Origin of the sequence: Myxococcus guangdongensis, assembly GCF_024198255.1 — a bacterium.
Taxonomy (GTDB): Bacteria; Myxococcota; Myxococcia; order Myxococcales; family Myxococcaceae; genus Myxococcus; species Myxococcus guangdongensis.
The window spans coordinates 802,802-860,472 of record NZ_JAJVKW010000004.1; the positions used below are offsets into that span (position 1 = coordinate 802,802).

General features: G+C 68.9%; 47 protein-coding genes and 2 tRNA genes (2 of these 49 running past the window's edge). 24 read left to right on the forward strand and 25 right to left on the reverse strand.

The features are described from left to right. The 10 genes from LXT21_RS16345 to LXT21_RS16390 all read right to left on the reverse strand — a co-directional run. On the reverse strand, positions 1-449 hold the 5' portion of the coding sequence (locus LXT21_RS16345) for a hypothetical protein (protein ID WP_254039056.1). The gene continues 418 nt to the left of window position 1, outside the view; only the first 449 of its 867 coding nucleotides appear in the window; its start codon is at positions 447-449; its stop codon lies off the left edge, out of view. Positions 450-452: 3 nt separating this feature from the next. Continuing rightward, positions 453-842 carry a hypothetical protein gene (locus tag LXT21_RS16350; RefSeq protein ID WP_046713998.1) on the reverse strand — a complete coding sequence of 130 codons (390 nt, stop codon included), beginning with the start codon at positions 840-842 and terminating at the stop codon, positions 453-455. Positions 843-857: 15 nt separating this feature from the next. Next, positions 858-2,228 (reverse strand): phage tail sheath C-terminal domain-containing protein, encoded by a 1,371-nt coding sequence (locus tag LXT21_RS16355; RefSeq protein WP_254039057.1) that lies wholly within the window; start codon positions 2,226-2,228, stop codon positions 858-860. Between the two features lie 146 nt (positions 2,229-2,374). Next, the gene (locus LXT21_RS16360) at positions 2,375-2,881 is read right to left on the reverse strand and encodes a hypothetical protein (RefSeq protein WP_254039058.1); all 507 of its coding nucleotides are present in this window, start codon (positions 2,879-2,881) and stop codon (positions 2,375-2,377) included. A gap of 224 nt (positions 2,882-3,105) precedes the next feature. Then, on the reverse strand, positions 3,106-4,647 hold the full coding sequence (locus LXT21_RS16365) for a DUF1501 domain-containing protein (RefSeq protein WP_254039059.1): 1,542 nt from the start codon (positions 4,645-4,647) through the stop codon (positions 3,106-3,108). Positions 4,648-4,650: 3 nt separating this feature from the next. After that, the gene (locus LXT21_RS16370) at positions 4,651-6,321 is read right to left on the reverse strand and encodes a DUF1800 domain-containing protein (protein WP_254039060.1); all 1,671 of its coding nucleotides are present in this window, start codon (positions 6,319-6,321) and stop codon (positions 4,651-4,653) included. Positions 6,322-6,423: 102 nt separating this feature from the next. Next, a complete protein-coding gene (locus tag LXT21_RS16375) occupies positions 6,424-6,900 on the reverse strand; it encodes an MEKHLA domain-containing protein (RefSeq protein WP_254039061.1) in 477 nt (158 codons plus the stop codon). A gap of 19 nt (positions 6,901-6,919) precedes the next feature. Further along, the gene (locus LXT21_RS16380; protein WP_254039062.1) at positions 6,920-8,647 is read right to left on the reverse strand and encodes a thiamine pyrophosphate-dependent enzyme; all 1,728 of its coding nucleotides are present in this window, start codon (positions 8,645-8,647) and stop codon (positions 6,920-6,922) included. Further along, positions 8,644-9,135, reverse strand: coding sequence for an MEKHLA domain-containing protein (locus LXT21_RS16385; protein ID WP_254039063.1), 492 nt, complete (start codon positions 9,133-9,135; stop codon positions 8,644-8,646). Before LXT21_RS16385 ends, LXT21_RS16380 begins: the two co-directional genes overlap by 4 nt. Positions 9,136-9,163: 28 nt before the next feature. Beyond that, a complete protein-coding gene (locus tag LXT21_RS16390; protein WP_254039064.1) occupies positions 9,164-10,891 on the reverse strand; it encodes a thiamine pyrophosphate-dependent enzyme in 1,728 nt (575 codons plus the stop codon). Positions 10,892-11,173: 282 nt separating this feature from the next. Here LXT21_RS16390 and LXT21_RS16395 point away from each other — a divergent pair, with 282 nt between their 5' ends. Next, positions 11,174-12,682: a hypothetical protein gene (locus LXT21_RS16395; protein ID WP_254039065.1), complete on the forward strand. Its 1,509-nt coding sequence runs from the start codon at positions 11,174-11,176 to the stop codon at positions 12,680-12,682. Positions 12,683-12,745: 63 nt separating this feature from the next. Here the strand turns inward: LXT21_RS16395 and LXT21_RS16400 are convergent, their stop codons facing one another. The 3 genes from LXT21_RS16400 to LXT21_RS16410 form a co-directional block, all read right to left on the reverse strand. Beyond that, entirely contained in the window at positions 12,746-14,572 is a 1,827-nt protein-coding gene (locus LXT21_RS16400; protein ID WP_254039066.1) for a hypothetical protein, read from the reverse strand. Positions 14,573-14,667: 95 nt separating this feature from the next. Then, the gene (locus LXT21_RS16405) at positions 14,668-15,231 is read right to left on the reverse strand and encodes a DUF3105 domain-containing protein (RefSeq protein ID WP_254039067.1); all 564 of its coding nucleotides are present in this window, start codon (positions 15,229-15,231) and stop codon (positions 14,668-14,670) included. Next, positions 15,231-16,331 (reverse strand): DHH family phosphoesterase, encoded by a 1,101-nt coding sequence (locus LXT21_RS16410; RefSeq protein WP_254039068.1) that lies wholly within the window; start codon positions 16,329-16,331, stop codon positions 15,231-15,233. The genes LXT21_RS16405 and LXT21_RS16410 overlap by 1 nt, the downstream gene beginning before the upstream one ends. A gap of 133 nt (positions 16,332-16,464) precedes the next feature. Here LXT21_RS16410 and uvsE point away from each other — a divergent pair, with 133 nt between their 5' ends. The 5 genes from uvsE (at position 16,465) to LXT21_RS16435 (ending at position 22,797) form a co-directional block, all read left to right on the forward strand. Beyond that, positions 16,465-17,403: a UV DNA damage repair endonuclease UvsE gene (uvsE, locus tag LXT21_RS16415; RefSeq protein WP_254039069.1), complete on the forward strand. Its 939-nt coding sequence runs from the start codon at positions 16,465-16,467 to the stop codon at positions 17,401-17,403. Between the two features lie 52 nt (positions 17,404-17,455). Further along, positions 17,456-19,288 carry a M2 family metallopeptidase gene (locus tag LXT21_RS16420; RefSeq protein WP_254039070.1) on the forward strand — a complete coding sequence of 611 codons (1,833 nt, stop codon included), beginning with the start codon at positions 17,456-17,458 and terminating at the stop codon, positions 19,286-19,288. A gap of 117 nt (positions 19,289-19,405) precedes the next feature. Next, positions 19,406-19,609 (forward strand): cold-shock protein, encoded by a 204-nt coding sequence (locus LXT21_RS16425; protein WP_015349926.1) that lies wholly within the window; start codon positions 19,406-19,408, stop codon positions 19,607-19,609. Positions 19,610-19,700: 91 nt separating this feature from the next. Beyond that, positions 19,701-21,827, forward strand: a complete 2,127-nt coding sequence (locus tag LXT21_RS16430) for a hypothetical protein (RefSeq protein ID WP_254039071.1) — start codon at positions 19,701-19,703, stop codon at positions 21,825-21,827. A 19-nt stretch (positions 21,828-21,846) separates the two neighbouring features. Next, a complete protein-coding gene (locus tag LXT21_RS16435) occupies positions 21,847-22,797 on the forward strand; it encodes a class I SAM-dependent methyltransferase (RefSeq protein WP_254039072.1) in 951 nt (316 codons plus the stop codon). A gap of 8 nt (positions 22,798-22,805) precedes the next feature. Here the strand turns inward: LXT21_RS16435 and LXT21_RS16440 are convergent, their stop codons facing one another. After that, complete coding sequence (locus LXT21_RS16440; protein ID WP_254039073.1) at positions 22,806-23,534, reverse strand: FKBP-type peptidyl-prolyl cis-trans isomerase; 729 nt, start codon at positions 23,532-23,534, stop codon at positions 22,806-22,808. Between the two features lie 174 nt (positions 23,535-23,708). Between LXT21_RS16440 and LXT21_RS16445 the strand changes: the two genes are divergently transcribed. The 13 genes from LXT21_RS16445 (at position 23,709) to LXT21_RS16505 (ending at position 35,209) form a co-directional block, all read left to right on the forward strand. Beyond that, positions 23,709-24,056, forward strand: coding sequence for a PilZ domain-containing protein (locus LXT21_RS16445; RefSeq protein ID WP_046713983.1), 348 nt, complete (start codon positions 23,709-23,711; stop codon positions 24,054-24,056). Between the two features lie 120 nt (positions 24,057-24,176). Next, positions 24,177-24,983, forward strand: a complete 807-nt coding sequence (locus tag LXT21_RS16450; RefSeq protein ID WP_254039074.1) for a hypothetical protein — start codon at positions 24,177-24,179, stop codon at positions 24,981-24,983. Positions 24,984-25,044: 61 nt separating this feature from the next. After that, positions 25,045-25,425 carry a PEGA domain-containing protein gene (locus tag LXT21_RS16455; RefSeq protein WP_254039075.1) on the forward strand — a complete coding sequence of 127 codons (381 nt, stop codon included), beginning with the start codon at positions 25,045-25,047 and terminating at the stop codon, positions 25,423-25,425. Between the two features lie 293 nt (positions 25,426-25,718). Further along, the gene (locus tag LXT21_RS16460; protein ID WP_254039122.1) at positions 25,719-26,858 is read left to right on the forward strand and encodes an AI-2E family transporter; all 1,140 of its coding nucleotides are present in this window, start codon (positions 25,719-25,721) and stop codon (positions 26,856-26,858) included. 115 nt (positions 26,859-26,973) lie between these two features. After that, positions 26,974-27,660 (forward strand): uracil-DNA glycosylase, encoded by a 687-nt coding sequence (locus LXT21_RS16465; RefSeq protein WP_254039076.1) that lies wholly within the window; start codon positions 26,974-26,976, stop codon positions 27,658-27,660. Positions 27,661-27,761: 101 nt separating this feature from the next. Continuing rightward, positions 27,762-27,833 (forward strand) — tRNA-Val (locus tag LXT21_RS16470). Positions 27,834-27,912: 79 nt separating this feature from the next. Further along, entirely contained in the window at positions 27,913-29,841 is a 1,929-nt protein-coding gene (gene thrS / locus LXT21_RS16475; RefSeq protein ID WP_254039077.1) for a threonine--tRNA ligase, read from the forward strand. A gap of 344 nt (positions 29,842-30,185) precedes the next feature. After that, positions 30,186-30,392, forward strand: a complete 207-nt coding sequence (gene rpmI, locus LXT21_RS16480) for a 50S ribosomal protein L35 (RefSeq protein ID WP_046713978.1) — start codon at positions 30,186-30,188, stop codon at positions 30,390-30,392. A gap of 92 nt (positions 30,393-30,484) precedes the next feature. Next, positions 30,485-30,832 (forward strand): 50S ribosomal protein L20, encoded by a 348-nt coding sequence (gene rplT / locus LXT21_RS16485; RefSeq protein ID WP_254039078.1) that lies wholly within the window; start codon positions 30,485-30,487, stop codon positions 30,830-30,832. A gap of 158 nt (positions 30,833-30,990) precedes the next feature. Next, on the forward strand, positions 30,991-32,040 hold the full coding sequence (gene pheS, locus LXT21_RS16490) for a phenylalanine--tRNA ligase subunit alpha (protein WP_254039079.1): 1,050 nt from the start codon (positions 30,991-30,993) through the stop codon (positions 32,038-32,040). Between the two features lie 92 nt (positions 32,041-32,132). Further along, entirely contained in the window at positions 32,133-34,547 is a 2,415-nt protein-coding gene (gene pheT, locus LXT21_RS16495) for a phenylalanine--tRNA ligase subunit beta (protein WP_254039080.1), read from the forward strand. A gap of 99 nt (positions 34,548-34,646) precedes the next feature. Beyond that, positions 34,647-35,036 (forward strand): integration host factor subunit alpha, encoded by a 390-nt coding sequence (locus LXT21_RS16500; RefSeq protein ID WP_254039081.1) that lies wholly within the window; start codon positions 34,647-34,649, stop codon positions 35,034-35,036. 96 nt (positions 35,037-35,132) lie between these two features. Beyond that, a tRNA-Pro gene (locus LXT21_RS16505) sits at positions 35,133-35,209 on the forward strand. A gap of 401 nt (positions 35,210-35,610) precedes the next feature. Here LXT21_RS16505 and LXT21_RS44850 read toward each other — a convergent pair. Continuing rightward, entirely contained in the window at positions 35,611-35,745 is a 135-nt protein-coding gene (locus LXT21_RS44850; protein ID WP_256571636.1) for a hypothetical protein, read from the reverse strand. 187 nt (positions 35,746-35,932) lie between these two features. On the opposite strand from LXT21_RS44850, the gene LXT21_RS16510 reads away from it, so the two are divergent. The 4 genes from LXT21_RS16510 to LXT21_RS16525 all read left to right on the forward strand — a co-directional run bounded on the left by LXT21_RS16510 (position 35,933) and on the right by LXT21_RS16525 (position 41,809). Continuing rightward, entirely contained in the window at positions 35,933-37,366 is a 1,434-nt protein-coding gene (locus tag LXT21_RS16510) for a hypothetical protein (RefSeq protein ID WP_254039082.1), read from the forward strand. Between the two features lie 393 nt (positions 37,367-37,759). After that, entirely contained in the window at positions 37,760-38,857 is a 1,098-nt protein-coding gene (locus LXT21_RS16515) for a hypothetical protein (protein WP_254039083.1), read from the forward strand. Between the two features lie 273 nt (positions 38,858-39,130). Continuing rightward, positions 39,131-40,303: a hypothetical protein gene (locus LXT21_RS16520; protein WP_254039084.1), complete on the forward strand. Its 1,173-nt coding sequence runs from the start codon at positions 39,131-39,133 to the stop codon at positions 40,301-40,303. A 162-nt stretch (positions 40,304-40,465) separates the two neighbouring features. Further along, positions 40,466-41,809: a hypothetical protein gene (locus tag LXT21_RS16525; protein ID WP_254039085.1), complete on the forward strand. Its 1,344-nt coding sequence runs from the start codon at positions 40,466-40,468 to the stop codon at positions 41,807-41,809. A 12-nt stretch (positions 41,810-41,821) separates the two neighbouring features. On the opposite strand, the gene LXT21_RS16530 is transcribed toward LXT21_RS16525, so the two are convergent. Then, positions 41,822-42,982: a methyltransferase gene (locus LXT21_RS16530; RefSeq protein WP_254039086.1), complete on the reverse strand. Its 1,161-nt coding sequence runs from the start codon at positions 42,980-42,982 to the stop codon at positions 41,822-41,824. A 253-nt stretch (positions 42,983-43,235) separates the two neighbouring features. On the opposite strand from LXT21_RS16530, the gene LXT21_RS16535 reads away from it, so the two are divergent. Next, positions 43,236-44,054, forward strand: a complete 819-nt coding sequence (locus tag LXT21_RS16535; RefSeq protein ID WP_254039087.1) for a siderophore-interacting protein — start codon at positions 43,236-43,238, stop codon at positions 44,052-44,054. A 58-nt stretch (positions 44,055-44,112) separates the two neighbouring features. On the opposite strand, the gene mxcL is transcribed toward LXT21_RS16535, so the two are convergent. The 9 genes from mxcL to LXT21_RS16580 all read right to left on the reverse strand — a co-directional run. Beyond that, a complete protein-coding gene (mxcL, locus tag LXT21_RS16540; protein ID WP_254039088.1) occupies positions 44,113-45,381 on the reverse strand; it encodes a myxochelin B biosynthesis transaminase MxcL in 1,269 nt (422 codons plus the stop codon). Between the two features lie 53 nt (positions 45,382-45,434). Next, positions 45,435-46,658: a myxochelin export MFS transporter MxcK gene (gene mxcK, locus LXT21_RS16545; protein ID WP_323394558.1), complete on the reverse strand. Its 1,224-nt coding sequence runs from the start codon at positions 46,656-46,658 to the stop codon at positions 45,435-45,437. A 46-nt stretch (positions 46,659-46,704) separates the two neighbouring features. Next, complete coding sequence (locus LXT21_RS16550) at positions 46,705-47,535, reverse strand: TonB family protein (RefSeq protein ID WP_254039090.1); 831 nt, start codon at positions 47,533-47,535, stop codon at positions 46,705-46,707. Then, entirely contained in the window at positions 47,522-47,977 is a 456-nt protein-coding gene (locus LXT21_RS16555; RefSeq protein ID WP_254039091.1) for an ExbD/TolR family protein, read from the reverse strand. Before LXT21_RS16555 ends, LXT21_RS16550 begins: the two co-directional genes overlap by 14 nt. 2 nt (positions 47,978-47,979) lie before the next feature. Then, positions 47,980-48,645, reverse strand: a complete 666-nt coding sequence (locus tag LXT21_RS16560) for a MotA/TolQ/ExbB proton channel family protein (protein WP_254039092.1) — start codon at positions 48,643-48,645, stop codon at positions 47,980-47,982. Positions 48,646-48,738: 93 nt separating this feature from the next. Next, positions 48,739-49,971: a hypothetical protein gene (locus LXT21_RS16565; RefSeq protein WP_254039093.1), complete on the reverse strand. Its 1,233-nt coding sequence runs from the start codon at positions 49,969-49,971 to the stop codon at positions 48,739-48,741. Positions 49,972-50,032: 61 nt separating this feature from the next. Continuing rightward, the gene (mxcH, locus tag LXT21_RS16570; protein WP_254039094.1) at positions 50,033-52,651 is read right to left on the reverse strand and encodes a TonB-dependent siderophore myxochelin receptor MxcH; all 2,619 of its coding nucleotides are present in this window, start codon (positions 52,649-52,651) and stop codon (positions 50,033-50,035) included. Between the two features lie 60 nt (positions 52,652-52,711). Next, entirely contained in the window at positions 52,712-54,088 is a 1,377-nt protein-coding gene (locus LXT21_RS16575) for a class II 3-deoxy-7-phosphoheptulonate synthase (RefSeq protein WP_254039095.1), read from the reverse strand. Then, positions 54,085-57,671: the 3' portion of a thioester reductase domain-containing protein gene (locus LXT21_RS16580; protein ID WP_254039096.1), read on the reverse strand. It continues 958 nt past the right edge of the window; the window shows 3,587 of its 4,545 coding nt (coding positions 959-4,545); the start codon falls outside the window, past its right edge; the stop codon is at positions 54,085-54,087. The genes LXT21_RS16575 and LXT21_RS16580 overlap by 4 nt, the downstream gene beginning before the upstream one ends.

Here is a 57,671-nt window from a genome sequence, read left to right on the forward strand (position 1 = left end):
CGCATGAGCAGGCTCGCCTCGAGCACCTGGGTGCGCTCGGCGAACGTCCAGGGGCGCAGCCGGGCACGCACCTCACCCGCCTGCCACCATCCCTCTGGGAGCGCCCCGACGGACGGCTCGCGAAGTCCACACAACGCCCACCACAGCGCGAGCGGCGCCAGCTCCCCGAAGCATGACTCCGGAACACCGGAGTCCCGCAGCACGTCGAGCGCGAAGCCCGCCGCGTCGAAGTCCAGCCCCGCGCCATCCAGCCGCGCATGCGAGTCCAGCGCGCGCAGGTGCGCCCCGAAGCCCCACCGACGGAGCGAGACTCGCTCCCCGGAGGCGACCTCCACCTCGATGCCCCGTGAGGAGTCATGGGTGTGGAGGTGGAATCGCCGGCCGTCGATCTCGATGGAGAGCGACGCTCCGGGCGACTCCGTGCGTGGGCTCGCGGGCGCCTCCCTCACGGACTATTCCTCGCGCAGGCGGGTCGCCGTGAAGGCGTACGTCGTGGCGGCGCTGCCGTGGGCGTCCATCTGGAACGACTTGCTCTCGACGAAGCAGTCGTCGAAGGACAAGGTGCGCGTGTCGTCCGTGCCCTCGGTGCGCTTGAGGTTGGCCACCAGCTGGAACTTGCCGCGTGCGTCGAGCAGCGAGTCCAGCTTCACGGCGGCGGAGCGGATGACCAGCTCACCGATGACGGTGCGCAGGCCGAAGATGACGTCCACGCGCTCGTTGGAGCCGATGGCGCGGATGTCCTCGCGTTCCGTGACGACCCGGAAGGCGAGCGACTGGAGACCGTCCACGGCCTCGCCGTCGACGAGGATGCTGCTACGGTTGGCTGAGAATACCGTTGGCATCGATGCGTTCCCTCATCAGACCTGGACCGTGATGGTCGCGTAGATGTAGTCGATGGCGCGCACGGGCCTGACGGCCATGTTGACCCTCACGATTCCGAGCGCGAAGTCCTGCTGTGACGAATAGACCTCCACCTTGAAGGCGGGGTCCTTGCCGTCGGTGGAGGGGACGATGGCGCCGTCCTTCTCCATCTGCACCAGCGCCTCCACCAGCTTCTGCTTCAGCGCGCTGCGCCCGTCCGCGTTGTTGAGCAACCCGATGAACAGGTCGCCCACCATCTTCAGCGTGCGCACCGCCCGGTCCGCCACGCGCCGCACGTTGATCTGATCTCCATCCGTCGTCAGACCCCGCACGACGATGGTGCCCCGGCCGCGCTCGGTGATGACCGGCACCACGAAGGCCTTGAGCAGCCGCTTCTGGTCCTCCACGCTCAAGGACAGCTCGTTCAGCCCGGACACGCGCTTGAAGGTGGGGGACTGATGCGGCGTGAGTCCGCCCACCATGCCCGCCACCGCGCCCACCACGCCGTGCGGCGCCGCCAGCACGAACCTGTCGCTGACCAGGTTGGAGGCGAGCTGCTCGGTGCTCTCCATCGTGCCCGTGGGAGGGACCTGGCCGAAGCCCAGGCGCCCCTTGCTCTCGCCGCTCAGCGCGTTGCAGTGGCTGATGACGTCGCCATAGATGCGCGACACCTTGGCCAGGTCCGTGAAGTCCTGCACCGCGGCCAGCACCAGGTCCACGTCCGCGTGGTCCTTCAGCTTGCCCAGCGCCGTGGCGTACTCGTCCGGCGTGGCGTCCTTGCCGCCCGCCAGCGTGTACGTGCCCGCCGTGGGCCAGCCCACGCCCTTCGTGGTGTCCACGCGGATGAACGACGAGGTGTCCAGCGTCGACACCAGCCCCGCCGAGTTCACGTTGCGCAGCACCTCCGCCGCGCCGCTCGCGGGGTGGATGACCTCCAGGTCGAACGACACCGTCTTGTCGATGTTGTCCCGGTAGCTCACCTTGACGGTGATGCCATTGGCCCACGGGCCAGGGACACGCGCCTGGAACGTCGCGCCATGCTTCTCCCCCGTGGAGCCCGAGGGATACTTGCTGGCGTCGGGCGGGGCGGTGATGGTCGCGCTGGTCCCGGCCGCCGCGGCGAGCGGTGAAATCACCAGCTCCGAGACACCGTTATCCAATGCCTGTCTCGCCTCCGGGAGGCTGTAGGCGCTCGCGCGTCCGGCCACCTCCAGGAACCGCGACCAGCTGCTGGCGCGTATCACCTTGCCCTGGGCTGACTCCAGGAAGCCGGTGATACCGAGAACCCCAGACGGTGCAAGCTGTTGGGGCAACACTTCCTTGACGACCGTGACCTGGACACCGGGAATGATGAGACCTGTGGCCATACGCTCCCCGACCCTCGTGAGCGAGGGGGTGTTGAACCCTGCTCAGGGTGCAGGTTCCCCGGACCGTGTGCCTGGGCACACGCCCACCCCGACCGGGGCACGGTCCTATTCAATGACTGGTTGGTTTGAGAGGAAGACGCCTGGAATCAGGGATTGGTGGCGGGAATCTGCACGCCCGTCTTGCGCAGCGCCGCGATCGTCGCCGGCAGCAGCGTCGACACCTCGTTGATGAGCGCCTTGCCCACGTTGAGCAGCAGGTCGACGATGGCGACGATGTGCTCGACGCCCGCTCCCACGAAGTCGACGATGATGTTCAGGAAGCGCTGTCCCGTCAGCGCCAGGTTCCGCGCCGAGTCCGGCAGCAGATCCAACGTGGAGTTCACCAGGTCGCGCCCGGCCTCCAGCACGTTCTTGATGGAGTCCACCACATTGGGGTCCATCAGGGGCTTGATGAGCCCTTCCACCTGCTTGAGCACCGAGCTCAGCACGTTGCGCACCGGCGTCCAGATGACCGCGATCTTGTCGGTGATGGCCTTGAAACCCGAACCGCTCACCGCCAGATACAGCTTGTACAGCGCCTGCTCGACCTGGATGGCGATGTTGTCCACCGTGGCCAGGGCGTCGGATACGTTCGCCGCTGCGTCTGCTGCCATGGAATGTCCCCCTCGAGTGATTTGAGTGCGCTCATGCGAAACATGAACGCACGCGCAGAGTACGTGAATGAACATTCCGGATTCAAGGTTTTATCGGGTAGGTCACAAAACAAAGCCACATCCTACCGGGCGTGAGTTGTCGTGATTGACCCATCCGGAGGTGACGTGTCGGGGCGAGGGGCGCGGGTGGACGGAGCAGGTCCTCCCCCGCGCCCCTCAGAGGCTCAGGGGTCCGGAATCAGGAAGGGAATCCGGTAGGCGCGAGCGGCCGCGGGGAAGCCACCCGTGGTCGCGGCGGCGACATAGGCCGACAGGTTGGGGAAGGCATGGTCCCTGTCAGCAACTCCTCCGAGCCCCAACCATGACGCAAACGTGAATCCATATTGACCGACGCAGAGTGAAGGCAACCATCGCCCCCTGCCGTCCACCGAGTCTGGGTTGTTCACTCCGCCCGACAGCAGGTCCAGGTTGGGATAGACGCCATGCAGACGGCGGCCCTGGACGCGATCACCCACGACGATGGCGTGGCTTCCCCATCCATGGTCCGTGCCCCGCTCGCCGTTCTCCGCGAGCGTCCGGCCGAAGTCGCTCATGGTGAACAGGGTGGCCTGGGGTGGCGATGCGCCGAAGACGCCCTCGCTCTTGAGCAGCGTCATCGCCTGCTGGAAGGCGTCCAGCGCGAAGTCGAGCTGGGCGAGCAGGGCCGCGTGCGTCGTGTCCTGTCCCGCGTGGGTGTCGAAGCCGCCGAGCCCCACGGAGAACATCTGTCGGCGCACGCCCAGGCCCCCGCGGGTGGCGGGCATGGCGCCGGCGACCAGGTCCTGCACCACCTGGAACAGCTGCAGGGGCAGCGTCCAGCCAGAGGTGCCCGCGGGCGGCGTGAAGAGGCCCGCGATGTCGCCCTGGGTCTGCGAACGAAGGGCGCCCCAGGCCGTCTGCCGCGCGGCGGCGCGCGCGGCGGAGAACGTCTGCGCGGTGGTGAAGACGCCGCCGTAGCTCGCCTCGAGCGTGACGCCGTTGTGGATGGCGACGACGTCCTCGAGCGCCTGGGTGCGCAGCGCATCGAAGTCCGCGTCCGGGTGCGGCGTGAGGCCCAGCTCACCGGAGGGGGACACCATGAGCGGCTGTCGCTCGGCGCCGGCGGTGAAGAGGGCCTTGCCTCCGAAGGACGTCACCTCCGGGTAGTCGCCGGGGTTGAGTCCATGGAGCCGGTCGGCGGTGCGCCCGCCCCAGCCGGTGACCTTGTCCTCGAGCAGCGGAGGCAGGTCCACGGTGGAGGGATTGGCGATGTCGCTGGCCCAGGCATCCTGCTGGTCGCTGTGTGAGAAGAGGTTGTCGGGACGGGCCACGGTGCCCTGCTCGTAGTCCTGCTTGCGCATGGGCAGGGTGAGCGGACCCACGTTGCACACGAAGGCGGCCTTCTCCGCCTCGAACAGGGCCTGCAGCTTCGCGAGCGAGGGATGCAGCCCATAGGCCCCCGCGGCCATCCCGACGGGGTTGATGACACGCAGGTCCGCGAGCGGGATGCCGAGCGTGGAGCGCGCGTCGAGGTATTGCCCATGCGCCAGGTTGGCGCGAGGCACGAGCACGTTGTTGGCGTCGTTGCCGCCCAGCAGGAAGACACACACCGTGGCGCGGTAGCCGGCGTAACCGGACAGGGTCGCGGCGGCGGCGTCCCCGAGCCAGCGGGGGAAGGTGGAGGAGACGCTCAGCGCGCCCAGGCCCAGTGAGGTGTTCCGGAGGAATTGTCGTCGTGAGAAGCCCATGTATCACCTCTGGATCTGGAACTCGGGGGAGAGGGACGTGAGGTACACGGCGAGCTTCTTCCTGCGCGTGAGGTCTCCGGCGTCCGGGTGGGAGATGGCGTTGAGGATGACCTGCTGGAGGTCCGGCGACATGGCGCCGTGCAGCCAGTTGCGATGGAGCCACTGGACCAGGTCCGCGGACACGGGGGGCAGGATGGCCAGGTCCACGAGGACGCCCTTGGTGGCGGTGCTGGCCCTGAAGAGCAGGTCGTGCGTGACGTTGGCCCGCGCGGTGGCGGTGGCGGTGTCGAGGATGGCGAACTCGGGGCCGAGCAGCCCTCCACCTCCGGGCGCCGGAGCGTTGGGAGGGTAGTAGCTGAAGACGGAGGGAGGCCGGGGTACGTGCTGGCCCAGGGTCTGGCTCCAGTCGCTCAAGAGGCTGCCCGGGTCCTGGGTTCCTCCCTGCGTGTCGAGCGTGCCATTCAGGCCACGCACCAGCGCGGTGACGTAGAGGGCGGGCGGACGCAGGTGGCCGAAGCGGGCGAGCTGCGAGGCGGGAGGCTGGGCGCCACGGGCCTCGTCGTGCTGGAGGATGCGGCGGATGACGGCGCGCAGGTCTCCGCGCTCGCCGCTGCCGTTGTCCTTGAAGACATCGACGACGGCCTGGACGTATTCGGGGCTGGGGTTGCTGCTGACGAGGTGTTGGATGAGCTGCTTGCAGATGAAGGGCGGCAGGTTGGGGTCCTGGAAGATGTTGTCCAGCGCCTCCTTCAGGTGTCGTCGAGCGCTGGCGCCGGGCGTGGTCCAGACGCCCCGGAGCAGCTCCCGGGACGTGCTGTCGTGGTTGACGTCGCAAGGCATCATCGGCGCGGCGTACGTGGCGGGATTGGAGCGGCCGATGGCGGGGCACGCGGGCGCCGCGTAGGTCCAACCGGAGAGGGTGTGGGCGAAGGCCTGGACCTGCGCCTCCGTGTAGACGGGCACCTTCTCCCCGGACACGAGCACCGGCTCGCCGTTCTCCTGGAGCCTGTGCAGGCCGAGCGTGAAGAGCTGGAGCAGCTCGCGCGCGTAGTTCTCGTTCGGTGAGATGGGCTGGCCGTTCGGCTTGAAGGCCTTGTTGTTCGCCAGGTCCAGGTACGTCCCCATGGCGGGGTGCAGCGTCACGTCCTCCATCAGCTGGCGGAAGTCACCGAACGCGCGCTGGTTGAGGAGGTTGAGGTAGCTGGCCATCGCCACGCGCGGCTCGGACTCCGGCGTGGAAATGATGTTGGGGATGCCGTTCTGCGAGACGACCATGACCTGGGCCAGCGCGAAGGCCACGCGCTGCCGGAGCTGGTCCTGTCCATGGATGGCGTGGTGGAAGAACTGCGAGCCCAGGTCCGGGGTGGCCAGGCCATCGAACGTCGAGCGCGGCGCGGCGAACTGCTCGGTGATGGCCTGGCGGATGCCCACGGCCATCACGTGCTCCACGGTGTCGGCGGGCGGAGGCGTGACGCCGTGGGCCAGGCGCGGTCCGAACGTCGCCTGCTCCAGGAAGCGCAGCGCGTTGGGCTCGCTCGGGGTGTCGAGTGGCTCGGCGCGCTGGCGCTGGTGGTCGGGTGTCTCGGGCAGCGGTGTGTCGGGACCGGGGGGCCCTTCGTCGGGCACACAGGCGAGTGTGCACACGACGAGGGACAGCGTGAGGCGTCGCATCATCCGGGAGTGCTCCTTCAGTGGGTTCGCGAAAAAGGGGACGGAAATCCCCGAGGACACAAAACACTGAAGACCTGTAAAGGTTGCTCTCCCTGTGGGTTCCCCTTAGAGCGGCGCGGGCCAGACGAGCGCGCCCAGGCCCAGGCGGGTTCCTTGCGCGTCATGGACCCGCCACAGCTCCGAGTCGTGAATCCGGAACAGCTTCCCGCCTTGGGTCACGCGGATGCCGGAGTAACCCGTCACGTAGCCGCGCTCTTCGACGACTCGAAGCACGGCCGCGCGATCTTCCCTTCCGTCGGGTGGCGCGCTGAGCCGAGCGGGCGTCCGGAGGAGCTCCTCGGCGGAGTAACCGAACTGCCGGGACGCGGCGGCGTTGGAGTAGAAGTAGACCGGCTCTGGCTGGACGTCCTGCGCCAGCAACATGAAGGGGGCCTCGGTGTGGGCCCACGCCAGGCGGGTCGAGTCGGAGGCGTGCTCGAGGTGGGGAGGGCAGAAGCCGACGCCCAGGGGTTTGCCGAAGTATCGCTGGTAGGAGCTATCGAGCCACTTCAGGAGCGGCATCACTTCATGGAGGGCTTTCATCGGGGCTCCTCTGGGGACGTCAGAGGTTTCCGGCGCGAGGGTTGAGTCCGAGGACCTGTTCGCTGTCGGCGGGGATGGTGACCAGGATGGACTGGCCCGTGCGTGCGCGGTGGAGGCTCAGGATGGCGTCCAGGTTGGTGAGCTCCGGATTCAGGTCGAACGCCACCCAGCCACACGCGCGAGCGACGTCGCCGAACTCCAGCGGTGTGAGCTGGGAGTGTCCGCGTGAGGCTGGGAGGCCCGGAAGGATGGTGGGCAGGGCCTGTTCGACGAGCCCGTAGCTGGCGTTGTCGAGCACGAACAGGAGCAGGTCCAGGTTGCGGGCCTCGGACAGACAGCCCGAGAAGAGCCGGAAGCAGCCGTCGCCGGTGAAGCCGACGATGTGGCTGTCGGGACTGGAGAGCCTCGCGCCGACACACAGGCCCAGCACGTTGCCCATGGCCGAGCTCCGGTAGAGTGAGAAGAAGCGCGCGTTCGGGTGGGGGCGCTGGGTGACGTATTGCCGGTCCTTGTAGGAAAGACAGACATCGTCGAACCCGAGCGTCCCCGGCGCCCAGAGGTTGTCCAGCCGGCTGAAGAGCTGGCGCATGTCGACGAACCCGGGGCGAGGTGGACTTCGCGGCGTGTGGTTGAGATTCGCGGGCGCGTGGATGGCGCGTCGGGTGCGCGTCGGGTGTTGCTCCAGGTGTTCGACGAGCGCATGCAGGGCGCTGTCCAGGGGCGTCACCCATTGATGGAATTCGTGCCGTGCGCGGTGGGCGAAGCTGCCGTCGACCTGCCCGTAGCCCTCCTCGATGGACGTGAGGACGAAGGTCTTCCCCGCGGGATAGGGCTGGAGGTTGACGGTGTACTCGTCCGGGCACGCCCCGAGCACGAGCAGGACATCGTCCTCGCCCAGGCTCCGCCAGACCTCCATCGCCGCGTCGTTCCCGCCGAAGGAGATGTAGCCATGGCCCCACGGGTTCTGTCGTTCGACGCCGTTGGCGCCGTTGATGCTCCAGACGAGGGAGGCGCCCAGCTGCTCGCACAGGCGGGTGGTGAGCTTCGGCGCCAGGGGCACGCGCGCCAGCTCCTCACCGGCGAGGATGACGATGCGCCGCCCCTTCGCCGCGGCATGGAACGTCTTGACGAAAGTGCGGAGCTGCTCGGGCTTCGGCTCGGGAGGACGCAGCGGGGAGAAGGCACAGGTCTCCTCGCCGGTGGAGAGCTTGAGGAGGGTTGGCTCGATGACGAGCACGATGGGCTTGGACTGCTCCAGGCGGTGCTGGGCCTGTCGGAGCTGGGAGAGGACGTGGGTGGGCTGGTCGAGCACGAACACGCCCCCAGGGAGCTCCGCCTGGAGCTGGGGAACGATGTTGCTGCCGAGCACGGAGGTGTCCTGGAGCGGGCTGAGTCCCTGCGTCTTCGCGGAGGAGAGCGGCACCACGAAGACCGCCGGGAGGTCATGGACCTTGGCGTCGCTCAGGGCGCACGCCACCAGCTTGGTCGCCGCGCCCGTGGTCGCGAGGCAGCAGCCCAGCTCGCCCGTGGCGAGATAGCTCCCCAGGGGCACGAAGCCCGCGGCGTACTCGCCCAGCGTGAAGAACCGGGGTGACTCCTCGGCGCTCGGCGCCTCCCGTTGTCCCGGATGGGGTTCCAGGTTCTGGAGGAAGTGGAGGAGCCCGCCCCCCGTGACGCCGGTGCAGAGCTTGACGCCCCAGGCCCGCAGCGCGGACAAGAGCACGTCATAGCCACTCAATCGCTTCATGGGATTCTCCCGGGAGCGCTCTCGGTCCAGACGAGCGCGCCCATGCCGCGGCGGTTCTTCTGGGCGTCGTGGATGAGCCACAGCTCCGAGTCGCGAATGCGGAACAGCTTTCCTCCTTTGGCGACGCGGATACCGGAGTAACCCGTCATGGACCCGCGCTCCTCGACCACTCGAAGCAGGGCCGCGCGGTGCTCCTGTCCGTCGGGTGGCGCGCTGAGCCGAGCGGGCATCTGGAGGAGCTCCTCGGCGGAGTAGCCGAACTGCTGGGACGCGGCGGCGTTGGAGTAGAAGAAGAGCGGCTCAGCCTGGGTGTCCTGCGCCAACACCATGAAGGGCGCCTCGGTGTGGACCCACGCCAGGCGGGTCGGGTCGGAGGCGTGCTCGAGGTGGGGAGGCAATGAGCCGATGCCCAGGGGCTTCTTGAAATACTGCTGGTAGGACGCGTCGATCCACTTCAGGAGCGGCATCACTTCGTGAATGGTTTTCATCGTTGTTCCCCCAGGGATGCGTGCGGAGTCAGAGGTTGCCGGCGCGGGGGTTGAGGCCGATGATCTGCTCGGTGTCGACAGGGAGGGTCACCAGGATGGACTGGCCCGCGCGGGCACGGTGGAGGTCCAGGATGGCGTCCAGGTTGGTGAGGTCTGGTTTCAGGTCGAACCCCACCCAGCCACAGCCGCGAGCGATGTCGCCGAAGTCCATCGGTGTCAGCTGGGTGTGTCTGCGCGTGGCCGGGAGGCCCGGAATGACGATGGGCAGTCCTTGCTCGACGAGCCCGAAGCTGGAGTTGTCGAGCACGAAGACGAGCAGGTCCAGTTGGCTTGCCTCGGACATGCAACCGGCGAAGAGCCGGAAGCAGCCGTCACCGGTGAGGCCGACGATGTGGCTGTCGGGACTGGAGAACTTCGCGCCGACACACACGCCCAGCACGTTGCCCATGGCCGAGCTCCGGTAGGGCGCGAAGAAGCGCGCGTTCGGATGGGGGCGCTGGGTGACGTAGGGCCGGTCCTTGTAGGCAATACACGCATCGTAGAAGCCGAGCGTCCCCGGGGCCCAGAGCTCGTCCAGTCGGGTGTAGAACTGGCGCATGTCCACGAAGCCGGGACGGGGCGGGCTTCGCGGCGTGTGGTTGAGACTCGCGGGCGCGGGTTCGGAGCGTCGGGTGCGCGGCGGGTGGTGCTCCAGGTGTTCGATGAGCGCCCGCAGGGCGCTGTCCAGGGGCGTCACCCATTGATGGAACTCGTGCCGTGCGCGGTGGGCGAAGCTGCCGTCGATCTGGCCGAAGGCCTCCTCGATGGATGTGAGGACGAAGGTCTTCCCCGCGGCGTAGGGCTGCAGGTTGACGGTGAACTCGTCCGGGCACGCCCCGAGCACGAGCAGGACATCGTCCTCGCCCAGGCTCTTCCATACCTCCATCGCCGCGTCGTTCCCCCCGAAGGAGATGTAGCCATGGCCCCACGGGTTCTGTCGTTCGACGCCGTTGACGCCGTTGAGGCTCCACACGATCGGGGCGCCGAGTTGTTCGCACAGGCGGGTGGTGAGCTTGGGCGCCTGGGGAAAGCGCGCCAGCTCCTCTCCGGCGAGGATGACGACGCGCCGCCCCTCCGCCGCGGCGTGGAACGTCCTGACGAAGGAGCGGAGCTGCTCGGGCTTCGACTCGGGAGGATGCGGCGGGGAGAAGTCGCACGTCTCCTCGCCGGTGGAGAGCTTGAGGAAGGTCGGCTCGATGACGAGCACGATGGGCTTGGATTGCTGGAGCCTGTGCTGGGCCCGCCGGAGCTGGGAGATGATGTCGGTGGGCTGGTCGAGCATGAACACGCCCCCGGGCAACTCCGCCTCGAGCTGGGCAACGACGTTGATGCCCATCGGAGAGGTGTCCTGGACCGGGCACAACCCCTGACTCTTCGTGGAGGCGATGGGCACCAGGAAGACCGCCGGGAGGTCATGCATCTTGGCGTCGCTCAGGGCGCACGTCAGCAGCTTGGTCGCCGCGCCCGTGGTCGCGAGGCAGCAGCCCACCTCGCCGGTGGCGAAGTAGCTCCCCAGGGGCACGAAGCCCGCGGCGTACTCGCCCAACGTGAAGAACGAGGGCGGCGCCTCGGTGTCACGAGCCTCCAGTCTCCCTGGATGGGCCTCCAGGTTCTGGAGGAAATGCACGAGCCCGCCGCCCGTGACGCCGGTGTAGATCTTGACGCCCCAGGCCCGCAGCGCGGACAGGAGCACGTCATAGCCACTCAATCGCTTCAATGGGTGGGTTGTCATGAGCCCCAGGGTAGGAACGGATGTATTTGTTTGCACGATAATGGTTGCGATTGTTTCGGGCGCGGCGGGTCTCGCTGCGGGTGGTGGGTGTGTTGAATGTTTGTATTTGATTTCCAGGCGGACGGCCGAGGTCATGGCGGGGCTCGCGGCGGGCCGCGTCATGCGGGGTGAGGCGCGCGAGACCTGCGGGCCGAGGCAACAAACCCGGGTGCCAGGCCGACAACTGGGTTGTCAGTCATTTCCCTCAAGCGCTCGAGAGGTCTGCCCATGACCGCCCGCATCGATGGCAAGCCACGCCCGCACGTCGGGAGCCCCCAGAAGCTGGAGTCCGCGTCCAACACGGGGCGTTCTCCTGTCGAGAACAGTGTCGCGGAGCGGGCGCGTCAGGGAGGCGTCGTGGATGCCTTTCAAGGAGCGCGGCTGAGCGAGCGTTCGCTGGCGAGCCTCGGCAATCCGGTGGCGCTCGCGAAGCAGGCGGAGGCGCGTCCGGTGCTGACGCCCGCGGAGGAGGCGGAGGCGCGGCGGGCCATCGAGGAGGCGACGGGCAGCGAGAACCCGGAGTCCATCGCGGAGTGGCTGCGGGCGCATCCGGACCCCGCGGAGCAGGCGGCGTTCATGGACATGCTCTTCGAGTACGGCCCCACGGTGGGCAACATCCTCGAGAACACGGATGACCTGAGTCCCGAGGACCAGAAGATGTTCTCGGAGGCGCTGGACGCGGCCTATCGCCGGGGCGCCGTCACGCTCGAGGAGCTGCAGGCGGCGGTCGGCTCCTACGGGAATGGCACCTGGAGCGGCGAGTCCCACTCGATGCTGGCGAAGATTGTCGCGGGGACGGGCAACCCGGACCTCATCAACGCCTATGTGGAGCGCGAGCTGGAGATCATGAAGGCCGACGGCATGGAGGACCCCGCCAGGGCGGTGGCCATCGCCACGGCGCTCGCGAGCCTGCCGCCGGACGAACTGCAGAAGTTCCTCGAGCGCAACCCGGACGTCATCCCGTTGGTGCTCCAGAACCTCGAAGACCCCAGCGCGTCGCTGGGCGCTGGCGCGTATGAGGCGGTTGGGAAGCTCCTGGACGCGGCCAATGCCATCCAGCCGCCCACGCCCCAGTCCATCCAGGTGTTCATGGACAGCATCCAGCACCTGGGCGAGAACGAGGACTCCCGCGCCGCGGCGGCCCGGTTCTTCACGCGCAACGCGGATGCGATCCTCTCGGCCGTGTCGGACGCCTCCGGGGCCATCAGCAGTCGGAGCGCCGGAAAGCTCGCCGAGTTCTTCACGAGGACGCTCTTCACGGAGCCGACCTTCGAGGGACAGGAGGCGCTACAGCGGTTCGTCGGGCAGAAGCTGGGCGAGATGCAGAAGGCGCTGGAGGCCGAGGCGGACACCAATCCACCCACGCAGGAGGCTCAGCGGCTGGCCCGGCGCATGGGCAGCCTCGTCGGCGCCATCGAGGGCGGCTTCATGCTCGCCGTCGAGGAGCTGGACAAGCGAAACGAGGCCACCGAGGGACTGGTGGGTTTGCTCTTCAAGGTCAAGGACCTGCTCCCGGACGTGAAGATTCCCGTGCTGGGCAGCCTGCGGGACCTCACGCTCGACCAGATCCAGGACTGGGTCACGGAGTCGCTGAAGGAGCATCCGGATGACCCGAAGGATGCGATTCCGTTCCACGTGCTCTTCGGGGAGGCCGTCTCCAATCCCACGCTGGCGACCATCTACGAGACCGCCCGGGGCACGGCCCGCGACAACCGCGAGCTCGGCCTGGACGACTGAGCCCGGACGAAACGACACGGCCCCGGCCCTCGAGTGGAGCGCCGGAGCCGTCGTGGGTGAGGCCTACCAGGCCACGCTGTCCAGGTGGACGGTGCCCGTCCAGCCGGCGTTGGTGATGAGCTCGACGCCCAGCTGATACAGCGGCGTGGTGCTGTCCGAGGGCAGGGGAACCGTCAGCGTGTTCCACGCCCCCGCCTGGAGGCTGCTCGCGTTGGTCCACTTGCCCGTGTAGCGCCAGTTGCTCGTGGCGCCCTCCAGCGCGAACGGCTGCACGGCGGTGAGCTTGCTCCCGGCGGGAATCCACAGGCGCATCGTCACCACGCCCGCTCGAGGCACGGTGGCGGTCAGGACGGACACGACGCCCGTGCCCGCGGTGCCACTGAACGGAATCGCGAGCGAGCGCGTGCCCGCCTGGGGGCGGGTGGTGGTGGACGTGGCGGCCTTCAATGGCGCACCCGTGGCCGACCACCCCTCGGTGCCGGACTCGAAGCCATACCCACGTCCCGTGCCGCCGCCCGAGCCCGCGTCGGGAGTCCCCGCGTCGATGCCACCCGAGCCCGCGTCGCGAGGTCCCCCCGCATCCGGCACCCCCGCGTCCGTGCCGCCGGTACCGCCGTCGGTGCCGGTGCCCGGGACGGGCAGGGTGGAGCCGGTGGCCGGGAGCGTCAGTCCGCCGGCGGTCAGGAAGGGCGAGGCGTTGCTCTTGAGATAGGGCTGTCCGTTCGCCCCCAGGTCATTGGTGTACGAGCTCTGTCCGCCCGCGCCCGCGCCGAAGAGCAGCGCGATGACGCCCGCGTTGGCGAACTTGCGTCGGTGCGCGTCTCCGGTCGGTCCGAAGAAATACTCGGTCCGGTTGTCGCGGTAGCCCGCGCGAGGGGAGCCATCGTTGTTGATGTTGCGGTGCTGCGAGTTGCCGAGCGGAATCTGCCAGAGCACCCAGCGCTTGCCGGAGGTCTGGTTCATCAGCGTGAGCCACTGGTGGTAGCGATTGAACGAGCGCGAGGCGATGACGGCGTTGTCGTTCGTGTCCCACCACACGTCCTGGCCCCGGGTGAGCTTGTAGAAGTCCGCGTCCCGGTCCAGCGGATCTCCGACGAGCACGTCATACGTCGCGCCGGTGCTGTTGGCGCCCAGGCCCAGCGGCTTGAGGAAGTTGACCACCTTGTCCACCTCCGGCTGGAGCGGGTCGCTGATGGAGCAGCAGGAGATGTCCTTGCCGCTGGCCCACGAGGAGATGTGGAGGCCCAGGATGACGTTGTTCGCGCCCACGGCCTTGCGCAGCTGCAGGAAGGCGAGCCCCCATCCCGCGACGGTGTCGGGCAGGCCCGCGAGCTCCGGCATGCCTGTCGCCGCGACGGCGGCGTACGTGTTGGGATTGGAGCTCGTGTAGAACTGGAGCAGGCCCACCGCGTCCGGCTCGATGGGAATCAGCACCGGCCTGCCGTACTCCTTCGCGCGCTGGAGGAGGATCTTGAAGTCACCGAAGTACCCCCGCATGGTGTCGATGTTCTGCACCTTCGCGAGCGACTCGGCCTCGCCGCCGCCGGGCTCGGCGAAGAGTTGGTAGAAGACGGGCGCGGGGATGAAGCCCTGCGTGTTGGACTCGGTGAGGAACGTCTTGGCCCACGCGCCATCGCGCTGACCCCAGCCCCAGTTGTCCACCCAGCCCTTGGTCAGGTAGCGGTAGCGCACGTCCCAGGGGACGCCGCTGTCGCGCATCCAGTTCTGGCCTGCTTCCTCGAAGAGGCCGATGGACAGGCGATTGGGGAGGCCGGTGGGCACCGGGCCCTTCACGCCGGGCGGCGCGGCTTGAGCGAACGCGGACGATACAGCCAGGGTCGTGCAGGTCATCGCCAGCACGGCGACGGTTCTTCGGAGCGTTGATCTCATGCCCCTCACTACAAACGGCGTGCGGTCGCCACGCCGGTTGCCCGCACCCGGAGCCTCGTCGCTTGCTCCACGTCCGAGGCCTCAGCCTCTCGGTGTCACGGGCCGGGGCAGGCGAGGCCCGGCTCGGGCGCGTCCGTGTCCTGGAAGGCGAGCAGGCAGCGGAGCGCTTCTGGATCCGCCGAATCCGCCAGGTATGTGCGCCGCCACAGCATCGCGGCCACGCGCTGGGGGATTCGCGGGTCCTGCGCGATGAGCGCGCGTCGCACGCCGTTGGCGCCGATGGGCACGGTGGCCGCCGCGGCCTCGAGCTTCGCCACTTCGTCGGGACACCCGTCCGGGCAGTTGTAGAGGAACACCGCGTGCCCGTGCTCCAGGTTGTGGACGTACAGGCAGCGCGACACCGGCTCGTCGTAGATTCCACAGCGGGCCACGCTGGCGCAGTGCGGACCGGAGTTCGGCGGGTTCTCCCCATTGCCACAGGCGGGGCTGTCGCAGACCGCCAGATGTCCGGACGACGTCTGCACGGAGAGGGGGAAGCTGTACTTGTCGCAGCCACCGGGCGCCGCGTCCGAGGAGTCGCAGGCGGACAGGGAGATGAGCGCGAGGAGCGAGGGCAGGGTGAGGAGGCGTTGGGCGTGCACGCCCCCGTCATACCGCATCAGCCGGGGAACGCGCCGCGACGCTCCACGTCCTGTGCGCGCAGCCCGGGCAGCCCCACGGCCTCGGCGAAGCGGAGGAAGTCGGACTGGCTCAGGCTCCCTCCCGTGGCGCGAGCATGGCCGTGGCCCAGCTCCTCGCCCATGGGCGGCAGGTCCAGGCCCTGGATGAAGGCCCTCAGGTCGATGGGCGCATGGCTGCGCATCGCGAAGTTCACGCGGCCGGGCAGATAGCCCGTATTGGCCGCGATGACGATGTGCTCGGGCAACCGCTGCGTCCAACGGACGGCCACCAGCGGATGAACCTGCGCCTCCGAGCTGAACAGGAGCAGCGCCACGCGCGAGGCGACGCGGGGCGGAGTGCGAGCACACCGCTCGACCTCGCGGCGCACCTCCACGCGGCAGTCGTGCAGTTCGTCCACGCCGGGCACTCGGCCCTCGGAGATGTCCTTCGCGGCCCCGGCGCGCAGCAGGACCTCCAGCGCCCGAGGCGCGGCGAAGCGGGCCGAGCGTCGAGCCGCGTTGACCAGGGACACCGTCTCCGTCACCGCCTTGCGGTTCGCGCGGCGCAGCGCGTCCTTGAGGAACGGCATGGGGGCATCCGCGCCCAGGTCTCCCACGGTGCCGAGCACCGCGAGCCACTCCAACGGCCCTGGCACGACGAGCGGCGACACGAGCACGTAGGTGAGCAGGCTGCTGCTCGCGATGGGCTCATGGCCGAACGCGGTGACGATCCGGGTTTCGGGAGGAAAGGACTCCGCCGCGTGGTGGTCCACGATGAGGGTGGGGACGGCGGGCAGCAGCGGCGCGGGTCGGCTGCCCATGTCGAGGACGACGAGCGCCTCGGGCTTCGTCGCGCGCAACCGCTCCAGGAACCCGGGCGAGTGGGCGTGCTCTCCCTTCCCGGGGACACGGACCGCGACGCGAGCACCCACGGCCTCGAGCGCACGCACCATGAGCACGCCGGACGCCAGCCCATCCACATCCGAGTGGGGCGCCACCAGCACCCGCTTGCCGCGCTGGGCTTGAATGAAGCGTCGGGCCTCGGCGAGCGCATCCTCGGACGCGGGCCAGGCGGGGTCCTTCGTGTGACCGAGCAACATGCCTTCAAGCTGTAATGCCTGCCTCTGACAGCAGGAGGCGCGGCCCGGGGGCCTGCCTGCTCCACGAGCGTGCCCGAGTGGGGCCGGTGGCCCGCTGTGCGTGGGCCCGGTCGTGGCGAGCTTGTCCCAGGTGATGGAAGCCTTTGACTCCTATCGACTCGGCTATGTCGCGCAGAGCCTGACGCTGGGCGTGAGCGCGGGGCACACGTGCCGCCTGGCGGGCGCCACGCCCCAACGCCTGGAGTCGCTCATCGCCCAGAATCTCGAGGAGCTCCAGCGCCTGCTCGAGTTCAACGCCTCGCGAGGCATCGAGGTGTTCCGCATCGGCTCCTCGCTCATCCCGTTCGCCTCGCACCCGGTGAACACGCTCCCGTGGTGGAAGACCTTCGGCCGCGACTTCGAGCACCTGGCCCGCCTCGCGCGGCGCTCACATCAACGCCTGTCGATGCATCCCTCGCCAGCCGGAGCCTCGCTGTCGTCACGGCACGCACGCGTTCGCGAGGCCTCGCTGGCGGAGCTCCGCTACGGCGCGCGTGTGTTGGATTTGCTGGAGGCCGGGCCCGAGTCGCGCGTGGTGCTCCACGTCGGCGGGGCCGCGCCGACCCGCGAGGAGGCTTTCGTGGCGGCACACCGCTTCCTGGAGGAGATGCCCGAGTCGGTGCGCGAGCGGATCACCGTCGAGCACGACGACAAGGTGTGGAGCGCGCGAGAGGTCCTGCCCCTCGCGCGCGAGCACGGTGTCCCGATGGTGGGCGACAACCTCCACAACGCGGTCCTCGCCTCGACGCCTGTGATGTCATTGAAGGAGCTCTTGCGCGAAGCCGCGTCGACCTGGACGGCGTTGGACCTGCGGCCCAAGTTCCATCTGGCCAGCCAGCGTCCCCAGGCGCGGGCCGGGGCCCACTCGGACCGGGTGGACCCCGTGGACTTCCGGAAGATGGTGGCCGCGCTGCCCGTGCCGGCGGACCTGATGCTGGAGGCGAAGGAGAAGGACGTCGCGGTTTTCGCATTGCGTCAGCTTGCGAACGAACGCCGCGGCCGACGCGGTGGGGCGGGCGCGCCGGCGCCGTAGACATTGTTTTCTTGGATGTGTTCGGCCAGCGGTTCCTCTACGGTCCGCGTCCATGAACCGGACCCGACTCACGCAGTCGTTGCTTCGCTCGGCCCTCGCGGCCCTGGCGCTGACCGCCGCCCCTGGTCTCGCCCAGACGCCCGCCGCCAAGGCCACGCCCGAAGAGGCCAGGCAGTTCGTCGAGAAGGTGAACGCGGACCTCAAGCGCCTGTGGACGAAGCAGGCCACCGCCGAGTGGATCAAGTCCACGTACATCACGGACGACACCGAGCGGAACGCCGCCTACGTCAACGAGGAGGTGCTCGGCTACGTCAACGGCGCCATCAAGGACGCGCGCCGCTTCGACGGGCTGAAGCTCGACACCGACACCGCGCGCATGCTGCACCTGCTCCGCGTGTCCCAGGCGCTGCCCGCCCCGTCGGACGCGAAGAAGCGCGCGGAGCTGGCCACCACGGCCGCGAAGCTCGAGGGCCTCTACGGCAAGGGCAAGTACTGCGGCGCCGACGGCAAGGGGAAGTGCCGCGACCTGGAGGAGCTCTCCGACGTCATGGCGGAGAGCCGCGACTACGCCGCGCTGCTCGACGCGTGGCAGGGCTGGCACTCCATCTCCCGCCCCATGCGCCCGCTGTACGAGAACCTGGTCACCATCTCCAACGACGGCGCCAAGGACATCGGCTTCAATGATCTGGGCACGCTGTGGCGCTCCGGCTACGACATGCCGCCGGCGGAGTTCGAGAAGGAGGCCCAGCGCCTGTGGGGCCAGGTGAAGCCCCTGTATGACGACCTGCACTGCTACGTGCGCGGGCGGCTGGCCAAGCAGTACGGCGCGGACAAGGTGCCCGCGGGCAAGCCCATTCCGGCGCACCTCCTGGGCAACATGTGGGCCCAGGAGTGGAACAACATCTACCCCCTGGTGGAGCCGTTCCCCGGTCAGGCCAGCCTGGACGTGGACGCCGCGCTGAAGGCGCAGAGCTACGACGCGCTGAAGATGGTGCGACTGGGGGAGAAGTTCTTCACCTCGCTCGGCCTCAAGCCGCTGCCGGAGACCTTCTTCGAGCGCTCGCAGTTCACCAAGCCGAGGGATCGCGACGTCGTCTGCCACGCCAGCGCCTGGGACGTGACGTACGAGAACGACCTGCGCATCAAGATGTGCATCAAGCCCACCGAGGAGGACCTGGTCACCATCCACCACGAGCTGGGCCACAACTACTACTACACGTACTACTACAACCTGCCCGTGCTCTATCAGGCCGGCGCCAACGACGGCTTCCACGAGGCCATCGGCGACGCGCTGACGCTGTCCATCACTCCCGCGTACCTCCAGCAGGTCGGCCTGCTCAAGGAGGTGGCGAAGAACGACAAGAACCTCATCAACCTCCAGCTCAAGGACGCGCTGGAGAAGGTGGCGTTCCTGCCCTTCGGCCTGCTCGTGGACCAGTGGCGCTGGGAGGTCTTCTCCGGCCGCGTGAAGCCGGCGGACTACAACAAGTCCTGGTGGACCCTCCGGCAGAAGTACCAGGGCGTGGCCGCGCCGGTGGCCCGCTCCGAGCAGGACTTCGACGCGGGCGCCAAGTACCACGTCCCCGCCAACGTCCCCTACACGCGCTACTTCCTGGCCCGCATCCTCCAGTTCCAGTTCCACAAGGCCCTGTGCGAGGCCTCCGGCTACAAGGGCCCCCTCCACGAGTGCTCCATCTACGGGAACAAGGAGGCCGGAAAGCGCCTCCAGGCGATGCTGGAGCTCGGCGCCAGCAAGCCCTGGCCGGACGCGCTCCAGGTCGTCACGGGGACGCGCCGCATGGATGCAACGCCGTTGCTGGATTATTTCAGCCCGCTGCGTCAGTGGCTGAAGACCCAGAACAAGGGCCAGAAGTGCGGATGGTGAAGGTCCCTGGTGGACTTCCCGGGGAAAGGCCGCATACATTCTCGGAGTCCGTTAGAGTTCGCTCGGTAGGACCGGACGGCGGATTTTCGCGTCCGTGACGAAAGAAGAAGAAAGCAAATGGCTACTGGTACCGTGAAGTGGTTCAACGATGCGAAGGGCTTTGGCTTCATCACCCAGGATGGCGGTGGTGAGGACGTGTTCTGCCACCACACCGCCATCAACATGGATGGCTTCCGCACCCTCCAGGAGGGGCAGAAGGTGGAGTTCGAGGTCGCCCGCGGCCCCAAGGGTCTTCAGGCGCAGAACGTCCGCGCTGCCTGATTCCCGGCGTCGTTCGTAACGACTTCCTGGATGCATCATGAGGGTCCGGCCTGCCAAGGGTCGGGCCCTTCGTGCTTTCTCGGAGCTGTCCATGTCCTCGTCGAAGCCGCGTCTGGTGTCCCCGCTGCGCGCCTGGCCCCTGGTGGTGATGCTGGGGTGCTCCACGACGTCCCCCACGCCGTCGCCCGCCTCCGCGGTGGACGCACGGCCCGCTGCGAAAGGCCCCGTGATGAAGCCCACGTCCCAGGCGTTGGCCGAAGTGACGGCGGAGCTGGTGGCGAAGCACGGCGAGTCGCAGCGCGCGCGCATCGAGCGGGGCGTGGCGCAGGTGGCCCCACTGTGGGGCCCGGAGGACGGGGACCTGGCCGCCTTCGCGCGTGAGCAGTTCGTGTCGGACCCCCAGGTGCTGGACGCGACCTTCGCCCGGCTGGAGCGCCTGTTCGAGCAGCTGGACGGGCACATGCTGGAGCTGGGGCGCGAGACGCAGTGGTACACGGACCTGGACCTGGGGCCGCTGCTTCCGGTGGAGCCGCTGGTGGCGTCGTATGACCCGTCCTCGCATGTGACGGAGGACCTGTTCCGCGCCAAGGTCGGCTTCGTGGTGCTGCTCAACTTCCCGCTGACGACGCTGGAGGAGCGCACGCGTCAGGGCGCGACGTGGACGCGGCGGCAGTGGGCGGAGGCGCGGCTGGCGGGGCGCTTCAGCATGCGCATCCCCGCGGACGTGCAGCAGGAGTCCTCGCGCGAGGTGGCGGCGGCGAACCTGTACATCGCCGAGTACAACGTGTGGATGCACCACCTGGTGGACGGGCGCGGCGAGCGGCTCTTCCCCAAGGGCCTGCGCCTCATCAGCCACTGGAACCTGCGCGACGAGCTGAAGGCGGACTACGCGGACCCGCGTGGACATGACAAGCAGCGCACCATCGTGCAGGTGATGGAGCGCATCATCACCCAGACGATTCCGGCCGCCGTCATCGACAACCCCAGGCTGGACTGGAACCCGTTCACCAACACCGTCACGGTGGCGCCGCCCGAGACGGTGGAGGCGGACGCGCCCAATCGCGAGGCCCGCGCGGACGCCACGCGGGAGGCGGACGTTCGCTATGCGCGGATGCTCGCCATCTTCCGGGCGGAGCGGAAGGTGGACGCGTACGTGCCGGTGGCGCCCACGCGCATCGCCCGGGCGTTCGAGCTGGGGCGCGAGCTGCCCGAGGCGCGGGTGAAGGCGCTGTTGACGCAGGTGCTGGAGTCCCCGCTGGTGCCCCGCGTGGCGGCGGAGATCCAGTCCCGACTGGGGCGGAAGCTGGAGCCCCAGGACGTCTGGTACGCGGGCTTCAAGCCGGGAGCGAAGCGGCCGGAGTCGGAGCTGGACGCGCTGACGCGCAAGCGCTACCCGACGGCGGAGGCCTTCGCGAAGGACCTGCCGCGCATCCTCCAGGGCATGGGCTTCAGCGCGGAGAAGGCGGACTGGCTCGCGGCGCGCATCCGCGTGGACGCCTCGCGCGGCGCGGGCCATGCGCAGCAGGCGCTCCGGCGCGGCGACTTCGCCCGGCTGCGCACGCGCGTGGAGAAGGGGGGCATGGACTACAAGGGCTACAACATCGCGGTGCACGAGCTGGGGCACAACGTGGAGCAGACCTTCGGGCTCTACGGCGTGGACCACACGCTGCTCACGGGGGTGCCCAACAACGCCTTCACGGAGGCGCTGGCCTTCGTGTTCCAGGCGCGGGACCTGGAGCTGCTCGGGCAGGGCAAGCCCACGAAGGAGAGCGAGCGGGAGCGGGTGCTCGGTGACTTCTGGCAGACGTGGGAGCGCTCGGGCATCGCGATGGTGGACATGGGCGTGTGGCATTGGCTGTACGCGAACCCGGAGGCCACGCCCGCGCAGCTGAGGGACGCGGTGGTGTCGATTTCTCGCGACGTTTGGAATCGCTACTTCGCGCCGGTGCTGGGCGGCGAGGGCACCACGCTGCTGGCCGTCTACAGCCATATGATCAGCTACCCGCTGTACCTGCCGGACTATCCGTTGGGGCACCTCATCGCGTTCCAGATTGAAGAGCACCTGTCGCGCAAGGGGCCGCTGGGCGCGGAGTTCGAGCGGATGGCGACGTACGGCTCGGTGACGCCGGACCTGTGGATGACGCACGCGACGGGAGCGCCGGTGAGCGCGGAGCCGCTCTTGCGCGCGACAGAGGCGGCGCTGAAGGCGCGGCCGTAGGGTAGGCTCGGCGCCGCTCATGCCCATCAAGCGTCGCATCAAGGAGCTGTTGGCCCAGGGATTGGTGAAGGGAAGCCGGCGGCTCGGGTTGCTCGACGACCCGAGGCTGTTCCAGGTCTACGAGCGTGGCGGCTACCACGTCACGCCGAACCACTTCTATCAACCCATCCCCGACACGGGCGCGCTGCCCGAGGCGCTGTGGGGCACGCGCTCGAAGATGGTGGGAATCGACCTGCGCGAGTCGAGCCAGCTCGCGCTGCTCGAGCGCCTGGCGTCGAAGTACCGCGACGAGTACCAGGCGTTCCCGAAGGCCGCGACGGGCGAGCCGCATGTCTACCACCTGGGCAACAGCGAGTTCGGGACGGTGGACGCGGAGGTGGCCTACGGCCTGGTGCGCGAGCTGCGGCCGCGCAGGCTGTTCGAGATTGGCTCCGGCTGGTCCACGCGGCTGTCCGCGCAGGCGTGTCGGAAGAACGAAGGGGAGGGCGCGCCCGCGTGTGAGCTGGTGGCGTTCGAGCCCTATCCGAGCGAGGTGCTGCGCGCGGGCTTCCCGGGCCTGACGCGCCTGGAGCCGCTGAAGGCGCAGGACATCCCCTACGCGGAGGTGGAGCGGCTGGAGGAGAACGACATCCTCTTCATCGACTCCAGCCACGTGTTGAAGGTGGGCAGCGACGTCCAGGTGGAGTTCCTGGAGCTGTTGCCTCGGCTGAAGAAGGGCGTGGTGGTGCACGTCCACGACATCTTCCTGCCGGCGGAGTACCCGCGCGCGTGGGTGCTGGAGCACCGGCGCTTCTGGACGGAGCAGTACCTGCTGCAGGCGTTCCTGAGCTTCAACGACAGCTTCGAGGTGCTCTGGGGCAGCAGCTTCATGCACCTGACGCATCCGGAGCGGTTGCGCCAGGCGTTCCCTTCGTACCGGGGGGCTCCCGAGGACTGGCCCGGGAGCTTCTGGCTGCGTCGGGTGAAGTGACGCGCTGACTACTGGCGGGTGTCGCCGGGGATGGCGACCAGCTCCACGTCGAAGATGAGGACGGCGTTGGGGGGGATGCGCGAGCCGGAGGGAGGACGCTCGCCGTACGCGGTGTCTCCGGGGCAGGTGAGCTTCGCCTTGCCGCCGACCTTCATGCGCGACACGCCCTGCGTCCAGCATTGGATGACGCCGTTGAGGGGGAACTCGACGGGGATGCCGCGCTTGGCGGACGTGTCGAAGACGGCGCCGTCCACGAGCCGGCCCTCGTAGTGGACCTTGACGGTGTCGGTGGCGCGCGGGCTCTTGCCCGTGCCTGCCTGCGTCTCACGGTAGATGACGCCCGAGGGCAGCTTCACCGCGCCGGGCTCCTTCGCCGCGCGAACGAGGGCCGCGTTGCCGGCCTGCGCCTGACGCGACTTCGCGAAGGCCTGAATCTTCGGCGCGAACTCCTTGGGCTCGATGGAGGCCGTGCCGGCCATGGCGTCCGCCATGCCGCGCTGGAGGATCTGCAGCTCCTCCGGCGTGAGCGCGAAGAGGGACAGGTCCTTCCCCACGCTGGCGCCGAGCGCGTAGATGGTCTGCTGGTCCTCGGTGAGCTCGCTGGGGTCCACGGCCACGGGCGCCGTCGCGGCGGCCTTCGCCGCGGGCTCGGACTTCTTCGCGGGAGCACCGCCTTGCGCGTGCGCACCCGTGGCGCCGAGCACCAGGGCGAGCGTTGCCATCCTCATCGTTCGCATGGTTCCACCTTTCCTCATGGGCACTGGAATATAGGGCCCGAGCGTCCGCGCCCAGCACGAACTGGGAGTCGCGAAAGGGTCGTTTTCTTGCGCGACACGCTCGTGCCTCTACCCTGCGTCCAGGTTGCTTCAACCCCGGAGCAACCTGTTGCACGCAGCGAAGGAGCTGGAGCGATGAGCGACAAGCGTAAGTCGAAGCGGGCGCCCCTCGACATCTACCTGAACAAGTACATGGGCGGCGTGCCGTACATGTCGCGGGCCGCGGACATCAGCCCGGAGGGTGTGAGTCTGGCCCGGTTGATCGAGCCCCAGCACGACGCCAAGCGCGTGGGTCTCCAGTTCCAGCTGCCGGGCTCGGAGGAGATCATCTACGCGGAGGGCGAGGTGGTGCGCGAGTGGGTGGAGCTGTCCACCGCCAAGCGCGAGCACTCGGGCGTGCGCTTCACGCTGCTCACCGAGCGGCACCGGAAGATGATCGACGCGTACGTGGACCGTCACGGCCGAGCGGGCAGCGAGAACTGACGCGCCGCGCTGTCGGGCCTCGGGGGTTGCCTTGACTTCCTTCGAGGTGGGCTCGTTGAATGGGTTGCCATTCTGCCCTGGGACTACCCAAGGTGTCGGGTGAGGACAGGAGGAGCTCCCGTGAGCCGAGCACGATGGGCGGTATGGCTGGTGGTGCCGATGGTGGCATCGGCCCAGGGCAAGGCGGAGAAGCCCGCTCCCACCGTGGAGGTTGTCCATCCGGTGGGCCATGTGGGTGTGAACTGGGAGGGGCAGGTGCTCCGGGCGACGGGAGCGGGTGCTCCGGACCTGAAGGCCGCGAATCCTTCCCAGGCGAGGCTCGGTGCCGAGCGGGTGGCGCGGCAGGTGGCGTCCCGGAATCTGCTCGAGCAGGTGCGCGCGCTGCAGCTGCGGGCGGACCGGAGCGTCGGCGACGAGATGGCGCGCGACGACGTGCGCGGCCGGGTGGAAGCGGCCGTGAGCGGGTTCAAGGTGGTCGCGAAGCGTTTCTATTCGGACAGTGGCATGGAGCTGGACGTGGAGGTGCCGCTGGCGGCGATCACCGCCGCGCTGGTGGACCGCGGGCCGGAGTCCGTCATCGTCTTCAACCGCGAGGGCGCCAAGAAGTACACGGGCCTGGTGGTGGACGCGCGAGGGCTCGGGGCGAAGCCGGTGCTCGCGCCCAGGTTGTTGGACGCGGCGGGCAAGGCGCTCTACGGCGCGGGCGCGCTGGCGAGCGAGGTGCGGGAGTCGACGGGGGTCGCCGCGTGGTTCCGGAGCCTGGACGCGGCGAAGAAGGCGGCGCTCGTGGGTGAGAAGCCGATGGTGGTGAAGGCGACGGGGCTGAAGGGCTCGGACCTGGTGCTCGCGTCGGAGGATGTGAAGGTGCTGGGTGAGGTGGACGCGCGCTTCCTCGCCGAGGGCCGGGTCGTCATCGTCACGCAGTAGTGGCGGGGCGGCCCCGACATGGATTCGCGGCGCGACTCCGCAGGGAAGGGTGGGTGACGGGGTGCGACGCCGTCTCGTGGTCGGGTGGAGTGTGTGGCTGGTGGTGGGCGTGCTGTCGGGGTGTGGGCGCAAGGAGCCCGACTCCGTGGCGAAGGCGCGCGAGCTGATGGCGAGGGCGAAGCCTACCAGCGGGGATGTGTCGCTGCGCTGCGTGCCCGAGGACGCCGAGGTGTATCTGGACGGCGTGCTCCAGGGCGTGTGCAGCGACTACGCGGGCAATCCCCGGGGGCTCAATCTGGGCGTCGGGCTGCACCAGATTGAAGTGAAGAAGCACGGGTACTGGCCGTACACGACGTACTACGAGCCCAGTGGCGCGAGGGCGCGGCTGAACGTCACGTTGCGCGCCACGGAGTCCGCGCCTCCCGCGGAAGAGAAGCCCTGAGGCGTGGTGGCGCTCCGGACGTGCTCGCTCGGAAGTCGGGGCAATTGAGCCGCCAGGCGCTCGCTCGCCGAGGTATTCAGGGCTGCGAGGGCGCGAACCGAGGCGGGTCCTTCGTCCAGGAGGGCCCTGCAAGCTAGGCTGCGCGCTTTCGGGTCGTGACATGGCGGCTTGTAAGGAGCCGGAGTCCGCGAGTGCTTCGCGGAGGAGCGTGGGTCATCGGACGGCGCAACAAGAAGAGCAGCCCTGGGTCCATCAGCCGTGCGCCGGTGCCGCCCGTGCTTCACTCGGTGAAGATGGAGGAGCCCACGGCGGCGCCCGTGGCCGAGCCGGTGCCTGACGTCGAGCTGACGGAGGCCGAGGCGCGTCGCATCGACCTGTGGTGGTCGGCGGTGATGGTGGGCTCGCTGGGCCTGGTGTTCGCGCTGCTCGCGGTGTTCGGCGGCGTGGCGGTGCCCGTGCTGCTGGCGTTGTCCGGCGCCTACATCTTCAACCCGATGGTGACGTCCCTGGAGCGCCGCGGACTCGATCGGACCCTGGGGACGACCCTGGTCTTCGTCGCCGGCACGCTGCTGCTCGTCGGCGCGGTGCTCTACCTCATCCCGGTGTTCCGGGACGAGGCGTTGAAGCTCCCGGACTTCTTCTCGCGAGCGAGCACGCAGGTGGTGCCACGCGTGGAGGCGCTGGTCGGCGCCTCGTTGCCGGACCTGATCCGTCAGCGCACGACGGAGCTGGGGCAGCAGGCCTCCGACCTGGTGCAGAGCGCGGGGCCCGCGGCGGCGCGAATCGTGGCCGCCTTCGCGGGCAACACGGCGCGCTTCGTGGCAACGCTGCTGGGGCTCGCCGTGGTGCCGGTGCTGGCGTTCTTCTTCCTCCAGGACTACCCCCGGCTGATGGGGCGGGTGAAGGACCTGCTCCCCCGTCGCTCGGTGGCGCTGGTGGCGCGGCGCTTCGCGGAGGTCGACGAGGTGCTCTCGGCCTTCGTGCGCGGGCAGCTGACGGTGGGGGCGCTGCTGTCCGTGATCTACGCGGCGGGTCTGTCCATCGGCCGCATCGACATGGCCATCGTCATCGGGGTCATCGCCGGCTTCGGCAACATGGTGCCGTACCTGGGCACGGGCGTGGGCATCCTGCTGTCCCTGGTGGGGCTGATGCTGTCGTGGCAGGGGCCCTGGCAGATTGGCGTGGTCGCGGGCACGTTCATCATCGGCCAGATGCTGGAGGGGTTCGTCATCACCCCGCGCATCGTCGGCGAGAAGGTGGGCCTGGCGCCCGTGGCGGTCATCATCGCCATCCTGGCCTTCGGCGAGCTGTTCGGCTTCGTCGGCATCCTCCTCGCCGTGCCGGTCGCGGCCATCCTCAAGGTGGTGCTGCGCGTGGTGGTGCAGCGCTACCAGCGCACGCGCCTGTACACCGGCGACGCCCAGTCGACCTGAGTGGGGGAGGTGGCCCCCAGCGAGCCGGCGGGCCACCCTCGCGTGGGAACAGCGCGCCGGGGGCGTGTCTCGGCGTCATGCCCGACCGGAGGGCCGCGTTGAACAGGAGCGTGCGTTGACCAGGCTGGAGAAGCTGCACCAGGAGATCGCCTCGTGCCGGGCCTGTCCCCGGCTGGTCGAGTGGCGCGAGGAGGTCGCCCGGGTGAAGCGCCGCGCGTATCGCGAGTGGACCTACTGGGGCAGACCCGTCCCGGGGTTCGGTGATCCACGGGCACGGCTGGTCATCGTCGGTCTGGCGCCAGCCGCGCATGGGGCCAACCGGACGGGGCGGATGTTCACGGGTGATCGCTCGGGCGACTTCCTGTTCGCGGGGCTGCACCGGGCGGGGTTCGCGAACCAGGGGACCAGCGAACACCGGGACGACGGCCTGGCCCTGAAGGACGCCTTCATCGTGGCGGCCGCCCGCTGTGCTCCCCCCGACAACAAGCCGCTCCCGGAGGAGGTGGCCCGCTGCGCCCCGTTCCTGGATCGGGAGATGGCGCTGCTGCCCGCCCGCGTCCTGCTCGCCCTGGGGGCCATCGGCTGGAACGCGGCGCTGGCCTCGCTGGAGCGGACCGGGGTGACGTTCGGCTCCCCCCGGCCGGCCTTCGGACATGGGGCGGAGCTGCCGCTGCCGGGCGGGCGGACATTGGTGGGCTGCTACCACGTGAGCCAGCAGAACACGCAGACGGGGCGGCTGACGCCCGCCATGTTCGACGCGGTGATGGCCAGGGTCCACGCGCTGATCCGCCCGGCGTCGTAGGGGCCGGACGCGTAAAAGAGGGAAGATCGAAGGCTCTTCTGCGTGTTTGCTTGACAGTCGCGGGAGCCCGCTGGTATTCCCCGCGCCACCTCAGCACCAACGGGTCGTTAGCTCAGCGGTAGAGCACTACCTTGACACGGTAGGGGTCAGTGGTTCGATCCCACTACGACCCAACTCAGTTGAAGTGAATCTCCAGCGGGCGGCACGGCTTCTCAAGAGCCCTGCCGCCCGCGGTTTTTTCGGAGGTATCGCATGTCCGACATGATCACCGTGACGCTCCCCGACGGCACCCAGAAGCAGACGGCCCGGGGGACGACCATCGCGGACTTCGTGCGGGAGGGCATCGGCGCGGGCCTGGCGAAGGCCGCCCTGTTCGCCCGGGTGAACGGCCAGGACATGGACCTGAGCCGCAAGCTGGACGAGGACGTGAAGCTGCAGATCTTCACGCCCAAGAGCCCCGAGTCCCTGGAGCTCATCCGTCACGACGCGGCCCACGTGGTGGCCAGCGCCGTCCAGCGCATCTTCCCCGGCACCCAGGTGACCATCGGTCCGGCGACGGAGGAGGGCTTCTACTACGACTTCTTCCGCGAGAAGCCCTTCACGCCCGAGGACCTGGAGAAGATCGAGGCCGAGGCCAACGCCGAGCTGAAGAAGGACATGGCGTTCGTCCGCACCGAGATCTCCATGGAGGAGGCCATCCGCCTCTTCGAGGAGAAGGGCGAGAAGTTCAAGGTGGAGATCGTCAAGGACATCGCCGAGCGCGGCGCCAAGACGCTCACCCTCTACACCCACGGCGACTGGGTGGACTTCTGCCTGGGGCCCCACGCCCCGAGCACGGGGAAGATCGGCATCATCAAGATCCTCTCCTCGAGCGGCGCCTACTGGCGCGGTGACCATCGCAACCCGATGCTCCAGCGCGTCTACGGCACGGCCTTCTTCGACAAGAAGGCGCTGCAGGAGTACCTGACGCGCATCGAGGAGTCGAAGAAGCGCGACCACCGCAAGCTGGGCAAGGAGCTGGATCTCTTCCACTTCCACCCGTACGCGCCGGGCGCGGCCTTCTGGACCGCCAAGGGCACGACCTTCTACCAGACGCTCTCCGACTGGATGCGCCGCCTGACGAAGGACGACGGCTACGTGGAGATCAAGACCCCCTTGATGTTCAACAAGGGGCTCTGGGAGACCAGCGGCCACTGGGGCAAGTACAAGGAGAACATGTTCCTCGTGCTCGACAGCGAGTCGGGAGAGCATGACTTCTCGCTCAAGCCGATGAACTGCCCGTCGCACCACCTGTTCTACGGCTTCAAGAAGCACAGCTACCGCGACCTGCCCCTGCGCCTGCACACCCAGGACGTGCTGCACCGCAACGAGGCGGCCGGCTCGCTGGGTGGACTCACCCGCGTGCGCCAGTTCGCGCAGGACGACGCGCACATCTACTGCACCGAGGCGCAGATCACCGACGAGGTGAAGCGCTTCGTGAAGCTGCTGGACCACGTCTACAAGGCGGTGGGCCTGACGTACGCGGTGAAGCTGTCCACCCGTCCCGAGCAGCGCCTGGGTGACGACTCCCTGTGGGACCGGGCCGAGGCGGGCCTCAAGACGGCGCTCGAGTCGCTGGGCCTCGCGTACGAGCTGGCCCCGGGCGACGGCGCCTTCTATGGCCCGAAGATCGACTTCGCGGTGTCCGACAGCATCGGCCGGCGGTGGCAGCTGGGCACCATGCAGCTGGACTACCTGGCCCCGGAGCGCTTCGACCTGTCGTACGTTGGCGAGGACAACGCGCTGCACCGCCCCGTGGTGCTCCACCGCGCCATCTTCGGCTCCTTCGAGCGCTTCACGGCCATCCTCATCGAGCACTTCGCGGGGGCCTTCCCGGCGTGGCTCGCGCCCATCCAGGCGGTCATCGTCGTGGTGGCGGACCGTCAGGCGGAGTACGCCCTCAAGGTGCGCGACACGCTGCGGGCCAAGGGCTTCCGGGTGGACTTCGATGATCGCGGCATGTCGCTCAACGCGAAGATCCGCGAGGCCCAGCTTCAGAAGATCCCGTTCACCCTCGTGGTGGGCGACAACGAGGTCGCCGCCGAGGGTGTGTCCCCCCGTCGCTACGGCGGCGAGGACCTCAAGAGCATGAAGCTCACCGACTTCGAGGCCCTGTTGGCCAAGGAGGCCACGCTGCCGTGAGCAGTTGGCCCGCGTCTTGCGGACTGGTCTTGACTCCCAGTTTCACCCAAGTAAGGTGCGGCGCTTTCCGATGGGGGCGTACACCGCTCGGGTGGTGAGCGAGCGGGTGGCTGGGCGAGGGTGGAGGACTGGGAGGGTGGCCGGGGCGGACGGACGGTGTGGGAGAGGGCAGGCAACCCGGAGCGGCGGCGACCGTGTAGGCGCGCAGAGCCACTTCTGAGTGCGGAAGCCATTCCAGTCGCGACGAAAGAGTGATACAGGCTGCCGCCTCCCGCCGTGGCCTGGAAGTGACAACGCCTGAGGCCGCGAAGCTGACGGCACGCTGTAAGGAAGGAATCAGGACGATGCCGAAGTTGAAGACCCGCAGTGGCGCGAAGAAGCGCTTCCAGGTGAAGAAGAGCGGCCAGGTCAAGCACGGCAAGGCCTACGGCAAGCACCTCTTCACGCACGCCAAGACGCCGAAGCAGAAGCGCGGCAACCGCGGCACCAGCCATCTTCGCGATATGGACGCGAAGAAGGTCATCAAGGAGATGTTCCCCTACGGGGCCTGAGCCTCGGCTCGGCAACCCTGACGTCCCTGGTGGAGCGGCGTGAAGCCTGCGCCCCGGGACCGACAACCTACGCAGTACGGAGTGAGTGAGACATGCGCGTCAAGAAGGGTGTAAAGGCTCGTCGCCGTCGCAATAGTATCCTGAAGCTTGCCAAGGGCTTCCGCGGCCGTCGCAAGAACTGCTTCCGCCGGGCGAACCAGGCGGTCGAGCGCGCGCTGGACTACGCCAGCCGCGACCGCATGCAGCGCAAGCGTGACTTCCGTCGCCTGTGGATCGTCCGCATCAACGCGGCGGCCCGCACGGTCGGCCTCTCGTACTCCAAGCTCATCGCGGGCCTGGCCAAGGCGAAGGTCAGCCTGGACCGCAAGGTCCTGTCGGACATGGCCATCGCGGATCCCGCGGGCTTCGCGGCCGTCGCCAACATCGCGAAGGCGGCCTGAGACACGCCGGCCCTCACGGGCGGGTGACAGAGCGGGTGGGGTGGCCTTCACGGGCCGCCCGCCTGCGAGAGTGAACGGGTCGCCTCACCAGGCGGCCCTTTTTTTTGTCCCGGAAGAAGCCCACGGGCCCGGGGAAGCGAGAACGGAGGCACACGGCCATGCGTGACAGGTTGCAGGCGTTGGCGGAGGCCGCGCGGCAGGAGATTGCGGGCGCGTCGGACAGGCCCTCGGTGGAGGCGCTCAAGGTCCGCTACCTGGGCAAGAAGGGCGAGCTGTCCGCGGTGCTCGGCGGCATGGGCAAGCTGGCTCCGGACGAGCGGCGGGCGCTGGGCGAGGTGGCCAACACCGTCAAGGCGGAGCTGGAGACGCTCTTGTCCGCGGCCCTCCAGCGGGTCGAGGACGCGGAGTTGGAGGCGCAGCTGCAGGGCCCCGGGCTGGATGTGACGCTGCCGGGCCGCGCGGTGAAGCCGGGCAGCCGGCACCCGGTGTCGCGGACGATGGAGGACATCGTCCGGACGTTCTCCCGGCTCGGCTTCGACGTGGCGAGTGGTCCCGAGATTGAGCTCGACTACTTCAACTTCGAGGCGCTGAACCTGCCGAAGGACCACCCCGCGCGGGACATGCAGGACACGTTCTACGTGGACGAGCCGTCGCTGGGGCACGCGAAGAAGGCGGACAGCTCCGTGCTGCTGCGCACGCACACGTCGCCGGTGCAGGTGCGCTACATGCTGCAGCGCAAGCCGCCCATCCGCGCGGTGATGCCGGGGCGGGTGTACCGGCGCGACTCGGACATCACCCACACGCCGATGTTCCACCAGGTGGAGGGCCTGCTGGTGGACAAGGACGTGACGTTCGCGGAGCTGAAGGGCTCGCTGGACGCGTTCGTGAAGGCGTTCTTCGGTTCGGAGACGAAGACGCGCTTCCGGCCGTCGTTCTTCCCCTTCACCGAGCCGTCGGCGGAGGTGGACATCTCCTGCACCTCGTGCGGCGGCAAGGGCTGCCGGGTGTGCAAGCAGACCGGGTGGCTGGAGGTGCTGGGCAGCGGGATGGTGCACCCGAACGTCTTCACGTCCGCGGGGTATGACCCGGGCGAGGTGACGGGGTACGCGTTCGGCATGGGCGTGGAGCGAATCGCCATGCTGCGCTACCGCATCGACGACCTGCGGATGATGTTCGAGAACGACGCTCGGTTCCTCGAGCAGTTCTGAGTCCTGGCGGGCGCGGGCCCGCATGCCGCTCCAGGAGGAGTGGCGCGGCCCGCGCTCCTGTCTTCGTCCCGAGAGAGCAAGAGGGTGGACCTGTGAAGATTTCGGTGAAGTGGCTCGGCGATTACGTGGCGCTGCCGCCGTCGGTGGACGAGCTGGCGCGCAAGTTGACCGCGGCGGGCCTGGAGATTGAGGGCCAGGAGCGTCCGGCCGAGGGCCTGCGCGGCGTGGTGGTGGCGCAGATCAAGGAGTCGGTGCAGCACCCCAACGCGGACAAGCTCTCCGTCACGAAGATCGACGCGGGCGGGGACGCGCTCATCCAGGTGGTGTGCGGCGCGAAGAACTACAAGGTCGGCGACAAGGTGCCGCTGGCCACCGTGGGCACGAAGCTGCCCAACGGGATGGAGATCAAGCAGGCGGCGCTTCGCGGCGTGGACAGCTCCGGCATGCTCTGCTCCTCGAAGGAGCTGGGGCTGAGCGAGGAGTCGAGCGGGCTGCTCATCCTTCCCGCGGACCTGAAGCCCGGCACGCCCATCGCCCAGGCGCTGGGGTTGGATGACGTGGTGCTGGAGGTGAACGTCACGCCGAACCGGCCGGACGCGCTGAGCCACCTGGGCGTGGCGCGCGAGGTAGGCGTGGTGACGGGGGCGGCGCTGAAGCTGCCCCAGCCCAAGCCCGTGGAGTCGGGGGGGCCCATCTCCGAGAAGGTGAAGGTCCGGGTGGAGAGTCCGGAGCGCTGCCCGCGCTACGCGGCCCGGGTGGTGGAGAACATCACCATCAAGCCGTCGCCGCAGTGGATGCAGGACCGGCTGAAGGCCTGCGGCGTGCGGGCCCTCAACAACGTCGTGGACGTCACCAACTACGTGCTCCTGGAGTACGGCCAGCCGCTGCACGCGTTCGACCTGGACAAGCTGGCGGGCCACGAGCTCGTCATCCGCCAGGCGACGAAGGGCGAGCAGCTGACCACGCTGGATGGCAAGACGCGCACGCTGGACGTGGATGATCTGGTCATCTGCGACCAGGAGCGGCCGCAGGCGCTCGCGGGCGTGATGGGCGGCGAGCACAGCGAAGTCACCGAGAAGACGACGCGGCTGGTGCTGGAGTCGGCGAACTTCCTGGCCTCGGGGGTGCGGCGGACGGCGAAGCGGAACGTGCTGCACACGGAGGGCTCGCACCGGTTCGAGCGTGGCGCGGACATGGACACGGTGGTGCCGGCGCTGGATCGCGCGGCCCAGCTCATCGCGGAGCTGTCGGGTGGCACGGTGGCGTCGGGTCGGGCGGAGGTGTACCCGGCCGAGAAGCCTCGGCGGCAGGTGACGCTGCGCTTCGCGCGCGTGGAGAAGGTGCTGGGCGTGGCGGTGCCCGAGGCCGAGGTGCGGCGCATCCTGGCGGCGCTGGGCTTCGAGAAGGTGTCCGAGGCCGAGTGGCAGGCGACGTACGAGGTGCCTCGGGGGCGCGTGGACGTGGAGCGTGAGGAGGACCTGCTGGAGGAGGTCGCCCGCGTGTTCGGCTACGACAACATCCCGGCGAAGCTGCCGCGCGGGCTGGCGTCGCTGGCGCCGGAGCCCGCGAACTCGGAGGCCGAGCGCCGGCTGCGGCAGGCGCTGGCGGGGGCGGGGCTGGACGAGGTGGTGAACTACTCGTTCGTGGCGCCCCGGAGCCTGGAGGTACTGGGTCTGAAGGAGCAGCCGGTGGCGCTGCTCAACCCGCTGAGCGTCGAGCAGTCGGTGATGCGGACGAGCCTGCTGCCGGGCCTGCTGGAGAACCTGTCGCGCAGCGTGCGGCACCAGGTGGAGTCGGTGTCGCTGTACGAGACGGGCCGGGCGTACTTCCGGGACGCGCAGGGCGGGCAGGGGATCCGGCCGGCGGCGCGCGAGGTGAACCGGGTGGCGGGCCTGGTGTGGGGCCTGCGGGGTGGAGGCCGGAGCTGGACGCAGAAGGACGCGCGGGCGGACTTCTACGACGCCAAGGGGGCGGTGGAGGCGCTGCTGGCGGCGCTGCGGGTGGAAGGTGTCACCTGGTCGCTGGGCGGGCCTTCGGCGTACCACCCGCGAGCCAGCGCGGAGGTGAAGCTGGCGGACGGCACGGTGCTGGGCCACGTGGGGGAGCTGCACCCGAAGGTGGTGAAGGCGCAGGGGTTGCCCGAGGGCGTGTTCGTGTTCGAACTGGACACGGAGCCCCTGTACGCGGCGTCCCGGCTGGTGCCCGAGTACCGGGCGCTGCCGAAGTTCCCGGCGGTGCTGCGGGACCTGGCGGTGTTGGTGCCGGTGGAACTGGAGACGGGGGCGGTGCGGAAGGTGATTCTGGAGGTGGGCGGGGCGCTGGTGGAGGACGCGTTGGTGTTCGACGTGTACACGGGCAAGCCGATTCCCGAGGGGAAGAAGAACCTGGCGTTCGCGCTGCGGTACCGGGCTGCCGACAGGACGTTGACGGACGTGGAGGTCAGCGAGGCGCACAAGCGGATCGTCTCGGAGGTGGACCAGCGGCTGGGTGCCTCGTTGCGTGCCTGAATTCCTGAATGAAGTCAGAGGGTTGACTTGGCTTCGGGAAGGCTGCAACAGTGGCCGGGCGTTCACCGCGCTGAGGGTGAGGGCAACCCGGGGATTCGCATGACGAAGGCGGACATCATCGAGGGCGTCTACGAGAAGGTCGGCTTCTCGAAGAAGGAGTCGGCCGAGATCGTGGAACTCGTGTTCGACACGCTCAAGGAGACGCTGGAGCGCGGGGACAAGATCAAGATCTCCGGGTTCGGCAACTTCCAGGTGCGCCAGAAGAAGGCGCGCGTGGGCCGCAACCCGCAGACGGGCAAGGAGATCGAGATCTCGGCGCGTCGGGTGCTGACCTTCCGGCCGAGCCAGGTGTTGAAGAGCGCGCTGAACGGCGAGGCACCGCCCGAGGATCACGCGGAGATCGACGCGCGGGAGGAGGCGGCGGCGGACGCGGCGGAGGCCCGTGGCGAGGACTTCGACGAGGAGGGAATGGAGGAGTCCGAAGGGTAGGTTTTTCCACGGCGCCCTGCTGCTCTTGCTTGACCTGAGCGTTGTGTAGGGGCATAAGGGCGCACCGTTTCACGACGGCGGCAGCAAAGAGGTTCTCGGGGCGTAGCGCAGCCTGGTAGCGCACTTGCTTGGGGTGCAAGTGGTCGCAGGTTCAAATCCTGTCGCCCCGACCAATAGAAGGCCCTGGAGTCCTTGGCGAAAGCTGGGGACTCCAGGGCCTTCGACTTTTCTGGCGTCCGGTTGCTCGGCAGCGCGTGGAGTTGAGCCGCTGCGTCGGACTCGGACGCGGATGCGTTCTGTCTCACTGGGCTGTGGATGTCACACAGTGGCGGGCTCCCTCGAATCACGCCAGATGCCAGCATGGCATGTGCCTTGCTGCCGGTGCGAACGGGGGAACGATGCCAACGTGTTCGCTGCCGACGTGTGGATTCGCGATGTTTCCGCTCTCCGCCTGGAGGTGTGTGGCATGTGGACTCGTCGTCAACGTCCATCAACCCTGCCTTCTCCAACATGCCAAGAAGGGGCTGGGGGGCGCGTGGCTGAAGTGCCCGAATCGACCCTCGGGATCACACGCCTACGTCGTCGACGCTGGCGCGTCCGCGAGCACCTCGGCTGCGAGCGCGGTCACCGCCACGGTTTCAACCGCGAGCGCGACGGCGGCGGCGGGCGCGCCCAGTGTCGCGGCAGCGGCCGCCATGGCGTCCTTCATGGGAGCGCCCCCAGGCGCGTTGCTTCGCGGGGCTCCGTCTCTGGTAGGGCCGAGGGTGAGCCCCCTGTTGGCGGGGGCCCCTGCGCCGGCGGCGGGGGGCGGCGCCAACGCTCCTCCTCCGCAGGGGACTGCCAGGCCGCCCCTGCCCAGGCTCTTCCACTGCAAGCGCTGCGGTGGGTTGGTCGCGTTGACGAATGAAATCCTGAAGGCAGGGCTGGTGGTTTGTGACGGCTGTTCGAAGGTGTTGAGCCAGGCAGTCAGCGCGCCTGGGGGCTTCACTTACCGGGGCACGGTCGTGCACCACCACCAGCAGTTCGTCCACCAGGCGCGCCATCAGCAGGTGGGCTCCAACGCCAAGGTGCAGCGATACTATTCGGAAGGGGCGCGTCCCACTGGGGCGGTCGACAGGGATTCAAAGGCATTCGCGACCCGGGACGACCTGGCGAAACCACAGCCACCCGTGGTCTTGCAGATTCAATGCATGGTTTTGTTCATCCCGTTCGACGCGGGCAAGAACTTCTACAAGAAGAGCGGAGCGAAAGGGACGCTCCATGCAGACCTCGTCCCGTCGAAGGGCAACCACTTCGCACCGCTCGCGGACCTGACCGCGTCCAAGGCGCTGAGCCAGTACAACAACGCGAAGCTCCCCAACGCCACGGCCTTCGAGAAACCCGTCGTCGCTTCCACCGCGACGGCCGCCACGCCCGCCGCCGCCGCTCCCACGGGGGCTGCCGCGGCCGCCGCGTCCTCGTCCTCGGGCTCGGCCGCGGCTGCTCCCAGGCTGCTGCTGATGGCGGAGCTTGCTCATCGCTATAGCGACATCGTTCGCGAGCACATCATCAAGAGCACGGACGTCGATGTCTGGATGAAGATCCACCTCAAGGGGGGCGCGAACATGCGCTCCGAACTGGTGCGGTTCTGTCCGGAGATCATCTTCCTGTCGGAGGAGCCCACCGATGCACCGTTCCCCGACGCGCTGAACCCGTTTCCCCAGCTCGCCTACCGGAAGATTGGGAGCCTCAAGGAGCTCCTCCGCGGAACGATGAGCGTCGACTGCAAGAATGAAATCGCCGTCTATGCCTTGGAAGACGCAGGGGCCACGGGGCCCTCCATCTACTCGGTGGGACATTTACTGCGCCAAGGCGTGAAGCATCAGGAGAAGTGGCTCTGTGTCACGAAGCGCGCCAGGGATTTCCCCGGGGCCATCACCATCGCGGGCGTCCACCTGGATTCAGGCTACACGGGGAAGGTCGCCGCCGCGGCCAAGGAGGGGGCACTGGAGACAGTCGGCAAGTTCGCGCAGACCCGTGGAGTTGACGCCCTGTTGGGGGATCTCAATATGGATTCGGCCGAACTGCACGGAGGCTTCTTCCCGAACCACCTCGCCTTCATGGTCAACCCGACGGATGGGGCCATCTATCCGGTGTATCAGGTGTCGCACTCCAACAGCTCGGACACGAAGAACTACATGGGTGGGCTGATTGTCGATAAGTCCCGGGTAGGGCTGCTGCCGTTGAATCTGAGGGGACAATGGGCGATGTCGCTCTCTCGTACGATTGATAATGCTTACTATTCGGACCACCCGGCCATCATCATCCACTACGTCAAGCGCTTGGGTTGAGGCCTCCGTCCACCCCGAGGGAGACCGATGACTGTGCTTCGTGCCCACTCCGAGCCAGGCGCCGAGACTCGTGCTCCAACGCCCCCGTCGCCATGTGTGGCTCGAAGATGCGGTCGAGCCATGAACCTGCCACCGCGTACGCCAGGGGCGTCGGGCGGGTTGCGAGCAGGAGCCAGGCTCGGAACCCAGGAGCCCCGTGCATCCTGCCTCGTCGCGGTCCGCTCCAGATGCTCATCCGGAGGCTTCCGCCCAGAGCGCGTGACGCGCGGGGGCTGACGCCACGGCGTGGAATCTCCTGGGTGTGTAACCATCGGGGGCAATATCGCGTAGGGTGGGAATCTGGCTCCCTGCGTCCGTGGCGCAAGGGCCGTCCGTTCAACCGGAGGCAATCCCGTGGTCAGCCCCATCTCCAGTCGGCCCGTTTCCACTCCGAGCCAGGCCCGCGCGACGGAGTCCGCCGCGTCCGCCGCGGCTACACTCCCCACCGCCCGGCCGCATTCCCAGGACACCCTGGAGCGCGCGAAGCCCGACCTCGTGAACCTCACCGGGTACAGCTCGGCGCGCACCGCCGCGCCGGAGGGCGCGAGCGCCGTGGCGGGGTCCTCGCCGTCGGTCGGCCCCAAGCTGCTACACCTGGACGCCGGTTGGACGCCGCAGGGGCAGGGCTACGACGCGGGGCGCGAGCAGGTGCTCACGACCTATTACGCCGACGGCCGAGGCGTGTTGCTCTCGCTCCAGGACAAGGACTCGGGCGTGGAGGCGCAGCAGGTTCGCCTCGGCGGCTCGAGCTCCAACCCTGGCGCCGGGGCGCCCTCGCACGGTGGTGGTGTCTCGACGGACGGTGAGTTCGTCTACGTCTCCGACACCCATCACCTCTACGTCTACCGGCGCGAGGCCATCGAGAACGCGAAGCCAGGCGCCGAGGTGCCCGCCTTCCAGGTGACGGAGGTCCCCAGCGGCGAAGGGCTGACGGACCCGGCGACGGGCATCGGTTTGGTGTCCGCCGGCAGCTACATGACGGTGAGCGACGGCTACGCGTACGTCGGCTCGTACAGCAAGGACGGGGATGGCAAGGCGGGCGCCGTCTGGCGGTACAAGCTCGACGAGAAGACCGGGGAGATCGTCGAGGGTTCTCGCCAGGGGCCCATCCGCGCACCGGACCGCGCGCAGGGCATGACGGTGGTCGACGGCGCGCTGCTGTTCACCACCGGTGACCAGAAGCTCGTCTACCAGCCGTTCGAGGGCACCCCGGACTCGTTCACCGCGGACATCTCCGAGCGCAAGGACATCAGCAACGGGCGCATCGACCCGTATGCCCAGGGCTTCAACATCATCGATGGCGAGCTGTGGGTGACGTACGAAAGCGGCTCGGAGAAGTACCGCGACAAGCTCAATCCCAAGTACGAGCCCCGCGAGCACATCCAGCGAATCCCCCTGGAGGACCTGGACCTCGAGGTCGTCGGCGTCACGCCCGAAGACCTCGAGGGCTGAGCTGTTGGAGGCTCGTTGCGTCGTGCGAATGAGTGGCAAGGGGTTGTCCGCGGCCTCTGAACGCATGGCTCGGTCGTGACGGCCGTGCGGGAGGCATTGGCCGCCTGCCTCGGACAGGCCAGGAATGCAAGACCATGTCTCGGTCGGGCGGCAGGTGCTTCACGGATGGCGCACTTCGCGTCCGCGGACTCCGGATGCATGGCTTCTTGATTGCCCATGCATCTTGATTGCGTTTGAGTGGCGCCCCTTTCCGGACAGGACGCCATCGAGGCCATGCCCCCGACTCGAATCTCGACGAACCTCCAGTTCCTGCAGCAGCACTTCGAGCAGCACGTCAATCCCAGAGGGCTGCGGTCCCCCTACTTCAAGTACACCTTCGCGGTGCGCGAGGAGGACCCGACTCAAGGCGATGCGCGGCAGGAGTACTCCGTGGGCACCCGGAGTGGCTCGTCGAGTCTCTACTTCGCGTTGGCCCTGCTGGATGTCGAGGAGGCCCGGTTCCAGCGCTTCGTCGCGGGGACGGCGCGAGGCCTCGTCGGGAACCTGCCCCGTTACGCCTCGGACCTGGTGTCCGTGGACCTGGAGCTCCTGGAGGACTCGAGCCTGGTCGAGGAGACGGACTTCGAGGCCCGTGTGGCGCGAAGTCAGCGGGAGGCCACGTACGCGTCCTCGGTGTCGACGCTCGAGATCGCCTGTGACTATCTCGAGATTCCCCTTCCCGAGGACCGCCCCGACTACCTGGGCCTGTTCCAGGCAATCCACCTGTATGATCTCTTCGACAAGGACTTCGAGGCGTTGCTCGACGAATTGTCCACCAGGCTGAGGGCCCTGCCGGAGGAGTCGCGGCCGGAGGCGTCACGATGGATGGAGATCACCGCGCGTTTCGTTTGGACGAATCCCGTGAAGGTCATCTGGCGTGGCAAGGAACGCCAGATGGAGGACCCCGTGACAGAGGTGCTGGGGGCGATCCATCAGGAATGGTTTGGCACGGACCTGCCGGGCCTCCCGCCCCGAGCCGCCGCAGCGGTGCCCACCCAGCCCGTTCTCAAGTGGTCCTCCGTGCTTCATTCGGTCGTTCGTGTCCCCATGTCGGAGCCCGCCACCTGGGTGCGCCACTTCCAGAACATGGGGACTGCGGCGGTCGGGCTGTACGTCAAGCTGGGAGGGCCCGTCGCCGAGTCGGGATTGATTGGCTTGCGCCTGTTGCTGGATGGTGTCGAGCATCCCCTGATGCTCACGCAGTACTCGGGCTTCTCCACTGAGTTCCAAGTGGAGCTGGAGCCTGGGAGCGAGCACGTGCTGGAACTGGTCTTCCAGGCGCGAAGCGCGGGGGGCGGCTTCGCGACGGTGGAGGTGCTGGCGTGCATTCCGATGGAGCAATCACCGGACGGGATGACGGCGGGTTCACCGGTCCTCAAGGAGACGCTTCAGGTGTTCGTCGGCTGAGCGCCGACCCGGAGCGGAGAATAGAACATGACGACAAGGCCTCTTCGGCGCCTGTGGGCGAGCGGCGACAAGCTGTGGGTGGGAGGGCTTTCCTCTCTGACTGTCTATGAGAATCATCAAGGCCTCCGGCGCTGGGTCGAAGGCGAGGTGGAGCTCAATCGGATGACGAACTGTGTCCTGGCCGTGGACCCCGAACGTGGGCGTATCTGGGTGGGACGTGGGGCTCAGCGCGAGGCGGACAAGTTCGGTCCGGAAAGCCAATCCGCGCACATCTTCTGTTTGCAGGAGGGATGGGACACCCCTGTCACGCCTCTGGACATCGAGCTGGCGGACCTGGTGTGTGATGGAGATCGGCTCATCGGCTGTCAGGTCGACGGACGCCCTGGTTTGTCACGCATCCTGTGGAGTGATTTGTCCGCGAGCCAATGGCAGACGATGCCGCTCCCGGAGCCTGTGGTGGCGGATCCCATCGGGTTCTTCTTCCCGGAGGAGGGGCGGCAGGGCGAGCCATCCGGGGTGCTGCTCTCGAGGCATCCGCACGGCGTGGTGGCGGTGGATGCCGGCTCGGGCTTGATCGCGGTGATACGCCCGGGGTCGCCGAAGGTGGACTTCGTCTTGAAGCTTCCACCGGCTCGGCTCGAGGAGCAGTGGTTCGTGGTCCCCACCCCTACGGGCGTCCTGGTGGCCATCACCCGGAACGGGATGGACTCGGCGCTGGTTCACTATTCGGAAGATGGGCGGTTCAGTGACGAGTTCAACATGGAGGAGAGCTCCAGTATCCGGGGGCTCGCGATGGTGGACGAGAACTGGGCCCTGCTCATCATGAAGGAGTTTCTCACGCTGCTCCGACTGTCACCCGAGCCGGAGCTCGTGCACATGGTGCCGGTCTCGTTCGAGGCGCCGTTTCGTTTCGGCACGGTGACCGCGAGGCCAGGGCGGGTGTGGATTGTCCAGGACTCCGTCGAGCACCGGGGGATCGCCGAGGTGCGCTGCGAAGAGGGGGCGCCTCCGGAGTTGTGGATGTTCGAAGCTCCGGAGACGCAGGGCGCGCCATTGTGGACGTACGCGCGCTCACGTCCGTTGCTCGTCTGGGAGGATGAGGAGCCGCGAAGCCTCGAGCGAGCCGGACTGTCGGTCTCCGTGGGGGCCGCCGCGAGCTGGCGTCGGCGTTTCCGGAACGAGGGGACGCAGGCGATGGGAATGGACATCCAGGTGGGCGGCAGGCCCTACAAGGTGGGCTCGGTGCGCATCACCGTGCGGCTGGATGGACAGGAGCTGGTGCCTGTCTCCACCGAAGGTGGGGAGGTGCGCTTCGAGCACCGGAGTGGCATCGCGCCCGGTGCGTCCGGTGAGGTCGAAATCACGCTCCACGGGCAGCAGGCGGGGACCGGGCTCCTCGCGGTGACGCTTTCTCCGTGGAGTCCATCGAGATACCTGCTGGACCCCACGCGCCAAGGGGAGACGCACAGTCGTCTCTCCAGCTTCCTCGACACCACCGTCGAGTAGCGGGTGTCCGCGTCACTTCGCCACGGGCGTGAGGCAGTAGAGCGTGGTGACCTCCCGTGAGCGCGCCATGTGCAGCGGGTCCGAGGTGTCCTTGGACTTGGAGTGGCGGGCCGCTGTCGAGCGGCTCCACTTCACGGTCAGCCCGCAGCGGGCGAACTCTTCCTGGAGCCAACCCTGGGGGCGCAGGCCGAGGAGCACCGCCAGGTCCGAGAGGATGAGCAGTCCCTCGCCTCCGGGCGTGAGCGCGTTGGGGAGGCCTTCCAGGAAGCGCCGAAGGAACTGGTTGTCCTCGTCGAACACCGCGCGGTCCACGCGGTTCTTCGGGGGCTCTGGAATCCACGGTGGGTTGCACACCACCAGGTCCGCCTTGCCCTCGGGGAAGAGGTCTCCCTCGGTGACCTGGAACGACTTGCGCAGCCCCAGTCGCTCCGCGTTCTCCCGGGCACAGGCCACCGCGCGAGAGTCGATGTCCGTCGCCTGCACGGACGAGGCGCCGCGCTGGAGGAGGAGGAACGAGAGCACGCCGGTTCCCGTGCCGATGTCGAACACGCGTGGTCCCTTCAGCGAGGGAAGCGAGAGCAACAGCTCCACGTAGTCCGTGCGCGTGGGCAGGTACACGCCGTAGTGCGGATGGATGAGGCCGGTGAGGCCGGGCACCGACAATCCCTTGCGCCGCCACTCCGTGGCTCCGAGCATGCCGAGCAGCTGCTTGAGCGGGACGACGGTGAACTCCGTCTCGGGCTCACCCCAGACCTGTCGGCACGCCAGCGCGACGTCGGGGGCCCGCGCGAGCGTGAGCCGGTAGTCGCGGTCGAGTGACACGACGATGCGGGACAGCGTCTCGTGTTCCAGCTGTCGTGCCCGACGCTCGGCGCGAAAGGCCTCCAGGGGCGTGCGGGCGTTCGACGCTCGCTCCAGCCTGCGACCCAGCGCGCCCAGCAGCTGCTTCGCGTTGTGGAAGTCGCCCGAGTACTGCAGGAACTCGCCGCGTCGGACCCGCTTGAGCGCCGTGTCCGCGCTGAGCCGGTCATCCACCGGATGCAGCCGGGCGGGGGAGGGCTCATCGCTCTCCGAGCGCCAGGTGAACGGGGCGCCAGGAGGGAGCGTCGATGCGGGGGCGACGGTGGGGGCCGGTCCCTTCGGTGAAGGAGCGGTTCGAGGGGGACGAGGCATGGACCCGGTGGGTAGCACGTCCAAATGTCACCGTCGCGTCTGTCGAGAGGCACGGCCGTGCCTGGAACCCGGAGCGAACTCACGGTCCGTGCCCGGTTCGTCGACTTCCTGGGCCGAGGAACTCCTCCGCAAGGCCAATCGCCTCAAGGGTCTGTTCAGGTAGTCAGCCAATCGCCTGCCTCGGCGAGCGAGCGATTTCAGTTGCGCCACTGAAATTGCGAGTCAATATTGAAATGAAAGTGAAGGAGAGCACGTGACGACGAGCGTGACCGAGAAGGTGTACCGACGGGGTCCGTTCCCCGTGAAGTTCCGCTGCCTCGAGGTGCTGCGGGTGACGCCCGTCACCCCGCATGTGGTGCGCATCACCCTGGGCGGCCAGGACATCGAGGGCTTCCACAGCGAAGGCGCCGATGACCATGTGAAGGTCCTGTTCCCGGAGCAGGGCCAGCGCAAGCCCGTGATTCCCACCATGGGCCCCACCGGCCCCCAGCTCCAGCCGGGTGAGAAGAAGCCCGACTCGCGCGACTACACGCCGCGCCGCTATGACTCCACCACCGGCGAGCTGGACCTGGATTTCGTCCTCCACGGCTCCGGCCCCGCGTCCTCGTGGGCGGCCCAGGCGAAGCCCGGCGACATGCTCGGCGTCGGCGGCCCGCGCGGCTCGCTCTTCGTCTCCAATGACTTCGATTGGTACCTGCTCGCCGGCGACGAGACGGCCATCCCCGCCATCGCGCGCAGGCTCGAGGAGCTGCCCGAGGGCGCTCGCGCCATCGTCTTCGTCGAGGTGGCCGACGCCAGCGAAGAACAGAAGCTCACCACCCGCGCCAACGTGAAGCTCACCTGGCTGCACCGCGACGGCGCCGAGGCGGGCTCCACCGGCCTGCTCCACAAGGCCATCCGCGACCTCGAGTTCCCGGCCGGTGACTACTTCGCCTGGGTGTCGGGGGAGTCGTCGGAGATGCGCGCCATCCGCGAGCACCTGCTCAACGAGCGCGGCACGCAGAAGAGCTGGGTCCGCGTCACCGGCTACTGGAAGCGTGGCCACGCGGACCACGTCCACGATTCCAAGTGATGCACCCCTCGGGGAGGCCAGGTCCTCCGGCCTCCCCGGGGCATGAAGTCCTCGAGCGTTACGCGGGCTTCGCGAGTGAGCGCAGCACCTCGCCCGCCATCTCCACCGTGTAGTCGATCTGCTCCTCGGTGTGCGCGGCGCCGATGAAGTTCACGTCGCGGCGCAGCAGGATGCCCCGGCGGGCCATGCCTCCCTGGAACGGCGTCATCAGCTTCGCGTGCTCGGCCATGTCGGGCGAGTAGCGGAAGAAGGGAATGGCGTCGTAGCCCAGCACGCGCAGCGACGAGCCCGCCGCCTCCGCCTTCTGGTTGATGCCCTCGCGCAGCTTGCGGCCCAGGTGCGAGACGTGCTTCGCCGGGTCGTTGTGCTTGTAGTGCTTGAGCACCGCCTCGCACACCGCCAGCGTCAGCAGCTCACCGCCGAAGGTGGTGGACACCTGCAGGTCCGCCAGCTTGGAGAGGATCTTCTCCGGGCCGGAGATGGCCGACAGCGGCATGCCCGCGGCGATGCTCTTGGACATGCAGCAGATGTCCGCCTTCACGCCGAAGAACTCCTGCGCGCCGCCCAGGGCCAGACGGAAGCCCGTCACCACCTCGTCCATCACGAACATCACGTTGTGCGCCGTGCACGCCGCACGCACCTGCTTCATGAAGTCCGCGGACAGCACGCGGTTGTACGGGATGGAGAGAATCACCGCCGCCAGCTGGCCGGCCTGCTTCTCGATGGTGGACAGCAGCACCGCCTCGTCCGGCGGCGTGAAGAGCGGCAGGCGCGTCGTCAGGCCGGCGATCGCGGCCGGCACTCCCGGCGTGTCGAACATGAAGTGGTCGTGCCAGCCGTTGTAGCCGACCGTGATGATGCGCTCCTTGCCCGTCACGTAGCGCGACAGGCGCACCGCCGCCGACGTGGCGTCCGCGCCCGTCTTGAAGAAGCGCGCCTGCTCCGCGCCCGGCACCAGGTCCAGCAGGGCCTGGATGGACGTCACTTCGACGGGCGTGGGCAGCGAGTGGAGGACCCCTTCCTCCAGGTGCTTGCGAATCGTGTCCACCACCGCGGGGTGGTTGTGGCCCAGCATGTTCGCGCCGAGGCCGCTGATGAAGTCGATGTACTCCTGGCCGTCCACGTCCTCCACCAGCGCGCCCCGGCCCTTGGCGAGGAACACCGGGAAAGAGCCGGGGGCGAAGTGCTCCGGCTTCTTCATCATCGACTGGGTGACGCCGGGGACCGTCTTGCGCGCCTCGGCGAGGAGCTGGTTCGAGCGCTCGAGCTTCAGCTCACCCTGGATGGGGCGAGGGAGGGACGGGTGCTTCTGCGTGGGCATGTCCATGGGGCTTCCTTTGAATCGAGGTGCTTCGGGTGCTGCGTTTCAGGGAAAGGGGCTCACGTCGTCGCCGGCTTCAGGGCCACCGCGCTGCGGCCGAACGTCCACAACAGGCCCAGCGACAGGAGCGTCACGCCCACGGCCATCCACCCCACCTGACCGAAGCCGACGAGCGCGCCGTCCGGAGCCGTGGTGATGAAGAGGCCGCTCACCCACGCGGCGAGGCCCGAGGCGCCGTCGCTCGCGGCCATGTTGACGGCGAGGAACCGGCCGCGCAGCGAGGGCGGCACGCGCGACGACACCAGCGCGATGGTGGGGATGGCGCGCGTGGACGTCACCGCCATGAAGAGCACGAAGGCCGCCGTCACCACCGGCAGCGATGAGGAGGACAGGTGTGTGAACAAGAGGTGCGGGCCCACGGTGCCCACCAGGAGCCACCCGAGCATCCGCCCCGCGCCCAGGCGGTCCGTGAAGCGGCCCACCAGCTTCGCCGCCACCAGCGTGCCCGCGCCGCCGCCCAGGTACACCCACGGCAGGTCCGTCTGCGCGAGGCCCAGGTTGCCCACCATGAAGGTGCCCAGGTACGGAATCAGCAGGAAGCTGGCGAACACCACGAAGAAGGTCAGCGCCCAGCCGAGCGCCACACCCGGCGAGGCCAGCGTCGACAACGGATTGCTCCGGGGCTCGTTGGCGCCACGCGACAGGTGCTGAACGACGGGCGGGAGCACGCGCCACAACCCCAGCCACATCACGAGCGCGAGCGCGCAGATGGCGAAGAACGGCGAGCGCCAGCCGAACAGGTTCGCGAGCCCCAAGCCCAGCGGCACACCGGCCACGGCGGACAGGCCGAGCGCGGACATCACCGTGCCGATGGCCCGGCCCCGGCGCTCGCCCGGCACGACGTCCGCGATGATGGCCATGATGACCGCGCCCATCAGCCCCGCGCAGGCGCCCGCGAGCGAGCGCGCCACCAGCAGCGAGACGAACCCCGACGCGAAGCCGCAGGCCGCGGTGGCGAGGATGAAGCCCGCGTAGATGGCCAGCAGCGTGCGCTTGCGGTCGAACCGGTCCAACCAGAACAGGCCCAGCACGCCCATGGCCGCGGAGGCCAGGGTGTACGAAGAGACCATCGCGCCGAACTGCGCCGTGGTGAGGCCGAAGCGCCGGATGAACTCCGGCCCCAGCGGCATGATGATCATGAAGTCCAGCAGGTGGCTGAACTGGACCCCCGCGAGCAGCAGGGTCAGCACTCGCTCCTGAGGGGGTGGAGAAGCGGCGTTCACGAAGGACTCCAGGCGTCACGGGCCCGCGTGGGTCGCGGGCGCGCGTCTAGGGGCGCACGAAGCGCACCCGAATCGGGGGGGAGACGGCCGCGTGGGGACGACCCTCGCGGTCCAATGCGGTGTCGAAGCGTGCCTTTCGCGCACACGCGAGCGCGGCCTGGCCGAAGCCGTGGCCAGGGTCCGAGACGAGCTCGGCGGACGTCACCTCGCCATACACATCCACGGCGACGCGCAGCACCACCGTCTGGTCATCGATGCGGAGCGTGTCGGCTTCCTTCGGCCAGGGGCAGCTCCAACTGCGCGCCGAGAGCTGGATGGAGCGGGCCCGGCTGCCACCTGTGCCCGTGCCCTCGCCGTCACCCGCGGGCACCGTGTTGACGGCCGTGGTGGAGCGGCCCGTGGAGGCCGTCACGCCGCCCGCGTAGCGCGGGGCATCGCCCGTCGTCATGTCGAAGTCGGTGAAGTCGAGCGGCGCGGCCGGCTCCTTCGCCGTCACCACGGCGCCGGCCTGCGCGGGCTGGGCCGGGGCGGGCCGGGCGGAGTCTCGCGGGGCGGGGCTCGGCGTCTTCACGCGCGGCGCGGGCGGGTCCGCTCGGGCGACGCGTTGAGGTGGAGGCGGCGGCGGCAGGGGTGGAGGATTCAGGTCCACCTCGTGGTCCACCTGAATCACCTGCTTGCGCTGGGTGGCCACGGGCGGCCGTTGGGCGGAGGAGGTCTTCCAGCCGTGCCAGGCCACGGCTCCGACAGTGGCGTGCAGCAGGCCGGAGACCAGCAGCGTCCACGCGAAGCCATGGCGGCGCTGTCGCGCGGGCGGCGGTCCCAGGATGATGCTCGCGATGTTCTCGTCGCGACGAGGCGCGGGCTCAGGGAGTGACACGCCCGTCCTCCGCGGTGGTGGGCGCGTCGGTGGGCGCCGGCTCGGGACGCACGGTGCCGAACGCCACCTTGGTGAGCCCCGCCTCCTTGAGCTGGTCCAGCACGAAGATGACCCGGCGATGGGGCACGGCGCCGTCCGCCTGGATGACCGCGCGCAGCTCCGCGTCCTTCGCCAGCGCCTGGCGCGCGCCGTCCCTCAGCGCGACGTCGGAGACCGCCTCACCGTTCACCAGCACCTGGCCGGTGGGGGTGATGGCCACCGCGAACACCGTCTGGACGTCCTCGCTCTGGGCCGCCTTGGGCAGGTCCAGGGGGACCGCGGGGCTGTCCACCAATCGCGCGGTGACCATGAAGATGATGAGCAGCACCAGCATGATGTCCACGAGGGGCGTGACGTTGATGCCCTCGATCAACCCACCGCGAGGCTGCGTTCCGCCGGCCATGCTCAGGCGCCTCCGTTCCGCTCACGCGCGGAGACGTAGGCCAGCACCAGGTTCGTCAGCGCCTCCGCGTCCGCGAGGATGCTGGCGATGCGGCGCTGGAAGTAGTTGTAGGCGGCGACGGCGGGCAGGGCCACGCCGATGCCGACGGCGGTGGCCACCAGCGCCTCGGCGATGCTGCCCATCACCGCGTTGGAGGCCACCTGGCTCGCGCCCGTGGGCGCGCCCTGCGTCTTGCTCAGCGCCTCGAAGGCCAGCAGCACGCCGATGACGGTGCCGAACAGGCCGATGAACGGCGCGTTGTTGCCCAGCGTGCCCAGGAAGGCCAGCCGGTTCTCCAGTGTGGAGCGCTCGATGGCGAGCGCGCTCTGCATGCCCTTCTCCGCGGCCGTCATCCCCTGCGGCGCGAGCCTCAACCCCGCGCGCGCCACGGTGGCGCCCACCGACGTGCGCTTCTCCAGCTTGGAGATGGCGGCCGGGAAGTCGCCGTCGGACAGCGTCGCCTCCAGCGCGCCGGACAGCTCGCGGACCACGTCCTGCTTGGTGCGGAACACCCACCAGCGTTCGATGATGATGCCGAGGCTCACCAGTGACAGCGCGAACAGGAGCCAGAGCACCCAGTTGGCGCCCCAGTGGATGAAGACATCCTTGACGATTTCGACGATGTGCATGGTCCGGTCCTCGAGGTCGTCGTGTGGGGGCGCGGTTCAACCCCGGAGACACCCCTGTGAAGCAGGTGCCCCCGGGTTCATCCCGCCGGGACTTCAGCGCAGCTGCAGGAACGAGAAGATGAGGCCGTCGGAGCTGAAGGCGACCTTGCCGCTCTGGTCCGTCAGCTCACGGAAGTTGGTGAGCGACGAGTTGTTGGTGAACTCGGTGAAGAGCAGGCGGTTGTTGTCCGCCTCGTAGAGGAACGTGCTGCCGGAGGACGCGGGCAGCGAGGCCACCGCGGCGGCGGTGAAGGTGCTCAGGTTGAGCTGCCAGAACTTCCACGCCGGCGCGCTGGCGACCAGGCGCGGGTGGGCCTCCGGGTTCACCGTGTAGTTCTGCTCGTCCAGCACGCGCAGGTAGGCGGTGCCGTTGGGGCCGCGCAGCAGCGAACCCGTGGTGGCGTTGTTGGTCAGCTCCGACAGCTCGCGGTAGAAGTTCGCGTCGAACGCACCGCTCTCAGGGTTGAAGCGAATCAGGCAGGGCGTCGCGGCCTTGGTCGCGCCCTTCAGGCGGTGCACGGCCGAGCCGTACGCCTCGGTGGCCAGGTACACCTGGTTGTCCGGGCCGACGACGCTGTCACGCACCCAGCCGCAGCGGTCGTCCTTGACGATCTTGACCGAGTCGTTCGTGGTGTCGATGACCACCACGCCGGCCTGGTTGATGACGGCGATGTCCGCGCTGGGGCGCCAGGCGATGGGGATGATGATGCGGGTGCCCACGCGCACCGGCATGGTGGAGAAGGACGTGAGCGCGCCCTCGATGGCCAGGCCCGTGAGGGGGATGGCGCTCGTCACGGACATGGCGGCGGGGTTCCACACGATGATCTGCGCCGTGTGGGCGTCCACGAAGTACGCCTTGGTGTCGGAGACGAACTGGAACTGGTGCTGGTACTCCTCGATGTTGTCGATGCCGCGGCCCTTGAAGCTGACCTCGCCGTCGGACTCGAGCGTGCCCTTGGAGGTGATCTTGAACCGCTCGACCTTGGCCTCCTCGCTGTGGCTGACGAACAGGACGCCCGCCTTGCGGACGCCAGAGCCGAGCGCGCGGCCGGGAATCTCCACGGCGTCCTTGAGGGAGATCTTCTCGGTCTGGTCGACCGAGCGCAGCAGGGCCACGTAGCTGATGGCCTCGCCGTCGACGCTCGACTGGGAGATGGCGGCGTAGAGCGGGCCGTCGTAGTCGGCCTCGTCGGGGTCCTTCTTGTCGTCACCGCAGGCCGCGAAGAGCGACAGCGCGAGCGCCGCGGCGGTGATGCGCGGCAGGGGGAAGAACGAACGGACCTTCATGGGGGGATTTCCTTTCACGACGTTGAGAGTTGAGGCGTGGGGACTGCGTTGTTCGGAAGGGTCAGAGCTCGGCGACCATCTTGGCGGACACACTCCGCCCGGGACGTTGCACGCCGTAGAAGTCCATGGCGGTGGCGTCGGTGAGGTTGCGCACGTCGACCGTCCAGCTCAGCGTCGCGCGAGCGGTCCGCGTGAGGTACGTGATGGCGAGCGAGTGCAGCAGCTGCGAGGGGATGCGCATCTTCGAGTCCTTGCTGCCCAGCCCCTCCCAGCCCCGGTAGAAGGTGTCGACGAAGCGGGTGTGCCAGGACAGCGACAGCTCATCGCGCGCCGAGGCCAGGCCGCTCAGCTGGAAGCGGGCGCTGCCGTTGGCCAGGAGCGAGGGACGGTTGGGCAGGCGCTGACCCTCGAACGTCCCGAAGCTGCCCTCGGAGGAGACGTTGCGGAGGTCCTGGAAGGTCGCGTTGCCGTCCAGCGAGAGGTACTGGCCCGGCGAGGTCCACCCCACGGCGCCCGTGGCGCCCAGGACGCGGGCGGCGAAGACGTTCTGGTAGGTGAAGTAACCCTCGCGACCGATGGGGATGATGAACCGGTCGGTGAGGCGGGCGAAGCCCATCGCGCCGCCACGGAACGTGCCTGTGGGCAGCTCGCCGCTGTCGAACGCGAGCTCCAGGTTGACGTTGTGGCTGGTCTCCGGCTCCAGGGTGAGGTTGGAGTCGATGAGCATGCCGTCGCCGAAGAGCTCGTCGGGGCGGGGCAGGCGCGTGGCCCACTCGTATGCCGCCTTGGCGGTGAGCCGGGGCGTGACGTGGTAGCGCAGCGAGTCGCCGACGCCGAAGTTGAAGGTGTCCCGGTCGACGGGCGCGAAGGCGCCGCTCGCGCTGATGCGCTCCGCGCGCGCCAACTGCACATAGCTCTTGGCGAAGGCGATGTTCTCCAGTCGCTCGTCGAGCGCATCGAGTTCATGCTCGAGCCCCGTCACGAGGTTGAACAGGCTGCGCTCTCCCGTGAGCGGGTCCTGCTGTCCCAGCCGCTCCAGCGCCCGGTCCTCTCCGGCGCGCGTCACGTACGTGGGCGCCACGGCCAGGCGCAGCATCTGGTTCGGGGCGAAGGTCCAGCCGACGTTGGCTCGGACGAAGGCCGTGTGCTGTCCCACCCGCCGGTCGATGGCGCGGGACTGGAGCTCCCCGGGCTGGGGAAGGGTGATGACGCAGCGGCCGTACCAGTCGTAGGCGCAGGAGCCCAGGTCCGTCAGGGAGGCGCGGCGGTAGACATATCCACCGACGGCATCCACCACGAAGTCTCGCGCATGGAGCTGCTCGAAGCGGAGCGTGGCGCCACCGGAGCGGTTGCTCGTGTCGATGTCGCCATACGCGTTGCTCATCGTGGCGTCGTGCTGGACCTCCTTCGTGGAGGAGGAGCCGAAGACGCGCAGGCTGAGCTTGCGGGCCCAGGGCCGGTTCAGCACGCCGACCTCCACGCCGCCGCCGCCCGCGCGGAAGGCGTCATGGAAGCGCGGCAGGCGCGCGTCGTGGATGCGGCCCTCCGCGTCGTCCACCTTCACGTCGACCAGGTAGTCGTTGGGGCTGGAGTCGAAGAAGCCGCTGGCGCGGACGAACAGGCCCGAGGCCGTGCCGTGCTGCGCGCTCGCCGTCACCCGATGGGTCTCGAACGAGCCCAGCTCGTACGAGGCCGACGCCCCCGTGCGCTGGAGGTTCTCCGCGGTGACGATGTGCACCGCGCCGCCCAGCGCGTCCGCGCCGAAGCGCGCCGGCACCACGCCCTGGTACAGCTCCATGCGCTGGACCAGGTTGACGGGGACGTTCGCGAAGTCCGGACCGAAGCCCGCGAGCTCCAGCGGGACGCCGTCGATGAAGAAGCGCACCTGGTCCTCGGACAGGCCCGCCAGTGAGAACCGCGCGCGGCTGCCCAGGCCCCCTCCGCGCCGCACGTCGACGCCCTCGGTGCGCGCCAGGGCCTGGGCCATGTCCACGGCCTCGCGCTGGAGGTTCTCCGTCTCGACGACCTTCACCGACTCGGCGGAGCGACGCCGGCGGTTCGCCACGGACTCGCCCTCCACCGTGACGTCGATGGCCTCCTGGGTGACGTCCACGGGCGTGGTGGTGATGACCGGCGGCGGCTCGGCGCGCTCGCCCGGCGAGGAAGGCATGCCCGGCGCGGGCTCCACCGCTGCGGTCGGCTCGGGAGCGACGTCGCGCGCCTGGCCGGGAGCCTCCGTCACGACGGTGGCCTCAGGGGCCACGGGGAGCCGGAACTCGTAGCTGTAGGCGATGCGCGAGGGGACGGCGACTCCGTCGCGCCGCGCGGGCTCGAAGCGGAAGCGCAGCGCCGCGTCTCGCGCCGCCTCGTCGAAGCCGTGGCCCTGGGGCTCCAGGACCTGCGCCTCGGTGACGGCGCCCTGGTCATCCAGCGTCAGCTTCAGCCGGACGGTGGCCTCCAGCCGGGCCTGCTCCGCCTCGGCCGGGTAGGGCGCCTCGATGAAGGTCACCAGCTTCGGCGGCACCACCGACGGCGGCGGTGCCTCCGCGACAGGGGACGTCCCACCCTCGACCTGCGCCCATGCGGGCCGCGGCGCGGCCAGACACATCAGCACCGCCGCGCCCCGGAGCACGCGGCCCACCAGTCCACGCGAATCGTGGATTATGAAAATGGTTCTCATTTTCATTTTTCGGGCCGTTTATTCCTGTGCACCCAGCGATGTCAAGAGTTGGGGATTGAGTCAGGCTGCACGGGCATGAGGAGACTTCATGTCCCGGAGTTTTTCCGCGACCATGAAGGAAAGCTGGAGTGCCTGGTCTCCGTTCAGGCGCGGGTCGCAGTGCGTGTGATAGCGGCTGTGGAGGTCGTCCTCGGTGACGGCGAGCGGGCCGCCCAGGCACTCGGTGACGTTCTGGCCGGTCATCTCCAGGTGCATGCCGCCGGCGTGGACGCTCTCGGCGGCGGCGACCTCGAGGAAGGTCTTCACCTCGGAGAGGATGCGGTCGAAGGCGCGCGTCTTGTAGCCGTTGCTGGCCTTGTGGGTGTTGCCGTGCATCGGGTCGATGGACCAGATGACGGGGCGGCCGTCGCGGCGGGTGGCGGCCATGAGGCGGGGGAGGCAGTCGGCGACCTTGTCGGAGCCGAAGCGGCCGATGAGCGTGAGGCGGCCGGGGATGGCGTCCGGGTTGAGGGCGTCCATCATGCGCAGCAGGTCATCGGGCTCCAGGGTGGGGCCGCACTTGACGCCAATGGGGTTACGGATGCCGCGCATGAACTCGACGTGGCCGCCGTCGAGCTGGCGGGTGCGCTCGCCAATCCAGAGCATGTGGGCGGAGCCGTCGTACCAGTGGCCGCTGGAGGCCTCCTGGCGCGTCATCGTCTCCTCGAAGTTGAGGAGCAGGGCCTCGTGGCTGGTGAACAGGTCCACGGGGATGGGGGACGGCGCGTTGTGTTCGGCCGTGGGGCTCAGCGCGTTGATGAAGCACAGCGACTCGAAGATGGAGTCGGCGAGCTTGCGGTAGTTGTCGGCGCCCGGCGTGCCGGCGACGGAGTCGAGCGACCACTGGTGGAGGTTGCACAGGTCCGCGTAACCGCTCTGGGCATAGGCGCGGAGCAGGTTCAGCGTGGCGGAGGACTGGTGGTAGGCCTTGATGAGGCGCTTGGGGTCGGGCGTGCGCTCGGCCGCGTCGAAGTCCATGCCGTTGATGATGTCGCCGCGGTAGGCAGGCAGCGTGACCCCGTCGAGCGTCTCCACGGGGCTGGAGCGCGGCTTGGCGAACTGGCCGGCGATGCGGCCCACCTTCACCACGGGCCTGCCGCCGGCGAACGTGAGCACCAGCGCCATCTGGAGGATGAGGCGGAAGGTGTCGCGGATGTTGTCGGAGGTGAACTCCTTGAAGCTCTCCGCGCAGTCACCGCCCTGGAGGAGGAAGGCCTTGCCCTGGGCCACCTGCGCCAGCGCGGAGGAGAGCCGGCGCGTCTCCGCGGGGTTCACCAGCAGGGGGAGCCGGGAGAGCTCGTCCTCGACGCGGGTGAGGGCGCGCGGGTCCGGATAGTCCTCCGGCATGTACTTCACGGGCTTCTGCCGCCAGGAGCGGGGGTTCCAGTTTCGGTTCATCGGGAGGGGGCCGTTTCCAGAGGGGTGCCAGGCGTCGCCGGCAGCAGGCCGTTCGCGACGCAGTAGGCGAGGTATCGGAAGAAGAGGGGGCGGTCCGCCTGGGGGCAGGTGATTCCCGTGCCCTCCAGGGCGTGATGGAGGCGCTGACAGCGGATGGGCCCCAGGCCGAACGCGGGCTGGGCGTCACCGGAGCGCAAATCGAAGAAGGCCAGGGTGGTGGTGGTGTCGGCGGTGCCCGCGCGCTCGGCGACCTGGGCGCGCCACTGGGGAACGGGGAGCAGGTCCACGGGGTAGCCGTACTCGCGCACCCAGCGGAACAGGTCCGGCAGTCGCACGTCGGGGACGGGCGTGACGTTGAACACCGTGCCAGGCGTGGCCGCGCGCGACAGCTTGACGATGGCGCGCGCCACGTAGTCGACGGGCGTCCACGTCTCGCCCACCTCGAGCATCGGCAGCGCTCGGGCGGGGATGCCCGCGAGGAGGATGCGCCAGACCAGGTCCTGCGGGTTGACGATGGCGGTGTCGGTGGCGCCGACGACGCGGCCCAGTCGGTAGACGGCGACGGGCAGGCCACGCTCGGAGGCCTGCTGCACGAGCCGCTCCGCGACCCATTTGCTCTGCTGGTAGCCGTCGCGAAGGCCGGGATGCGCGGGCACGAAGTCCTCGGGCACCTCGGGGCTGACGTCGGCCTGAGGTGCCACGGCCAGCGTGGACACGTAGTGGAAGGGTTTGGGCCGTACGGCGGCGGCCAGACGCAACAGCTCGCGCGTGCCCCGGACGTTGACGGCCTGGAGGCTGCCGTACTCACGCACCACGCTCACCACGGCGGCGTTGTGCAGGATGACATCGCATTCGGCCGCGAGCCCGTGGAAGCGCGCGCTGTCGAGCCCGAGCCCCGGCTGGGTGAGGTCCGATGGGAGCGCGAGGACGCGCTCGGAGAGCCCCTCGGTCGACAGCCGCTGCGACGTCATCGCCGCGCGGATGCGCTCCAGGGCCTGGGGCTCGTCCTTGGCGCGCACCAGGCACACCACGCGCGCACGTGTCTGGCGCAGGAGCTGGTCGAGCAGGTGCGCGCCGACGAAGCCGGTGGCGCCGGTGAGCAGCACCTGGCGGGGTTCGGGGAAGAGCGCCTCGAAGGTGCGCGCGGGGCCCGTCGTGGCGGGAGGCGTGAGGCGGGGGACGATGTCCTCGGGCAGCTCGGCGTCCGCGAGCATCGTCGTGCTCGGGCCGGAGGTGGCGTGGCCGCTGGACTCACCATGCTCCAGCGCCTGGGCGAGCGCGGCGGCCGTCGGGTAGCGGAACACGGTGGCGACGGGGACCTCGCGTCCCAGGGCGATGCCCAGGCGGTTGGCCACCTGGATGCTCTGGAGGGACTGGCCGCCGCGGTCGAAGAAGTCATCCTGCGCGGTGAGGCCCGTGGCGCCCAGGACCTCTTCCCAGATGCCCAGCACCACGCGCTCCAGCTCCGTGGGGGCTTGCGCCGTCTGGGTGGTGGTGTCGACCACGGCCGCCTTGCGCAGCTCGGCGCGGTCGATCTTCCCGGTGCTGGTGCGAGGCAGCCGCTCAGCGAACACGATGGCGCCGGGCACCATGGGGGCGGGCAGGTTCGCGAGCAGGTGCTTGCGAAGGTCCGCGGCGGACGGCGCCGGTGACTCCGCGACGATGTGCGCGCACAGGCGGCGCGCGCCACCTGGGAGCGTCTGGCCCACGACGGCGGCCTCGCGCACGCCAGGGTGGCCGAGCAGCACCGTCTCCACCTCGGCGGGGTCGATGCGGTGTCCGCTGATCTTCAGCTCGTCGTCCACGCGGCCGACGAAGACCAGCTGTCCGTCCTCACGCATCCGGGCCTTGTCGCCAGTGCGGTAGGCGCGGGGCTGGCCGGGCAGCGCGGCCAGCGAGATGAAGCGGGCCTTGTCCAACTCCGGGCGTCCCAGGTAGCCGCGAGCGAGCGCGCCGCCCATCAGGCACAGCTCGCCCTCGGAGCCTCGGGCGACGATGCGCCCCTGTGCGTCCACCAGCGCCGCGCGCACGCCGGGCAGCGGAACGCCGATGGGGACCTCGTCCCGCTCGGACGTGGGGCCATTCGCGTCACCGAGCGAGGCCACCGTGGCCGCGCGCGAGCTGGGCAGCGGCATGGCGATGGAGGCCTCTCGATGCTCGGACGTGGAGCCACTCGCGTCACGGGTCGTTGCCGAGCGCACGCTGGGCAGCGGCATGGCGATGGAGGCCTCGCGATGCTCGGACGTGGGGCCATTCGCGTCACCGAGCGAGGCCACCGTCGCGACCACCGTGGCTTCGGTGGGGCCGTAGGTGTTGAGGAGCTGCACGCTCGGGCCCACCGTGGCGCGCCAGCGCGCGACCCGCTCCGGGAGCGCGGCCTCGCCGCCGATGATGACGGTGCGCAGCGAAGAGGGCAGCTTCGCCGCGCCTGTGGACACGGCATAGGCCAGCTCGTGCCAGAACGCGGTGGGCAGGTCGAGCACGGTGATGCCGTGGGCCGCGCAGGCCTCGAGCAGCCGCGGCACCGACTGGAGCATCTCGTCGGTGCGCAGCACCAGGCGTCCACCCACGCACAAGGTCAGGAAGACCTCCTCCACGCTCGCGTCGAAGTGCAGCGGCGCGAACTGGAGGACGCGGTCCTCGCGGGTGAAGCGGTAGCGGTGCGTGGCGCCCGCGACGAAGTGCGCCAGCGCGTCGTGGGGAATCTGCACGCCGTTGGGTTGCCCCGTGGAGCCGGACGTGTAGATGACATACGCGAGGTGCTCACCGGCGGCGCGCGCGGGCTGCTCGACCCCGGCGACGTCGCGACGCTGGATGGTCAGGTGTCCCGAGGCGCGAGGGCTCGCGTCCGTGGCCCCGACGGCGTCCGAGGGGGCGACGAGCAACGCGGGCGTGGCGTCCTCGAGGATGGCCGAGGTGCGGGACACAGGGCCGTTCGGGTCGAGCGGGAGGTAGCCCGCGCCGGAGCGGAGGATTCCCAGCGACGCGATGATGGCGTCGAGCCCCCGAGGCACCTTCACCGCCACCGGCGTATCGGCGCGAGCCCCCTGCTCGGTGAGCTTTGCCGCGAGCGCCCCGGAGGACTCCCACAGCTCGCGGTACGTGAGCTGGAACCCTCCGTGCTCCACGGCGATGGTGTCGGGCTGCTCGCGGACCTGCTGCTCCATCAGCTCGAGCACGGGCCGAGGGGCCGTGGGGAGCGGGCCACCATCGAGCAGCGAGGCGTCCGCCGAGGAGGCCACCGCACCCTGTCCACGCAGCGGCGCTTCCGGCGCGCCCAGCCAGGTGTCGAGCACCTGGAGGAACTCACGCTGGTGGCTGTCCACCGTGCGCGCGTCGTAGCAGACGGGGTTCGCGTCGAAGTCGACGCGCAGGCCGCCGCCGTCGGAGCGGGCGTACATGCCGATGGAGAGGTCCTCCACCGGGCCCGCGGAGATGTTGTGCGCGATGCCGGGCAGTCCCGCGAAGCGCAGGCCGTAGTCGAACGGCATGATGTTGACCACGGGGCCGAACAGCTTGCGCTGCCCACCCACGCGGCGCAGGTCGCGGCGCAGCTGCTCGTAGCGGTAGCGCAGGTGCGGCC

What these genes read in the sequence shown, in the direction of transcription:
- LXT21_RS16350 (WP_046713998.1), bottom strand. Translation starts at nt 842, where the DNA reads ATGCCAACGGTATTCTCAGCCAACCGTAGCAGCATCCTCGTCGACGGC.
- LXT21_RS16355 (WP_254039057.1), bottom strand. Translation starts at nt 2,228, where the DNA reads ATGGCCACAGGTCTCATCATTCCCGGTGTCCAGGTCACGGTCGTCAAG.
- LXT21_RS16360 (WP_254039058.1), bottom strand. Translation starts at nt 2,881, where the DNA reads ATGGCAGCAGACGCAGCGGCGAACGTATCCGACGCCCTGGCCACGGTG.
- LXT21_RS16365 (WP_254039059.1), bottom strand. Translation starts at nt 4,647, where the DNA reads ATGGGCTTCTCACGACGACAATTCCTCCGGAACACCTCACTGGGCCTG.
- LXT21_RS16370 (WP_254039060.1), bottom strand. Translation starts at nt 6,321, where the DNA reads ATGATGCGACGCCTCACGCTGTCCCTCGTCGTGTGCACACTCGCCTGT.
- LXT21_RS16375 (WP_254039061.1), bottom strand. Translation starts at nt 6,900, where the DNA reads ATGAAAGCCCTCCATGAAGTGATGCCGCTCCTGAAGTGGCTCGATAGC.
- LXT21_RS16380 (WP_254039062.1), bottom strand. Translation starts at nt 8,647, where the DNA reads ATGAAGCGATTGAGTGGCTATGACGTGCTCTTGTCCGCGCTGCGGGCC.
- LXT21_RS16385 (WP_254039063.1), bottom strand. Translation starts at nt 9,135, where the DNA reads ATGAAAACCATTCACGAAGTGATGCCGCTCCTGAAGTGGATCGACGCG.
- LXT21_RS16395 (WP_254039065.1), top strand. Translation starts at nt 11,174, where the DNA reads ATGACCGCCCGCATCGATGGCAAGCCACGCCCGCACGTCGGGAGCCCC.
- LXT21_RS16400 (WP_254039066.1), bottom strand. Translation starts at nt 14,572, where the DNA reads ATGAGATCAACGCTCCGAAGAACCGTCGCCGTGCTGGCGATGACCTGC.
- LXT21_RS16405 (WP_254039067.1), bottom strand. Translation starts at nt 15,231, where the DNA reads ATGCGGTATGACGGGGGCGTGCACGCCCAACGCCTCCTCACCCTGCCC.
- LXT21_RS16410 (WP_254039068.1), bottom strand. Translation starts at nt 16,331, where the DNA reads ATGTTGCTCGGTCACACGAAGGACCCCGCCTGGCCCGCGTCCGAGGAT.
- uvsE (WP_254039069.1), top strand. Translation starts at nt 16,465, where the DNA reads ATGGAAGCCTTTGACTCCTATCGACTCGGCTATGTCGCGCAGAGCCTG.
- LXT21_RS16420 (WP_254039070.1), top strand. Translation starts at nt 17,456, where the DNA reads ATGAACCGGACCCGACTCACGCAGTCGTTGCTTCGCTCGGCCCTCGCG.
- LXT21_RS16425 (WP_015349926.1), top strand. Translation starts at nt 19,406, where the DNA reads ATGGCTACTGGTACCGTGAAGTGGTTCAACGATGCGAAGGGCTTTGGC.
- LXT21_RS16430 (WP_254039071.1), top strand. Translation starts at nt 19,701, where the DNA reads ATGTCCTCGTCGAAGCCGCGTCTGGTGTCCCCGCTGCGCGCCTGGCCC.
- LXT21_RS16435 (WP_254039072.1), top strand. Translation starts at nt 21,847, where the DNA reads ATGCCCATCAAGCGTCGCATCAAGGAGCTGTTGGCCCAGGGATTGGTG.
- LXT21_RS16440 (WP_254039073.1), bottom strand. Translation starts at nt 23,534, where the DNA reads ATGCGAACGATGAGGATGGCAACGCTCGCCCTGGTGCTCGGCGCCACG.
- LXT21_RS16445 (WP_046713983.1), top strand. Translation starts at nt 23,709, where the DNA reads ATGAGCGACAAGCGTAAGTCGAAGCGGGCGCCCCTCGACATCTACCTG.
- LXT21_RS16460 (WP_254039122.1), top strand. Translation starts at nt 25,719, where the DNA reads ATGGAGGAGCCCACGGCGGCGCCCGTGGCCGAGCCGGTGCCTGACGTC.
- thrS (WP_254039077.1), top strand. Translation starts at nt 27,913, where the DNA reads ATGTCCGACATGATCACCGTGACGCTCCCCGACGGCACCCAGAAGCAG.
- rpmI (WP_046713978.1), top strand. Translation starts at nt 30,186, where the DNA reads ATGCCGAAGTTGAAGACCCGCAGTGGCGCGAAGAAGCGCTTCCAGGTG.
- rplT (WP_254039078.1), top strand. Translation starts at nt 30,485, where the DNA reads ATGCGCGTCAAGAAGGGTGTAAAGGCTCGTCGCCGTCGCAATAGTATC.
- pheS (WP_254039079.1), top strand. Translation starts at nt 30,991, where the DNA reads ATGCGTGACAGGTTGCAGGCGTTGGCGGAGGCCGCGCGGCAGGAGATT.
- LXT21_RS16500 (WP_254039081.1), top strand. Translation starts at nt 34,647, where the DNA reads ATGACGAAGGCGGACATCATCGAGGGCGTCTACGAGAAGGTCGGCTTC.
- LXT21_RS44850 (WP_256571636.1), bottom strand. Translation starts at nt 35,745, where the DNA reads ATGAAGGACGCCATGGCGGCCGCTGCCGCGACACTGGGCGCGCCCGCC.
- LXT21_RS16520 (WP_254039084.1), top strand. Translation starts at nt 39,131, where the DNA reads ATGCCCCCGACTCGAATCTCGACGAACCTCCAGTTCCTGCAGCAGCAC.
- LXT21_RS16525 (WP_254039085.1), top strand. Translation starts at nt 40,466, where the DNA reads ATGACGAACTGTGTCCTGGCCGTGGACCCCGAACGTGGGCGTATCTGG.
- LXT21_RS16530 (WP_254039086.1), bottom strand. Translation starts at nt 42,982, where the DNA reads ATGCCTCGTCCCCCTCGAACCGCTCCTTCACCGAAGGGACCGGCCCCC.
- mxcL (WP_254039088.1), bottom strand. Translation starts at nt 45,381, where the DNA reads ATGGACATGCCCACGCAGAAGCACCCGTCCCTCCCTCGCCCCATCCAG.
- LXT21_RS16555 (WP_254039091.1), bottom strand. Translation starts at nt 47,977, where the DNA reads ATGGCCGGCGGAACGCAGCCTCGCGGTGGGTTGATCGAGGGCATCAAC.
- LXT21_RS16560 (WP_254039092.1), bottom strand. Translation starts at nt 48,645, where the DNA reads ATGCACATCGTCGAAATCGTCAAGGATGTCTTCATCCACTGGGGCGCC.
- LXT21_RS16565 (WP_254039093.1), bottom strand. Translation starts at nt 49,971, where the DNA reads ATGAAGGTCCGTTCGTTCTTCCCCCTGCCGCGCATCACCGCCGCGGCG.
- mxcH (WP_254039094.1), bottom strand. Translation starts at nt 52,651, where the DNA reads ATGAGAACCATTTTCATAATCCACGATTCGCGTGGACTGGTGGGCCGC.
- LXT21_RS16575 (WP_254039095.1), bottom strand. Translation starts at nt 54,088, where the DNA reads ATGAACCGAAACTGGAACCCCCGCTCCTGGCGGCAGAAGCCCGTGAAG.